The organism is Mycobacterium sp. SMC-16, assembly GCF_046250085.1.
GTDB classification, from domain to species: Bacteria; Actinomycetota; Actinomycetes; order Mycobacteriales; family Mycobacteriaceae; genus Mycobacterium; species Mycobacterium phocaicum.
In genome coordinates, this window is record NZ_CP176427.1 from 3,128,860 (window position 1) to 3,186,530 (window position 57,671).

General features: G+C 65.9%; 38 protein-coding genes and 6 pseudogenes (2 of these 44 only partly in view). 23 read left to right on the top strand and 21 right to left on the bottom strand.

Annotated features, from left to right (window positions below):
• Positions 1-452: the 3' portion of a class I SAM-dependent methyltransferase gene (locus tag ACJEIK_RS15095; RefSeq protein ID WP_267325872.1), read on the top strand. 382 nt of this gene lie to the left of the window's left edge; 452 of the gene's 834 nt are visible here — the last part of the coding sequence; the start codon falls outside the window, past its left edge; the stop codon is at positions 450-452.
• A gap of 7 nt (positions 453-459) precedes the next feature.
• Here the strand turns inward: ACJEIK_RS15095 and dnaE are convergent, their stop codons facing one another.
• From dnaE to lspA, 5 genes are all read right to left on the bottom strand, one after another.
• Positions 460-3,993 (bottom strand): DNA polymerase III subunit alpha, encoded by a 3,534-nt coding sequence (gene dnaE / locus ACJEIK_RS15100; RefSeq protein ID WP_409429939.1) that lies wholly within the window; start codon positions 3,991-3,993, stop codon positions 460-462.
• A 67-nt stretch (positions 3,994-4,060) separates the two neighbouring features.
• Positions 4,061-4,726, bottom strand: a complete 666-nt coding sequence (locus ACJEIK_RS15105) for a TetR/AcrR family transcriptional regulator (RefSeq protein WP_409429940.1) — start codon at positions 4,724-4,726, stop codon at positions 4,061-4,063.
• A gap of 110 nt (positions 4,727-4,836) precedes the next feature.
• Positions 4,837-5,766 carry an EamA family transporter RarD gene (gene rarD, locus ACJEIK_RS15110; protein ID WP_409429941.1) on the bottom strand — a complete coding sequence of 310 codons (930 nt, stop codon included), beginning with the start codon at positions 5,764-5,766 and terminating at the stop codon, positions 4,837-4,839.
• Positions 5,763-6,686, bottom strand: a complete 924-nt coding sequence (locus ACJEIK_RS15115; RefSeq protein WP_409429942.1) for an RluA family pseudouridine synthase — start codon at positions 6,684-6,686, stop codon at positions 5,763-5,765. Before ACJEIK_RS15115 ends, rarD begins: the two co-directional genes overlap by 4 nt.
• A complete protein-coding gene (gene lspA / locus ACJEIK_RS15120; protein ID WP_409431700.1) occupies positions 6,683-7,270 on the bottom strand; it encodes a signal peptidase II in 588 nt (195 codons plus the stop codon). Before lspA ends, ACJEIK_RS15115 begins: the two co-directional genes overlap by 4 nt.
• 156 nt (positions 7,271-7,426) lie before the next feature.
• On the opposite strand from lspA, the gene ACJEIK_RS15125 reads away from it, so the two are divergent.
• Entirely contained in the window at positions 7,427-8,350 is a 924-nt protein-coding gene (locus tag ACJEIK_RS15125) for an asparaginase (protein WP_409429943.1), read from the top strand.
• On the opposite strand, the gene ACJEIK_RS15130 is transcribed toward ACJEIK_RS15125, so the two are convergent.
• Entirely contained in the window at positions 8,347-9,684 is a 1,338-nt protein-coding gene (locus ACJEIK_RS15130; protein WP_409431701.1) for a DNA polymerase IV, read from the bottom strand. The two genes, ACJEIK_RS15125 and ACJEIK_RS15130, sit on opposite strands and share 4 nt — an antisense overlap.
• 60 nt (positions 9,685-9,744) lie before the next feature.
• On the opposite strand from ACJEIK_RS15130, the gene ACJEIK_RS15135 reads away from it, so the two are divergent.
• Positions 9,745-9,954: an RNA-binding S4 domain-containing protein gene (locus ACJEIK_RS15135; protein WP_061000815.1), complete on the top strand. Its 210-nt coding sequence runs from the start codon at positions 9,745-9,747 to the stop codon at positions 9,952-9,954.
• 16 nt (positions 9,955-9,970) lie between these two features.
• Here ACJEIK_RS15135 and ileS read toward each other — a convergent pair whose 3' ends face one another.
• Both ileS and ACJEIK_RS15145 read right to left on the bottom strand, forming a co-directional pair.
• Entirely contained in the window at positions 9,971-13,117 is a 3,147-nt protein-coding gene (gene ileS / locus ACJEIK_RS15140; RefSeq protein WP_409429944.1) for an isoleucine--tRNA ligase, read from the bottom strand.
• 291 nt (positions 13,118-13,408) lie between these two features.
• Complete coding sequence (locus tag ACJEIK_RS15145; protein WP_267325879.1) at positions 13,409-14,053, bottom strand: hypothetical protein; 645 nt, start codon at positions 14,051-14,053, stop codon at positions 13,409-13,411.
• A 136-nt stretch (positions 14,054-14,189) separates the two neighbouring features.
• Between ACJEIK_RS15145 and ACJEIK_RS15150 the strand changes: the two genes are divergently transcribed.
• The 8 genes from ACJEIK_RS15150 (at position 14,190) to ACJEIK_RS15185 (ending at position 22,356) form a co-directional block, all read left to right on the top strand.
• Positions 14,190-14,543 (top strand): XRE family transcriptional regulator, encoded by a 354-nt coding sequence (locus tag ACJEIK_RS15150; protein ID WP_267325880.1) that lies wholly within the window; start codon positions 14,190-14,192, stop codon positions 14,541-14,543.
• 45 nt (positions 14,544-14,588) lie between these two features.
• Complete coding sequence (locus ACJEIK_RS15155) at positions 14,589-15,323, top strand: hypothetical protein (protein WP_267325881.1); 735 nt, start codon at positions 14,589-14,591, stop codon at positions 15,321-15,323.
• A 166-nt stretch (positions 15,324-15,489) separates the two neighbouring features.
• Positions 15,490-17,229: an AMP-binding protein gene (locus ACJEIK_RS15160; RefSeq protein WP_323848721.1), complete on the top strand. Its 1,740-nt coding sequence runs from the start codon at positions 15,490-15,492 to the stop codon at positions 17,227-17,229.
• A gap of 412 nt (positions 17,230-17,641) precedes the next feature.
• Positions 17,642-18,571: an ATP-binding cassette domain-containing protein gene (locus ACJEIK_RS15165; protein WP_138249236.1), complete on the top strand. Its 930-nt coding sequence runs from the start codon at positions 17,642-17,644 to the stop codon at positions 18,569-18,571.
• Positions 18,568-19,311, top strand: coding sequence for an ABC transporter permease (locus ACJEIK_RS15170; protein ID WP_267325883.1), 744 nt, complete (start codon positions 18,568-18,570; stop codon positions 19,309-19,311). Before ACJEIK_RS15165 ends, ACJEIK_RS15170 begins: the two co-directional genes overlap by 4 nt.
• A complete protein-coding gene (locus ACJEIK_RS15175; RefSeq protein WP_234880647.1) occupies positions 19,308-20,126 on the top strand; it encodes an ABC transporter permease in 819 nt (272 codons plus the stop codon). Before ACJEIK_RS15170 ends, ACJEIK_RS15175 begins: the two co-directional genes overlap by 4 nt.
• Positions 20,127-20,300: 174 nt before the next feature.
• Positions 20,301-20,987, top strand: a complete 687-nt coding sequence (locus ACJEIK_RS15180) for a galactosyltransferase-related protein (protein WP_234880661.1) — start codon at positions 20,301-20,303, stop codon at positions 20,985-20,987.
• A gap of 667 nt (positions 20,988-21,654) precedes the next feature.
• Entirely contained in the window at positions 21,655-22,356 is a 702-nt protein-coding gene (locus ACJEIK_RS15185) for a plasmid pRiA4b ORF-3 family protein (protein WP_052583420.1), read from the top strand.
• A gap of 7 nt (positions 22,357-22,363) precedes the next feature.
• Here ACJEIK_RS15185 and ACJEIK_RS15190 read toward each other — a convergent pair whose 3' ends face one another.
• Positions 22,364-23,686: an ISL3 family transposase gene (locus ACJEIK_RS15190; protein WP_052545499.1), complete on the bottom strand. Its 1,323-nt coding sequence runs from the start codon at positions 23,684-23,686 to the stop codon at positions 22,364-22,366.
• 160 nt (positions 23,687-23,846) lie between these two features.
• Here ACJEIK_RS15190 and ACJEIK_RS15195 point away from each other — a divergent pair, with 160 nt between their 5' ends.
• Complete coding sequence (locus ACJEIK_RS15195) at positions 23,847-24,680, top strand: glycosyltransferase family A protein (protein WP_409429945.1); 834 nt, start codon at positions 23,847-23,849, stop codon at positions 24,678-24,680.
• A 200-nt stretch (positions 24,681-24,880) separates the two neighbouring features.
• Here the strand turns inward: ACJEIK_RS15195 and ACJEIK_RS15200 are convergent.
• A pseudogene (locus ACJEIK_RS15200) lies at positions 24,881-25,303 on the bottom strand (ATP-binding protein); the annotation flags it as partial.
• A 135-nt stretch (positions 25,304-25,438) separates the two neighbouring features.
• Here ACJEIK_RS15200 and ACJEIK_RS15205 point away from each other — a divergent pair.
• Positions 25,439-26,752, top strand: coding sequence for an IS256 family transposase (locus tag ACJEIK_RS15205; RefSeq protein WP_067990476.1), 1,314 nt, complete (start codon positions 25,439-25,441; stop codon positions 26,750-26,752).
• 26 nt (positions 26,753-26,778) lie between these two features.
• On the opposite strand, the pseudogene ACJEIK_RS15210 reads toward ACJEIK_RS15205, so the two are convergent.
• Positions 26,779-27,126: pseudogene (locus ACJEIK_RS15210) on the bottom strand (ATP-binding protein); the annotation flags it as partial.
• A 54-nt stretch (positions 27,127-27,180) separates the two neighbouring features.
• The gene (gene istA, locus ACJEIK_RS15215; RefSeq protein ID WP_109558051.1) at positions 27,181-28,725 is read right to left on the bottom strand and encodes an IS21 family transposase; all 1,545 of its coding nucleotides are present in this window, start codon (positions 28,723-28,725) and stop codon (positions 27,181-27,183) included.
• Positions 28,726-28,936: 211 nt separating this feature from the next.
• On the opposite strand from istA, the pseudogene ACJEIK_RS15220 reads away from it, so the two are divergent.
• The 6 genes and pseudogenes from ACJEIK_RS15220 to ACJEIK_RS15245 all read left to right on the top strand — a co-directional run.
• Positions 28,937-29,362, top strand: a pseudogene (locus ACJEIK_RS15220) (transposase); the annotation flags it as partial.
• Positions 29,363-29,465: 103 nt separating this feature from the next.
• Positions 29,466-30,212, top strand: a pseudogene (locus tag ACJEIK_RS15225) (ISL3 family transposase); the annotation flags it as partial.
• A 197-nt stretch (positions 30,213-30,409) separates the two neighbouring features.
• The gene (locus tag ACJEIK_RS15230) at positions 30,410-31,009 is read left to right on the top strand and encodes a hypothetical protein (RefSeq protein ID WP_073694344.1); all 600 of its coding nucleotides are present in this window, start codon (positions 30,410-30,412) and stop codon (positions 31,007-31,009) included.
• A gap of 107 nt (positions 31,010-31,116) precedes the next feature.
• Complete coding sequence (locus tag ACJEIK_RS15235) at positions 31,117-32,562, top strand: DDE-type integrase/transposase/recombinase (protein ID WP_409429946.1); 1,446 nt, start codon at positions 31,117-31,119, stop codon at positions 32,560-32,562.
• A complete protein-coding gene (locus tag ACJEIK_RS15240; RefSeq protein WP_073694342.1) occupies positions 32,559-33,374 on the top strand; it encodes an ExeA family protein in 816 nt (271 codons plus the stop codon). The genes ACJEIK_RS15235 and ACJEIK_RS15240 overlap by 4 nt, the downstream gene beginning before the upstream one ends.
• A 148-nt stretch (positions 33,375-33,522) precedes the next feature.
• Positions 33,523-34,107 (top strand): annotated as a pseudogene (locus tag ACJEIK_RS15245) (transposase); the annotation flags it as partial.
• A gap of 7 nt (positions 34,108-34,114) precedes the next feature.
• On the opposite strand, the gene ACJEIK_RS15250 reads toward ACJEIK_RS15245, so the two are convergent.
• Positions 34,115-34,708 carry a plasmid pRiA4b ORF-3 family protein gene (locus tag ACJEIK_RS15250; RefSeq protein ID WP_409429947.1) on the bottom strand — a complete coding sequence of 198 codons (594 nt, stop codon included), beginning with the start codon at positions 34,706-34,708 and terminating at the stop codon, positions 34,115-34,117.
• Positions 34,709-34,789: 81 nt separating this feature from the next.
• Between ACJEIK_RS15250 and ACJEIK_RS15255 the strand changes: the two genes are divergently transcribed.
• The 3 genes from ACJEIK_RS15255 to ACJEIK_RS15265 all read left to right on the top strand — a co-directional run bounded on the left by ACJEIK_RS15255 (position 34,790) and on the right by ACJEIK_RS15265 (position 37,914).
• Positions 34,790-36,018, top strand: a protein-coding gene (locus ACJEIK_RS15255; RefSeq protein ID WP_109557065.1) for an IS3 family transposase whose coding sequence is annotated in 2 segments (ribosomal slippage) — positions 34,790-35,102 and positions 35,102-36,018 — 1,230 coding nt in all. Because the reading frame shifts where the segments join, the coding sequence is not laid out codon by codon here.
• Positions 36,019-36,295: 277 nt separating this feature from the next.
• Positions 36,296-36,424: a hypothetical protein gene (locus tag ACJEIK_RS15260; protein WP_409429948.1), complete on the top strand. Its 129-nt coding sequence runs from the start codon at positions 36,296-36,298 to the stop codon at positions 36,422-36,424.
• A gap of 176 nt (positions 36,425-36,600) precedes the next feature.
• Positions 36,601-37,914, top strand: coding sequence for an IS256 family transposase (locus ACJEIK_RS15265; protein WP_052536990.1), 1,314 nt, complete (start codon positions 36,601-36,603; stop codon positions 37,912-37,914).
• Positions 37,915-38,252: 338 nt separating this feature from the next.
• Here the strand turns inward: ACJEIK_RS15265 and ACJEIK_RS15270 are convergent.
• The 3 genes and pseudogenes from ACJEIK_RS15270 to ACJEIK_RS15280 all read right to left on the bottom strand — a co-directional run.
• A pseudogene (locus tag ACJEIK_RS15270) lies at positions 38,253-38,843 on the bottom strand (FkbM family methyltransferase); the annotation flags it as partial.
• 322 nt (positions 38,844-39,165) lie between these two features.
• Positions 39,166-40,818, bottom strand: a complete 1,653-nt coding sequence (locus ACJEIK_RS15275) for a glycosyltransferase family 39 protein (protein ID WP_267325403.1) — start codon at positions 40,816-40,818, stop codon at positions 39,166-39,168.
• 78 nt (positions 40,819-40,896) lie between these two features.
• Positions 40,897-44,097 (bottom strand): RND family transporter, encoded by a 3,201-nt coding sequence (locus tag ACJEIK_RS15280; RefSeq protein WP_267325404.1) that lies wholly within the window; start codon positions 44,095-44,097, stop codon positions 40,897-40,899.
• A gap of 219 nt (positions 44,098-44,316) precedes the next feature.
• On the opposite strand from ACJEIK_RS15280, the gene ACJEIK_RS15285 reads away from it, so the two are divergent.
• Entirely contained in the window at positions 44,317-45,555 is a 1,239-nt protein-coding gene (locus ACJEIK_RS15285) for a glycosyltransferase (protein WP_267325405.1), read from the top strand.
• Positions 45,556-45,577: 22 nt separating this feature from the next.
• Here the strand turns inward: ACJEIK_RS15285 and ACJEIK_RS15290 are convergent, their stop codons facing one another.
• The 5 genes from ACJEIK_RS15290 to ACJEIK_RS15310 form a co-directional block, all read right to left on the bottom strand.
• Positions 45,578-46,990: a hypothetical protein gene (locus ACJEIK_RS15290; RefSeq protein WP_267325406.1), complete on the bottom strand. Its 1,413-nt coding sequence runs from the start codon at positions 46,988-46,990 to the stop codon at positions 45,578-45,580.
• A 41-nt stretch (positions 46,991-47,031) separates the two neighbouring features.
• Positions 47,032-48,444: a hypothetical protein gene (locus tag ACJEIK_RS15295; protein WP_267325407.1), complete on the bottom strand. Its 1,413-nt coding sequence runs from the start codon at positions 48,442-48,444 to the stop codon at positions 47,032-47,034.
• A gap of 3 nt (positions 48,445-48,447) precedes the next feature.
• Positions 48,448-49,917, bottom strand: coding sequence for a condensation domain-containing protein (locus tag ACJEIK_RS15300; RefSeq protein WP_267325408.1), 1,470 nt, complete (start codon positions 49,915-49,917; stop codon positions 48,448-48,450).
• Between the two features lie 63 nt (positions 49,918-49,980).
• Complete coding sequence (gene pks2, locus ACJEIK_RS15305; RefSeq protein WP_409431702.1) at positions 49,981-56,217, bottom strand: sulfolipid-1 biosynthesis phthioceranic/hydroxyphthioceranic acid synthase; 6,237 nt, start codon at positions 56,215-56,217, stop codon at positions 49,981-49,983.
• 663 nt (positions 56,218-56,880) lie between these two features.
• Positions 56,881-57,671, bottom strand: partial view of a serine hydrolase domain-containing protein gene (locus ACJEIK_RS15310; RefSeq protein WP_061000834.1) — the 3' portion only. It continues 502 nt past the right edge of the window; the window shows 791 of its 1,293 coding nt (coding positions 503-1,293); its start codon lies off the right edge, out of view; it ends in the stop codon at positions 56,881-56,883.

Here is a 57,671-nt window from a genome sequence, read left to right on the forward strand (position 1 = left end):
ACTCTCATACGGTGGTGGCGTCGGTTGCCGAAACGAACTGGGCCGCAACGATTCCTGCGGACCGTCCCACCATGCTGGTGGCAGATGGCCTGTTCGCATTCCTGACCGAGCCCGTCATCGCCGGCGTGTTTCGCAGTGTCACCGCACACTTCCACCGCGGCGAGCTGGCGTTCAACGACTACGGACAGTTCGGGCCGGTCAGCCTGGCGGCGTTCAAGTACCTGCCGCAGAAGATGTTCAAAGACGTTGGCAGCCAACTGGGTTATGCGGGTTTCAAGGATGCACGTCACCCCCTGACGTGGAATCCCCGAATGCAACTCGTCGAAGAAGCCAGCCTGGCCCACCAGCCCGAGGTCGACCTGTTTCCCCGGGTGCTACGGATCGCCACCCGGCTGACGGGGCGCACCCGCGCGGGCGCGCGGAAGGCCCGGATCCTGCGCTACCGCTTCTGAACCGGCACTATCCGCCGAGGCAGCCCGGCCCCAGCAGTGCCTTCAGGTCGCCCATCAACGCCGACGACGGTGTCACGCGCAGCGTCTGGTCCAGTTCCAGAGTGGTGATGCGGTCTCCACTGATGAGCCGCAGATGCACCTGAGAGGTGCCCGGGTGGTGGGCCAGCACCTGCTTGAGCGCACTGACCTTCTCCGGCGTGCACTGCCGCGTCGGCAGCCTCACCGCGAGCGGACGGTCGGCCTGCGCGTTCGAGAAGTCGGGCACCACAAGGTCACTGGCGAAGATCGACACCCGCTCGTCTTCGACGCGCGCCTTGCCGCTCACCAGCACGATGGCGTCGTCCATGATGTCGGCACCGAACACGGCATAGGTCTTCGGGAAGAAGTTCACCGTCACCGAACCGTTGAGATCTTCCAATTGCGCTGAGGCCCAGGGCAATCCCTGCTTGTTGACGCGCCGGACCACACCCGCCAGGATGCCGCCGATGCGGACCTGGCTGTCGTTGGCGACAGCGCCTTCGAGAATGGCCGGAATCTGGGTGTCCACCTGCGCATTGAGCAGGTGCGCGACACCGTTGAGCGGATGGCCGGAAACGTACAGGCCCAGCATCTCGCGCTCCAGGGCGAGCTTGTGCTTGTCGTCCCACTCGTCGTCGGGCACCTTGATCGTGAAGGCCGCGTCCCCGGCATCGCCGGCGTCACCGCCGCCGAACAGATCGAACTGACCCATGGCCTCGGCCTTCTTGGTGCCGAGCACCGAGTCGACCGCATCGGCGTGCACCAGGAACAGGCCCTTGCGGGCATGGCCCAGCGAGTCGAAAGCGCCTGCCTTGACCAGAGATTCGGTGACCCGCTTGTTGCAGGCGGTGATGTCGATCTTGCTGAGGTAGTCGGAGAAATCGGTGTATTTCCCCTTGTCGGTCCGGCCCGCGATGATGGACTGCACCACGTTGGCGCCGACGTTGCGCACACCGCCCAGCCCGTACCGGATGTCCTTGCCGACCGAGGCGAAGTTGTGCACCGATTCGTTGACATCCGGTGGCAGCACGGTGATGCCCAGGCGGCGGCAATCCGCCAGGTAAATCGCGGCCTTGTCCTTGTCGTCACCGACCGAGGTCAGCAGACCTGCCATGTACTCGGCCGGATAGTTGGCCTTGAGGTAGGCGGTCCAGAACGACACCAGACCGTATCCGGCGGCGTGCGACTTGTTGAACGCGTAGCCGGCGAACGGCAGCACCGTGTCCCACAGCGCAGTGATGGCCGCCTGCGAGAAGCCGTTCTGCTTCATGCCGTCGGCAAACCCGCCGTAGGCCTCGTCGAGGATTTCCTTCTTCTTCTTACCCATCGCGCGACGCAGCAGGTCTGCTTGGCCGAGCGAGTAGCCCGCGACCTTCTGTGCGATGTGCATGATCTGTTCTTGGTAAACGATCAGACCGTAAGTCTCGGAAAGGATGTCACGCAGCGGCTCTTCGAGCTCCGGGTGGATGGGCTTGATCTCCTGCAGCCCGTTCTTGCGCTTCGCGTAGTCGGTGTGCGCGTCCACACCCATCGGACCCGGCCGGTACAGCGCCAGGACGGCCACGATGTCCTCGAAGCCCGTCGGTCGCATCAGTTTCAGCAGATCGCGCATCGCGGATCCGTCGAGCTGGAACACGCCGAGCGTGTCGCCGCGCGCCAGCAGCTCGTAGGTTTTCGGGTCGTCCAGGCTCAGGTGGTCGAGGTCCAGATCGATGCCCCGGTTGGCCTTGATGTTCTCCAGCGCGTCACCGATGACGGTGAGGTTGCGCAGACCCAGGAAGTCCATCTTCAGCAGGCCGATGGCCTCACACGACGGGTAGTCCCAGCCGGTGATGATGGCGCCGTCCTGGGCGCGCTTCCACATCGGGATGGCGTCGATGAGCGGTTCGGAGCTCATGATCACCGCGCAGGCGTGCACACCCGCGTTGCGGACCAGCCCCTCCAGCCCGCGGGCGGTCTCGTAGATGGTGCGCACGTCGGGGTCGGTGTCGATCAACGCGCGGACCTCGGCGGCTTCCTTGTACCGCTCGTGGTTGGGGTCGGTGATCCCCGCCACCGAGATGTCCTTGGCCATGATGGGCGGCGGCAGCGCCTTGGTGATGCGATCGGCGATGGCGAAGCCCGGCTGCCCGTAATGGACTCGAGCCGAATCCTTCAGTGCCGCTTTGGTTTTGATGGTACCGAAGGTGATGACCTGGGCGACGCGGTCACTGCCCCACTTCTCGCTCGCGTAGCGCACCATCTCGCCGCGCCGGCGGTCGTCGAAGTCGATGTCGATATCGGGCATCGACACGCGCTCGGGGTTGAGGAACCGCTCGAACAGCAGACCGTGCGGGATCGGGTCGATGTTGGTGATGCCCATCGCCCACGCCACCAGCGAACCTGCGGCCGAACCTCGGCCGGGGCCCACCCAGATTCCCACCTCGCGCGCGTGGCTGATGAGGTCACCGACGACGAGAAAGTATGCCGGGAAGCCCATCTGCACGATGACGCTGATCTCGTATTCGGCGCGGTCGAGATACTCCTGGGGCGGGCCGCCCGGGAAGCGCCGGTCCAGGCCACGCAGCACCTCTTTGCGCAGCCACGTGGCCTGCGTCTCGCCCTCGGGCACCGGGAAGATCGGCATCCGGTCGTGGAACTTCCAGACATCGGCGTAGGACTCGACGCGCTCGGCGATCAGCAAGGTCGAATCACAGGCACCGGGTACCTGGTGATCCCACATGGCCCGCATGTCCTCGGCCGACTTGAGGTAGTAGCCGTCACCGTCGAACTTGAACCGCGTCGGATCGGACAGCGTCTTGCCGGTCTGGATACACAGCAGCGCCTCGTGGTTGTGCGAGGCCTCGCGGGTGACGTAGTGGCAGTCGTTGGTGGCGAGCGGCGGGATGCCCAGCTTCTTGCCGATGTCCAGCAGGCCCTCGCGAACCCGGCGCTCGATCTCGATGCCGTGGTCCATCAGCTCGAGGAAGAAGTTCTCCTTGCCGAAGATCTCCTGCCACTTCGCGGCGGCCTCGACGGCCTCTTTCTCGTGACCGAGCCGGAGCCGGGTCTGCACCTCACCCGACGGGCAGCCGGTCGTGGCGATGATGCCCGCGGAATGCTCGGCGATGATCTCCGCGTCCATGCGGGACCACTTGCCGAGCTGCCCCTCGAACGACGCCAGCGACGACAGCTTGAACAGGTTGCGCAGCCCGGTCGCGTTCTCCGCGACCATCGTCATGTGGGTGTACGAGCCACTACCCGAGACGTCGTCGCTCTTCTGGCTCGGATCGCCCCAGGTGATGCGCTTGGTGTTGAAGCGCGCCGCGGGCGCGATGTACGCCTCGATGCCGATGATCGGCTTGATGCCCTCTTTGGTGGCGGTGTTGTAGAACTCGCTGGCGCCGAACATGTTTCCGTGGTCGGTCATGCCGATTGCCGGCATACCCAACCGGATGGCTTCCTGCACCATCGGCTTGACCTTCGCGGCACCGTCCAGCATCGAGTACTCGGTGTGATTGTGGAGGTGCACGAACTGGCTCATAGGGCTGCCAGTCTAAAACGGGCCACCGACACCTCTCGGCGTGTCGGGCGCTGTGTCGTCGGCGGGACTACGACGAAGCCGCGACGGCTGTTGCCCCGGGACCCACCAGCAACCCCTTGTGCAACACCTGTTGCAGTTGCTTAGTTACCGCTTCGACGCGATCCCGGTCGGCCACGAGCCCGGCATAGAACCCGAGCCCCCACACCATGGTGTACAGCAGGTCCGCCACAGGGGCCACAGCGGTCTCGGCAGGCAACTCACCGCGCGCCACGGCGTCGCGCACGGCCTGGTCCATGAATTTGCGGACGGCCGCCTTCGCGTCCCTGCGCGGGGCCGGCAACCGGTCGGCCTCCAGATAGGAGCTGACCAGCAGCGCCACACTGCCCGGTTCATGGACACCAGCGTTGCGGAATTCGGTGACGAGTACCGAAATCTGTTCTGGCAGAGTGGATTCCGCTCCCGCTCGGGCGATGCAGAGGTCGATCGTCGTGGCGATCTCATTCAGCAGACAGTGGTAGATGTCCTCGCGCGTCTGGAAGTGGTAATGCAGCGTGGGACGGCTCAACTCGGCGATCTCGGCGATGGCCTGGATGGTGGTTGCGTGGTAGCCACGGACCGCGATCACCTCACGCGCGGCCCCCAGGATGCGGGCTCGGGTCTGAGCCGAATCAGTACCCGCCGGGCGTCCTCTCCGACGCGGCGCCTTCACTTGGAGAACATCGAGTTGCACCATGCCACGTCCTCGCGCAGGGAAGGGATATTTACGAATTCAGCAAACTTTAAGATATAGCTGAAACGCGGTCAACCGCTACCCTGTCAACGCTGCCGCAGATTGCCGTGCGATCAGGCACGGATCGCATCCCGAGTGGCCCGGCCATCGGCTGCGACTCGCGCCCGAAAGACCGCGTCGCCGGTGAACACAGCAAGTGCAACCCAGATCAGCACGAACCCGGTCCACCGACCTGCCGGCATCGGCTCATGGCCGACAAATACGCCCCAGGCCATCTGCAGCGCCGGCGTCAGGTACTGCAGCAGACCCATCGTGACGAGCGGAAGGCGCTGCGCCGCACCGGCGAATATCAGCAACGGGAGCGCAGTCACCGGGCCGCACAACATCATCAAGGCCGCATGACCCGGCCCGAGCGCGGGCACCGTCGCATGCCCGGCGACCGCCAGGACCGCCAAATAGGCCAGCGCGAACGGGGCCGCGACACCGGCCTCGACACCGACGCTGACCCGAGGATCGGCCCGAACCACCTTCTTGACCGCGCCGTACACCCCGAATGACAAGGCAACGCCCAGGCCGATCGCCGGAAACTCACCGGCCTGTACCGCCAGCACGATCACCGCGGCCACCGCGATGACCAGGGCCGCCGCCTGCGCTCGACCCAGCCGCTCCCCGAACACCGCGACGCCAAGCGCCACACTGACCAGCGGGTTGATGAAGTAGCCCAGCGCCGCGTCCACCACGTGGCCGTTGGTCACCGCGTAGATGTAGATGGCCCAGTTCAGCGAGATCAGGGCAGACGCACACACCAGTAGCCCCCACGTACGACCCGAGAGTCGGCGCAGGTCACCGAGGCGACGGCCGACGGTCAGCACCACCAACATCAGCAGGAGCGTCCACACGATGCGGTGGGCGAGCACCTCGAACGCCCCGGCCGGCTTCAGCAGCGGGAAGAACGCGGGAAACAAACCCCACGAGCCGAAGGCGCCGAGCCCGAGCAGCAGTCCCCGGTTCTGGTTCGCGGTGGCCGTCGCGGTAGTCGTCACTGACGATGCAACACGTCCAGCGCGTGCTGCAATTCCGGCGGGTACTCGCTGGTGATCTCGATCCACCGACCGTCAGCAGGATGGGCAAAACCCAGCGACCGCGCATGCAGCCACTGTCGTTGCAGCCCAAGCTTTTTCGCGAGTGTCGGATCGGCACCGTAGGTCAGGTCCCCGCAACACGGATGGTGCAGCGCCGAGAAGTGCACCCGAATCTGATGCGTGCGACCGGTTTCCAGATGCACGTCGAGCAGGCTCGCCGCCACGAACGCCTCGACGGTGTCGTAATGGGTGATGCTGTGCCGGCCACCCTCGGTGACGGCGAACTTCCAGTCATTGCCCCGGGCCCGGCCGATCGGCGCGTCGATGGTGCCGCTGGACGGATCCGGGTGGCCCTGCACCAGCGCGTGGTACCGCTTGTCGACCGTGCGGTGTTTGAACGCCCGCTTGAGCACGGTGTACGCCCGCTCGGACAGCGCCACCACCATGACGCCGGACGTGCCCGCATCGAGACGGTGCACGATGCCCTGCCGCTCGTGGATGCCCGACGTGCTGATCCGGAAACCGGCCGCGGCGAGCCCGCCGAGGACCGTCGGTCCGGTCCAGCCCAACGAAGCGTGTGCCGCCACCCCGGCCGGCTTGTCCACGGCCACGATGTCATCGTCGGAGTAGAGGATCGCCATGCCCTCGATCGCCTGCGGAGTGTTCTCCACCGGTGGCGGCGCCTCCGGTAGCCGGACCTCCAACCAGGAGCCCGCCACCAGCTTGTCGGACTTGGCCGCCGGAGCGCCGTCGATATCGACACCGCCGTCTTCGGCGATCGTGGCCACCGCGGTCCGCGACAGCCCCAGCAGACGGGCCAGGCCCGCGTCCACCCGCATCCCGGCCAGTCCTTCGGGGACCGGCATCGAACGGCTACTCATCGGCCGGTTTCAGCCTCGTCGACGACCGCGGTGGCGGCCTCCGCGGCTGCGGGCTCGACCTCCGGCGGGCGCTTGCCGGCCGTGTCGTAATCGAATCCGAACATGGACAGGCCCACCAACAGCACCGCCCCGCAGACCACCGCGGAATCGGCGACGTTGAACACCGGCCACCAGCCGACCGACAGGAAATCCACCACATGCCCGCGCAGCGGGCCAGGCGCCCGGAAGAACCGGTCCACGAGGTTGCCGACCGCGCCGCCGAGGATCATGCCCAGGCCGAGCGCCCACCACAGCGAGACCAGACGCCGACCCATCCAGATGATGCCGAGCACCACACCGGTGGCCACCAACGTCAGCACCCAGGTGTATCCGGTGGCCATCGAGAAGGCCGCACCCGAATTGCGGACCAGCGTCCAGGTGACGGTGTCGCCGATGATCTCGACCGGCTGACCCGGCACCAGCAGCTTCACCGCCAGCACTTTGGTCACCACATCCAAGCCCAGCACCAGCCCCGCGACCGCCAGCAACAGCCGCAGGCGCCGTGGCGCGGGTTTGTTCTGAGGCAGCGAGGTCGCCGCGCTCATGGTCTCCAGGGTCGCCTCCGGCTCGGTCTCCAGGGTCGCCTCCGGCTCGGTCTCCAGGGTCGCCTCCGGCTCGGTCTCCAGAGTCGCCTCGGGCTCCGTGGATTCATCAGTCACGCCCCCATCATCCCAAAGACGCCGTGAGGAACAATTTCGCCTATGAATCGCGTCGTCGTGATCGCCACCGGAGGCACCATCGCCACCAGCACCGACCAACACGGAATCGCCCGGCCAACACGCAGCGCAACCGATCTGGTGGGCAGCCTCGGTTCGAGCGTCCAGGTCGACACCGTCGACCTGATGTCCGTCGACAGTTCCGAGCTGACCCCTACCGACTGGGACCGAATCGGGGCCGCCGTACAGGCGGCCGCCGATGCCGACGGGATCGTCATCACCCACGGCACCGACACCATGGAAGAAACCGCACTGTGGCTCGACATCACCTACGCAGCTGCCGCGCCGGTGGTCCTGACCGGCGCCATGCGCAGCAGTGACGCACCCGACCCCGACGGCCCGGCCAACCTGCGTGACGCGATCACCGTCGCCGCCAGCCCGTCCGCGCGCGACCTCGGGGTGCTGGTCAGCATGGCCGGCCGGGTGTGGCAACCACTGGGCATGACCAAGGCCGGTCACGGTCTGGTCGGCACCGCGGTCGGCGCGATCAGGGACGGCTCATTCGTTCCCGACGCGGTAAAACGGCGGCCGTTGCTCGGTGCCCTGTCGGCGGCAGCCGCGCCGCGCGTCGACATCGTTGCCGCCTATGCCGGCAGCGACGCGTTGGCCATGGATGCCTTCGCCGCAGCCGGCGCCGGCGGCATCGTGCTCGAGTCCCTCGGCTCGGGCAATGCGGGTTCCAAGGTGCTCACCGGCGTGCAGCGACTGTGCGCCGCCGGTGTCGAGGTGGCGGTCGCGACCCGGGTTCCGGGTACGCGGGTCACGTCCGGCTACGGACCAGGCCGCGCGCTGCTCGATGCCGGGGCGGTGTCAGCGGGTGGACTACGGGCCGCCCAGGCCCGGGTATTGCTGATGGCGGCACTGGCGGCCGGCATCCCCACAAATGAACTCTTCGCCGAGTGGGCCTAGTCCGCGCCGTCGTCGCTCGGCAGCTGCGCCAGATACTCCTGCCAGTCGAGGCTGTCGACAGGGTCGGCGCGGGTGATCAACGGATCATCAGCGGCGACCGTGCGGGCCACCCCGGGTCCACTGGCCCGGGTTTCGAATCGCACCGTCATGACACCGTGCCCGGCCCCCTGCACCCAGCCGTGGCCGTGGTCCGGATGCTGGACGTCGTCGCCGATGCGCCACGAGGATTCGGTGGGCGCGGCACCCACCGCCCCGGCCTGACCCGCCGACGTCGCCACCTCCGGACCGTCCACCAGCTCCAGCTCCGGGAACAGTGACTCCTGCCGCGCATCCGTCAGGCCCGAAAACCCCACGCCCACAAGGCGAATCGGACCGATCTCGATGGGATCGAGCAGCAACCGGCGGGCCGTCGCCGCCAGGGTCGACGGGTCGGTCGTCGCGTACGGCAACGTGGCCGAGCGGGTCAACGTACTCATGTCTGACTTCTTCAGCTTCACCGTGACGGTGCGGGCACCGCGCCCGTCGCGCTGCAGCCGGCGGTGCGCGTGCTCGGCGATGGGCCCGATCCTCTCGCGCAATTGGTCAAGGGTCGTCAGGTCGACCTGGAACGTGGATTCGGCGCTGATCTGTTTGGCCTCGGCGCGCTCGACAACCGGCCGGTCATCGATGCCGCGGGCCAGCCGGTGCAACGCCGGGCCGACGGTGCCGCCGAGGACGTCGGCGGCCTCGGCATCGGTGAGCGCCGCCAGCGCGCCCACGGTCTCGATGCCCAGCCGGTGCAGCTTCTCTTCGGCTACCGGCCCGATTCCCCACAGCTTGCGGACCGGTAGCGCCGCCAACAGCGAGCCCTGCTCGTCGCCACTGATGATCCGGACCCCGTCGGGCTTGGCCAGACCCGACGCGATCTTGGCGACCTGTTTGCCCGAACCGGCGCCGACCGAGGCCACCAACCCCGTCTCGGCGCGCACCGCGGCCCGCAGGTCCTGACAGAACTGCCGGACCTCGTCGGGCTCGGCACCGACCAGCTCGGCCGGCTCACCGAACGCCTCGTCGAACGACAGCTGCTCCAGCACCGGCACCACGGCACGCACCGCGTCGAGCGCCCGCCGGCTGGCCACCGAATACACCGCGCCACGCGGCGGCAGCACGACGGCGGACGCACCGACGAGCCGCCGGGCCTGATGCATGGGCATCGCCGAGCGGGCGCCGAATCTGCGGGCCTGGTAACTGGCCCCGGCCACCACGCCACGACCACCGAGCCCGCCGACCAGCACCGGGCGGTCCCGCAACGTAGGCCGGGTCAGCTGCTCGACGGACGCGAAAAAGGCGTCCATGTCGAGGTGCAGGACCCAGCGATCCACAGTGGCCAATGCTATGTCGATACCCTTCTCGGCATGAACGACGTGCCGATCCGTGACGAATCGATCCGGCTGGGGCAGTTCCTCAAACTGGCCAACCTCATCGACAGTGGCGCCGACGCCAAGGCGGTCATCGGCGACGGCATGGTGCGCGTCAACGGCCAGGTCGAGACACGGCGCGGACGGCAGCTGCGTCCCGGCGACACCGTGACCTTCGAGGGGCAGTCGGCGCGGGTCAGCGGCTGACCCGCGCCCGGGGCCGTCAGGCCTTCGCGATCGCGGCCCGGACGCCGTCACCGACGTCGGCGCCGTCGGCCAGCTCGCCCGCATCCACCACGGTGAAACCGGTGGCCAGGATCTCGCCGGCGATCAGGTCGGCGTGGGTGGTCGCCCACTGCTGCTTGTCGGCCGGCACCGCGAACGTCACGGTGATGCGGTCGGACACGTCGAGGCCCGTGGCCTTGCGCAGGTCCTGCAGCTCGCGGATCCGGTCCTTCGCCCAGCCCTCGGCTTCCAGCTCGGGAGTGACGGTGGCGTCGAGCACCACCAGACCCGCACCGTCAGGCAGCGCCGCGGTGAAGTCCGGTTCGGCCGCAACGAGTTTCGAGCTGTACTCCGCCGGCAGCAGCACGGCGGGGCCGGCGGTCAGCGTGCCGTCGGGGTTGACGACGCCCTCCCCGGCCTTGACCGCCTTGATCGCGGCCTGCACGTCCTTGCCGATGCGCGGACCCGCGACGCGCGCGTTGACGGTCAGTTCGAACTTGCCGTAGGCGTCGATGTCGTCGGACAGTTCGACGGCCTTGACGTTGAGCTCGTCGGCGATGAGATCCTTGAACGGCGCGAGGGCCGACGGATTATCTACGGCCACAGTCAGTTTCGGCAACGGCAGCCGCACGCGCAGCTTCTTGGCCTTGCGCAGCGACGAACCCGCCGAGCACACCTCGCGCACGCGGTCCATCGCCGCGACCAGCTCGGGGTCGGCCGGGACCACACCCGCTTCAGGCCAGTCCGTCAGGTGGACGGAACGCTCGTCGGTCAGCCCCTGCCACATCTTCTCGGTGGCCAGCGGCAGCAGCGGTGCGGCCAGGCGGCAGGTCACCTCGAGCACGGTGTGCAGCGTGTCGATGGCGTCGGCGTCCTCTTCCCAGAACCGCGAACGGGACCGGCGCACATACCAATTGGTGAGCGCCTCGGCGAACTGGCGCAGCTGCTCGCAGGCGCCCGAGATGTCGCACGCGTCGAGCGACTCGGTGAGGGTGTCCCGCAGGTCGGCGAGCTTGGCCAGGATGTACCGGTCCAGCACGTGCGTCGAATCCGTGCGCCACGTGCCCTTCTTCGGTGCATACAGCGCCAGGAAGGAGTACGCGTTCCAGACCGGCAGCAGCACCTGCCGGACACCGTCGCGGATGCCCTGCTCGGTGACGATCAGGTTGCCGCCCCGCAGGATCGGCGAGGCCATCAGGAACCAGCGCATGGCGTCCGAACCGTCGCGGTCGAACACCTCGGACACGTCCGGGTAGTTGCGCAGCGACTTGCTCATCTTCTGGCCGTCGTTGCCCAGCACGATGCCGTGCGCCACACAGGTCTTGAAGGCCGGGCGGTCGAACAGCGCGGTCGCCAGCACGTGCATGGTGTAGAACCAGCCGCGCGTCTGGCCGATGTACTCGACGATGAAATCGCCCGGGAAGTGAGCTTCTTCGCTCGCCGAACCGTCGAACCAGTCCTGATTCTCGAACGGGTAATGCACCTGCGCGTAGGGCATCGAGCCCGAGTCGAACCAGACATCGAAGACGTCCTCGATGCGGCGCATGGTCGATTTGCCGGTCGGATCGTCGGGGTTGGGCCGGGTCAGCTCGTCGATGTAGGGCCGGTGCAGGTTGTCGGGGCGGACGCCGAAGTCGCGTTCCAGCTCGTCGAGGCTCCCGTAGACGTCGATGCGCGGGTAGGCCGGGTCGTCGGACTTCCACACCGGAATCGGACTGCCCCAGTATCGGTTTCGCGAGATCGACCAGTCGCGGGCATTGGACAGCCACTTGCCGAACTGGCCGTCCTTGACGTGCTCGGGGTACCAGGTGATCTGCTGGTTCAGCTCGACCATCCGGTCCCGGAACTCGGTGACCTTGACGAACCACGACGACACCGCGCGGTAGATCAGCGGGTTGCGGCACCGCCAGCAGTGCGGGTAGGAGTGCTCGTAGGTCTCGTGGCGCAGCAGGACCGCTGCGTTGACCGCGGCCGGGCCGGTGCCGTTCTTGAGGTCCTTGATGATCTGCGGGTTGGCCTCGAAGACCTGCTGACCCTGATAGTCGGGCACCGTCGAATCGAACCGGCCCGTGGAGTCCACCGGCGTGACGGCGACGATCCCGGCGGCGTCACAGGTGGCCTTGTCGTCCTCGCCGTAGGCCGGCGCCATGTGGACGATGCCGGTGCCGTCCTCGGTGGTGACGAAATCACCCTGCAGCACCTGGAACGCGTTCTGCGCCTTGTCGCTGTCGACGAAGAACGCGAACGGCGGCAGGTAGTGCGTGCCCAGCAGTTCGGCGCCGAGGTAGGTGCCGACGACCACCGGCTCTTCGCCGAACTCGCGCGCATAGGCCGCCAGCCGCGGCTCGGCCAGCACGTAGTTCTGCTCGTCGGGGCCCACCACCTGCACGTAGGTGACCTCGGGGTGCACGGCGACGGCCTGGTTGGACGGCAAGGTCCACGGCGTCGTCGTCCAGACCAGGAGGCGGGCGCCGACCACCGGGCCGTCGGTCGCGACGAACCCGACGGTCAGCGCCGGGTCCTGCCGGCTCTGGTAGACGTCGTCGTCCATCCGCAGCTCGTGATTGGACAGCGGCGTCTCGTCGTTCCAGCAGTACGGCAGCACGCGGTTGCCCTCATAGGCCAGCCCCTTGTCCCACAGCTGCTTGAACGCCCAGATCACCGACTCCATGAACGTCAGGTCCAGGGTCTTGTAGTCGTTCTCGAAGTCGACCCAGCGGGCCTGGCGCGTGACGTAGGACTGCCACTCGTTCGAGTACTTCATGACCGAGGCCCGGCAGGCATCATTGAAGGCTCCGATACCCATGGCCTCGATCTGGGCCTTGTCGGAGATCCCGAGCTGGCGCTGCACCTCGAGCTCGGCTGGCAGGCCGTGGGTGTCCCAGCCGAATCGGCGCTCGACCTTGTAGCCGCGCATGGTGCGGTAGCGCGGAACGATGTCCTTGACGTAACCCGTCAGCAGGTGGCCGTAGTGCGGCAGCCCGTTGGCGAACGGCGGACCGTCGTAGAAGACGTATTCGGGGGCGCCGTCGCGGCGCGCGATGCTGGCACGGAAGGTGTCGTCACGGGCCCAGAACTCCAGGACCTCAGTCTCGAGGTCGGGGAAATTCGGTGTGCCACTGGCGGTTTTGGGGTACGCGCTCACGTCTGGTCTCCAGTGCCGTCAGCACCACGCAGGTGCTCAATCCAGGCACGGGGACGACGATCTCGCGTCTGGACGCGAGGGCCGCGGTACCACCCCGCTTGCGCACCGCCGACCCCGGAAGGTCGCAACGTGCGCCGCTCAACTGCAGGCGATGACGGGCCCACCCGTTCGGTTCTACTGAGCCGCGGCGTTGATGGCGCCGGCCGTTCTTCCGAATGCTCCCCGGTGATGGCCGGATCGATGCGAATGCAGCGATTCTAGCGGGCGCGGGCCGTCGCGGAGCACACCGGACTACTCCGCGACCGGCAGGGCCTCCGAGGCGAGCTCGATGACGGCGTAGGAGAACTGCTCGGCGAGTTCTTCCACGGTGTAGGGCTCGAACTGGTGCCGGGCATACCACCAGTCGACGTGCAAGGCGTCGTCGGCGTGGAACGCGCGGACCTCGAGCGTGTGCGCCGGGCCCGGGTGCTCGCCGTCGATGGCGGACATGCCGTAACTGAACAACACGTCGGCAACATCGTTCGGGTCGGCCGCGGCGGCCGCCAGGGCGCCGCGGACCGCCCGCACCATCGCGGTGGCGTCGACGTCCGACGCGGAGGCCACGTCCACCTCGAGCCGCCGGATCACGGCCAGGCCGCCGCCGGAGCGTTCCTTCGCTGCGGCCACGTCGACCGCGGCTCGGCCGGGCCCGATGACCCGCTCGATCGCGCGGCCGAGGGCGGCGATCAGCAGCACCTCGGCATCGACTCCCAGGTATTCGACAGCGCCCTCGAGCTCGGCGGTGATCATCGGCGACAGCGGCGCCTCGAGGCGCCGCATGTCGACCGCAGTACCGGCGGTGTCGAAGCCGCCGAACTCATAGTCGGCGACATGCATCGTCGCCGCAGCAGCAGAAGGGAGAACGGCGTCGAACTCACCGGCGTACGCAAGAGTCATGTGATGCAGACTACAACACCGTTCCCAAATTTGGGACATAGCTCCCGAAACTGTGACGCCCATGTCAATGACGGCTTAGGTGTCGCAAAAACAGTTGCTAGCAACCAAAGGGGGGGGAAGGGTCTATCGTGGCAGAGTGCCCCGAATAGACCAGAACGGCAGACAGCTCAAGGCGCTGCTCGACTACATCTTCGACGGCGACGTCGAAGCGAGGGAGATCTACGGCGCGCTAGGAACGTCGAGCAGTACGTATTACCGGCGGATCAAAGAGGCCGATTACCCCAATGCGGAAGAACTCCGCCTGGTGGCCGATCACTTCCGGCTGAGCTACCCCGACCTGCAAGTTCGGTTCGGCCTGATGAGCCACGACGACGTCATCAACTACATCCAGTCGGCACCCCTCGCGGTTGCCACGGCGGCGCCGGCGGTTCCCACACGCGCCACGAAATTGTCGGAAATGACGCGACGTGCTGATGCACCGCCGCTCTGACAAGTAAAATCTGAGCGTTCGCAGACGCCGGCAAAGGCTTGAACCATGGCTCTCACATTTCTCATCACCATCACTCTCGCCTGTATGGCGTGGAGTCTGTGGATCCGTCGCGTCACCTGGTCCTGCCGGTGGGAAGTTGCCGCGACCCTCAACATCGCGCTGCAGGCCGCGGCCGTCGCCCTGATGTCCCCGACGGCCGCCGACACGTTGGGCCGCGGTATCCACTCGCTGACCGGCGTCTGGAACCTGCCGGCCTACCTCGGCCACGACTGCTACATCGTGGCCGCCTCTGCAATCGTCTACAACGCCATCGGGCGCCTGGCCGACGATTCGGCCATGCAGAAGATGTTCACGCAGTACATCGAGCGGCCCGCGACTCTCTGCATCCCGATCCTGCTGGCCCTGTTCTCGATGAGCGTGGCCGGCCGCGAGTATTCCCCCGATCTGTTCGCCACGCCCACCGACGGCTGGCTGGCCGCCTACTGGATCGTGCTGTGCGGCACGCTCACCTACCTGCTGCTGTTCGGTGCGCGCGCGCTGTTGGTGCTGCGCAAGAACGAGGACTCGAGGCGCATCGCCAACATCTACCTGTTCGCCACCGGCAGCGGCATCCTGGCGTGCGCCACGCGCATCCTGACGTCGCTGGTGCCGGAGCTGCAGCCCCTCGAAGACGGCAAGTTCGTCTGGGTGTTCGCCTGCATGTGCGGCGGGGTCTTCGCGCTGGCATCGGCGCACTCCTGGCTGATCAAGACCAAGTGGCTCTCGAAGGCGGCCCGCTGACTCTCCACCGCGAACCGTCGGAGAGCCGTCAGCAAAAAGCCTGATACGTCAAAAACTGCGCGTATGCCTTACTCTGCTATCCGGCACCCGGTGTCAGTTTGACTGTGTTTCACCGCCTTCGACGACACCCGGCGTTCACCCCTGCCCGTATACCCCCGAGGAGGAAGTGTCCGTGATCGAGTCGTCTCTGCCGGCCGTCCTGCGCGAGCGCGCCAGCCTGCAACCCAACGACCTGGCTTTCACGTTCATGGACTACGACACCGACCCCGAAGGTGTGGCGAAGACGCTCACTTGGGCTCAGCTGTACCAGCAGAGCGTCGCGGTGGCCCAGGAACTGCGCCAGCACGGTGAGATCGGTGACCGTGTGGTGATCGTCGCGCCCCAAAGCCTCGAATACGTCGTCGGATTCCTCGGCGCCCTCGAAGCCGGCATGATAGCCGTCCCACTGACCCAGCCGATCATTGGTCACCACGACGAGCGCGTCATCTCGGTCATGAAGGATGCGCAGCCGGTCGTGGCCCTCACCACCACGGCCAGCAAGGACGCCGTCGCGCAGTACGCGACGCCGCACGACGACGGCCGCAGCCCCGTCGTCCTCGCTGTCGACGAAATGGACCTGGAGACGCGCCGTAAGCCGTTCTCCCGCCGCGAAGTTCGGCCCGAGACCGCGTACCTGCAGTACACCTCCGGCTCGACCCGCACCGCCGCCGGCGTGATGGTCTCGCACCGCAACGTCTCGGCCAACTACGAGCAGATGATCGCGGTCTTCTTCTCCGAGTGGGGCAAGGTCGCGCCGGCCGGCAGCACCGTCGTGACATGGCTGCCGCTGTACCACGACATGGGCCTGCTGCTCGGCGTCTGCACCCCGATCCTCGGCGGCTGGCACACCGTGATGACCAGCCCCATCTCGTTCCTGGTCAAGCCCGCCCGCTGGGTACAACTGATGGGCAGCCACAAGAACGTCATCACCGCCGCGCCGAACTTCGCCTTCGACCTGGCGGCCGCCCGGACCACCGACGAGGACATGGCCGGCAAGGACATGAGCAGCGTCCTGACGGTCTTCAGCGGCGCCGAGCGCGTGCAGCCGACCACCGTGAAGCGCTACATCCAGCGCTTCGCCACGTTCGGTCTGCCGGGCAAGGCCATCCGTCCCAGCTACGGCCTGGCCGAGGCCACCCTCTACGTGGCGTCGCGTGAGTCCGGTGAGCCGCCGACGGTCGTCGACTTCGACACCGAGAAGCTGGCCGACGGCATCGTCGAGCGCGTCGAGTCGGGCAGCCCGCTGATCAGCTACGGCTTCTCCCCGTCGCCCCTGGTTCGCATCGTCGACCCGGAGACCCGCCGCGAGGCCGCCGAAGGCACCGTCGGCGAGATTTGGACGCACGGCGAGAACGTGTGCGCCGGGTACTGGAACAAGCCCGAAGAAACCGAGAAGACCTTCCGCGGCGTGCTGGTCGACGCTCCCGAGGGCACCCCGTCGGACACCTGGCTGCGCACCGGCGACCTGGGCTTCATCTCCGAGGGCTCGCTGTTCATCATCGGCCGGATCAAGGACCTGCTGATCATCCGCGGGCGCAACTTGTACCCCGACGACATCGAAGCCACCGTCAGCGCGGTCTCCGGTGGCCGCACCGCAGCCGTCGGATTCGAGGAGGACGGTGTCGAGCAGTTCGCCGTCGTCATCGAGATGAAGAAGCGTGGCGACACCGAGGACGAGGTCCGCGAGAACCTGGCACAGGTCAAGCACGACATCACCTCGGCCATCTCCCAGGTGCACGGTGTGAATGCCGCCGACCTGGTGCTGGTCGGCCGGGGCTCGATCCCGATCACCACGAGTGGCAAGATCCGCCGCCAGGCCTGCACCGAGCTGTACCGCAAGGGTGAACTAGCGCGACTCGACGCCTGAGCCGGCCGCAGTGTGCGCCGATGGACGCGTACTGCAGCTGCTTGTGCCGTCGACGATGAAGAGGCGCCCGTCGACGGTGATGCTGCCGTACCCGACATTGCCGATTTGTCACGCAATTCAAACAAGGTCAATTGCGGACATCGGGAACGCGACCGCGAAATGGAGCACGAGACTCTCATTGAACGCGGTTGTTGGTGCCGCCGAAGACGGTCGGAACGCCAGCACACCGGACCTGGGAACGATCCCTGCCGGTGCGCACAACTGACCACCCGTCCGCCGGCCGACGAAAGACGACATACGGGACTCGAGCACCGATCAGACCGAGCCGCAGCAGTTCAGGAATGGGCGAGCAAAGTGTGGTCGATTACGTGGACTCGGCAATCGTCGATGCACCCCTGTAACGTGTGCACGCGTGATTGAGCTCGACCGCATCGCCAAGACATACGGGACATTTGCGGCGTTGAAGGGCATCAGCTTCTCGGTTCCGACGGGCTCCATCTGCGCTTTGCTCGGCCACAACGGCGCGGGCAAGACCACCACGGTCAAAATCCTGTCCACTCTGGTCCGACCGACATCGGGCACCGCAGTCGTGGCGGGTCACGACGTGATGCTCGAACCGGGCCGGGTCCGCGCGAACATCGGCGTGACCGGGCAGGACGCGGCGCTAGACGGATCACTCACCGGTCGCGAGAACCTCGTGCTCTTCTGTCGTCTACGCGGAATGGGCCGTCGGGCCGCCCGTCGCCGGGCCGACGAACTAGTCGAGCAGTTCGAGTTGGCATACGCCGCCGACCGTGCCGTCGCGACCTATTCGGGCGGTATGCGCCGACGCATCGACATCGCAGTGTCCCTGGTGGTTCCGCCGAAGGTGTTGTTCCTCGACGAACCCACCACGGGCTTGGACCCGCGCAGCCGTCGCGACGTGTGGAACCTGGTTTCTTCGCTGAAGGAACAAAACACCACGGTCCTGCTGACTACGCAGTATCTGGAAGAAGCTGACGTGCTCAGCGATTCGATCGTCATCGTAGATTCCGGTCAGGTCATCGCGCAGGGGACCGCCAACGAACTGAAAAGCGGGATGCGGCGCACGTACTGCCATATCAGCCCATCCGATCCAGATGATCTCGACCGCGTTGCCGAGGCACTGACCGGTTTCGCGAATATCGAAATCGACCGGGACACTGATTCAGTGGCGATCCCGGCTCTTGAAGGCGCGGCAACGCTCAGCGAGGTGCTGAACCGGATGACGACCCAGGGCATCGAGCTCGCCGATATCGGCCTGCGTAAACCGACACTCGACGAGGTCTTTCTGCACCTCACCGAGCGCGAAAGCGTCCTATGACAGCGGTGGTCGCGCTGACCGAGCGGGTGGTGACGCGCGCGGCGCGGGACCTTGACATCGTCTTCGCGGCAATTGCCCCGGTCGCAACGTTCGCCGGAGCCAATCTGGTACTGCGCCACATCATCGACACCGGCGGCATGAGCTACGCGCAGTACATGTTGCCCGCGATCATCGTGCAAGCCATGTTATTCGGCGCACTCACAACCACCGACCGGGCCGCAGAGGAGAGTTCCTCGGGTTTCAGCGACCGGCTGCGCACCCTGCCCATCTCCCCGCTGGCTCCACTCGCGGCGCGAATCCTCTACTGCCTCATCCGCGGAGGCGTGGCGCTGGTCGCGACGATTGCGGTGGGCTACGCGTTCGGATTCCGGATGGATGGCGGCGCGAGTGCGACGCTCGCCTTCGTCGCGATGGCGCTCGCCTTGACTCTGGCGCTGTCTCTGGGCTCCGACGCGCTCGGCGTCCGAGCGCGCCGAAGCGAGACATCGAGCCAATTGTTGCTGATCCCCCAGCTGCTCTTGCTCCTGCTGTCTACGGGCCTCGCCCCCTTTGAATCGTTCCCCGGCGCCTTACAGCCGTTCGTGCGTTATCAGCCCGTGTCGCAGTTAACCGAAACGCTGCGGGGATTCAGCACCGGAAACACCGACCCTGTCAATCTGGTCATCAGCCTCGCCTGGTGCGCGGGCATGCTGGTGATCTTCGGCACGATCGCCATCCGGGGACAAAGGCGGATTCCATGAACCCGACATCGAAGGATGCGGTGGCCAACTCGGTCGAATCGCGCACCGCCTCCGTGGCCGCCGAGAGTGCGGTGTTCGCCGGCCGTCTGATCACCCGGTGGCGCCGCGACCCGATGGTGCCGGTTCAGGCGTTGTTGTTCCCAACGGTGCTGCTGGTGGTTTACCACCTGCTGATCAGCAAGTCGATGGTCAAGGTGATGGGCACCGACAACATCGCGCTGGTGGTCGCGATGTGCGCGCTGGCCGGCGCCATGTCGGGCTCGTTGGCGTCGGCACTGAGCATTCCCGTGGAGCGCGATAGTGGACTATTGAGTCGGTTCTGGGTCATGCCGGTACACAGGATGAGCCCACTGAGCGGAATCCTGCTGGCGGAGGCGGTACGGACCTTCGCCGGTACACTCCTCATCGTCACAGTCGGAGCGATGTTCGGACTGCGTTTCGACAGCAGGTTGATCGGGGCGGCGCTGTTCGTCCTGATTCCGGTGTTGTGGATCGTGGTGTTTGCGACGGTGGTCATCACAGTCGCGGTTCATTCGGGCAATCGCACCATGCTCACCTGGTTTGCTACCGGCGTCATGGGTCTGGCGTTCGGTAACTCATCCGTGGTACCGGTCAAAGTTCTGCCGTCGTGGGTTCGACCGCTGATCGAATTCCAGCCGATGTCTCCGACCATCCTCGCCATGCGGGCGTTGAGCGAGGGCGGTCCGGTGCTGGCCCCGCTACTGATAACCACAGGCTGGATCGTGCTGCTAGGCGCGGTATTCCTGCCGCTGGCCGTCAGTGGCTTCCGGAAGGCGAGCGAGTCCGGAGACTGAACACATGACTGTCACGTACGTACGGCGCTGACCGACGCACCCTGGCGAGTGCCGCACTTCACATTCTGCGGCAGTCTGTGGAAGCGTGAGCAGTACGAAGCTCGACACGCAGGCATATATGCTGTCAGCAACTAGACCGCGACCCGTATGGAGAGGTTCAGACGTTTGCGCACGGTGATCCTGGTGCCCTATCGACCCGATGGTGGCAGGCGCGATGAGCTGTGGAGCTTCACAGCAGCGTGGCTCAAGAGACATCATCCCGACTACCCGATTTACATCGGCGAATCTCCCGCCGGGTTGTTCAACCGCAGCGCTGCGATCAACCACGCCGCCACTGAAGCGGGTGACTGGGACGTTGCGGTGATTTGCGATTCCGACACCCTGGTGGCACCGTCACAATTCGAGGATGCAGTCGCGCGAGCACATTCGACTGAGCTGTTGACTTCGGCCCTCACCAGGGTCGTCGAGCTCACCGAGGAGTCGACTGATCGGTTCATGGCCGACTCGGAACTGGATCCGCGAGGACTCCGCTCGGTCCGAACCCGTAAACGGGAACTGCTGACGCAGTCGTCGGTCGTTGCCGTGCCTCGCCGCCTGTGGGATGCCGTCGGCGGATTCGACGAGGAATTCTGCGGCTGGGGTTGCGAGGACAACGCCTTTTGGCTTGCCGCCGGTATTGTCGGCGGGCACGGCAAGGCGAACGGTAATCCGTCGCGTATCAGCGGTCCCGCCTATCACCTCTGGCACCCGCCGGCCACTAAAATCAAGATTCTCGACCCGGCGTTCCGGAGCAACTCACGGCGACTGCGGCGCTACAGGAAAGCGCGCACACCCGAACATCTCGCACTGTTGCGCAGCTGATTGCCCACGCCGGTAACCGGCGTTTTCGCTCTGCACTGATCCCGGTGGATACCCGCATTCACCGGGATCAGGTGTAAGCACGGATGGTGGGCGCACGAGCGGCACCATCGTGTCCATCGCACGGGGCGCTTTTGCTGCCCGCCTGCCCACCTCAAACGCGCCGGCCGCGTCGCTTGGTCGGCCGACACCGACCAGCGCCGCACGGCGGGCGACCGGTGCTGAATCTACGGCCCGAGCTAACACGCACGAAGATGGCTGGCACGCGGGCGAGTCTCCGCAAACTTTTCCCATAGGTCCAGCTGCTCACCTCTGACACTCTTCGAGGAAATCTAATAGCTGGCCAGAGGGCGAATCTACGGGCGACAACTTTGCCGGGAATTACTCTTGGTGACAAGAATAATTTTTCAGCAATTTTTACTGTGACAGAATGTGTACCTCTTCGCCAGAAATGCGGCTGAAAGTATTCAACGAAGCCACGCAGAACGAGGTATAAAGGGTCCGTTCAAAGGTACTGCCCTCGACTGCGGAGAGAAATGCAATGCTGGCTTTTATCGGCTCTTCATGATTGAGGGTGTAGAACGGTCAGCTGCTGTCGGCCTGTGATTGGGGTGTCTGGTTGGCTGGGTGTGTGCCGGAGGAGAAGCGGAAGAGTAAGAGGAAGAGCGCGGTGTCCGGGGGTGGTGTGGACCTGTCGATGCTGCAACAGCTGATGGCCGATGCTGGCCGGGATTTGTTCGCGGGAGTGTTCGATGAACCGACACCCGAGGTGGGAGCTGTGCCGGAGCGTGTGCGGGGTTTCCGGGTGCGGGTCGACCTGATGTACGCCAAGCCGCCGATCTGGCGTCGTCTGGTCCTGCCGGGTGACCTCGTGCTCGATGAGCTGCATGACGTGCTGCAGGTTGCGATGGGCTGGCAGGACGGTCATCTGCATAAGTTCGGTGTCGGGGCGGACCGGCGTACCCGTGTCTACTTCGTCACCAGATTTGATCTCAGCGAAGGCGACGACGGTCTCGTCGAGGACGGTGTGCGCCTGGATCAGGTGGTCTCCGGTAAGGGCGACCGGTTGTTCTATGACTACGACTTCGGCGACGGATGGGAGCACGTGCTGGTGGTCGAAGACGTTCTCGATGATCCACCTTCGGCTCCGGTGTGCCTGGCGGGCAAGATGGCCTGCCCGCCGGAGGATTGTGGTGGCTTGGGCGGCTATGAGGAATTGGCTGCGTGGGTTCGTGGCGGGTACGACCCGCGGGCAACACCGATGGGGCTGGGTGCGCAGGAGATGCGCGACTGGCTGCCCCGAGGCTGGCACCCCGATCGTTTCTCGGTGACCGAGACCAATGACGCTCTGGCCGCGTCGAATATGCGTTGAGGACTCTTCACTGCCGAGGTGCAAGGAGCTGAGTTCGGAAGCCTCCGGTCTCGAGCAGTGACCGGGCGATGTAGTTGGTGAGGTTGCGGAAGCCCAGCGCGGATCCGCGCAGGTGTTCGAGGCGGCCGTTGATCGCTTCGGTGGGCCCGTTGGAGGTGCCGGGGCGGTCGAAGTAGGCCAGCACGTCGGCGGCACGCTTCTTCAGGGTCCGTCCCAGGGTGATCAGTTCGGTCAGCGGCTTGGGAACGCCGGTGCTCAGCGTGGTGATCAGCGCCGCCATCATCGTGCGGCCTTTCGTGCGGTCGGGTTCACGATACGCGGCCACGGTGCGCTGATACATCTGCCAGGTGGCCTCGACTTCTGCGTGGGCGTCGGCGGCGAACAAGGCGGCCAGCCGGGTGCGCTGGCGGTCGGTGAGCAGATCGGCACCGGTGTGCAGGGTGCGTCGGCAGGTGTAGAGCGGGTCGGACTTGCGGCCGCGGTGCCCACATGTCGCCAGCTGCACCCGGCGGCGGCACTCATCGAGGGCGTTGCCAGCCAGGCGCACCACGTGGAAAGGGTCCATCACCGTCGCCGCCTCGGGCAGTTCCTCGGCGGTAGCGGTCTTGAACCCGGAGAAGCCATCCATAGCAACAACGTCCACGCCGTCACGCCAGTCCTGCGGCCGCTCGGCCAACCAGTCCTGAAACGCCTTTTTTGAGCGACCCTCGACCATGTCGAGCAGCCGAGCCGGACCGGTCCCGTCACGCACAGGGGTGAGATCGATGATGACGGTGACGTACCTGTCACCGCGACGGGTGTGCCGCCAGACGTGCTCATCGACGCCGATCACCGCCACGCCGTCGAAACGGGCCGGATCGGCGATCAGCACCCGTCGGCCTTCTGCCAGCACCGCGTTGTTGGCGGTGTTCCACGACACCGCGAGCGCTTCGGCGATGCGAGCCACGGATAGATGCTGGCAGACAATGGCTTCCAGCGCCCACCGCAGAGCACGCCGCGACAGCTTGGCACGTGGTTCGGCCATCCTGGTGGTGTCTTGTCGCCACACGTGGGCGCAGCCGGCGCACCGGTAGCGACGGATGGTCACCAGCAGTGTGGTGGGGCGCCACCCGAACGGCTCATGGGCCAGAGTACGGGTGAGGCTGTCGCGTGGGATGCCTTCTTCGCCGCAGCGACGACACCACCGGTCCTCGTCGGTCACCCGGCACGCCAGCACAGCACGGCCGGGCTCAAGGCGTTGTCCGGTCACCTGCAGCCCAAGTTCGTCGAGGCGGCAGAAAGTCGTCAGGTCAGCGCAGGCGAAGCCCGCCCGACCGGTAGCGTCAGGCACGTCGAGGTCTTTCGGATGAGGCGTGTAGGAACCCTCATTTTCGAGAGACCTCGACCCCTATCCCGGCAACGACGCGCCAACCACCTCTACACCCTCAACTGCGAAGAGCCCTTTTATCACCACAATCAGACATCCGAGAAATTCGACCGACTACGGCCAGGTGGAGGAATTCCTATCCGACACACTCGATTCGATCGCGCGGCAGGCTTGCGATGACTATGTGGTCATTGTTGTGGGCAATCAAAAGCCGGCTTTCCCGCTGCCGCCACAGATGCACTTCGTGGGCGTCAATTTTCCGCCTCCCACTGCGCAACGCGGGGCACAGACCGGGATGGGACCGGTGATTTGGGACAAAGGCACCAAGACCGGGATCGGCTTGGCCGCAGCACGTGAATTTTCTCCTGATTTTGTGATGTTCTTCGACGCCGACGACTATCTCCACCGCGATGTAGCCCGCTATGTGCATGACCATCCAGACAGTCAAGGTTGGGTGGTTCGCAAAGGTTGGATGTACTCGCGCGCCAGGAACAGCTATGTTCGGCGCAACCGGCTATTCCGGATCTGCGGCACGTCCTTCGTCGTTCCGTTTGCAGCGTTCGAGGTGCCTGATCACCTTACGGTGTCATCTACGCAGTCAGAGGTCGTCGATGCGTTCGGCGTCGACGCGATTGAGCACGTCATCGGTGATCACCGATACGCACTCGAGTGGTGGCGCGCTCGCGGACGCAGTCTCGCAGCGTTGCCGTTTTCCGCGGTGGTCTATCACGTCGATACAGGCGAAAACCACAGTGGGACCAGGATGTTGGGACCGGGACTGCCATATCGCAGGCACTTGTTGGAGGACTTTGGAATTCGTTCCCAGAAAGGTATAGCGGCCACGATCTGGTCGGCCATCGGACCCTCGGCGTTGAAGCCCGATCTTCGGCCTCGGCGGCCTTTCTTCTTGAAGCCGAGGCGGCCGCTCATCCAGCGCGGTCGGAGCGAGTTGGCGTAGTACTACAGTTGTAGCTGGGGGTCGGCGTGTTTGCGCTGATAGCTGGCTCGATGATTTCGGCGCGCTGGTCGATCGCGTCCGACCCTCGTTCGCCCGATACGAACCCGTGTCGTCGGTCACGTAATTCCCCAGGGGTTGCTGTCACGTAATTCCCCAGGTGTGGGCCTCGTGTTGGTCTTACCGGTCGGGGCGGGCGTTGTCTAGGTGGTGGTGCGGCCGGGTCGTTTCCGGGGTCGGTAGCTGGGTCCGTCCATGAGGACTTGGTGGCTGGTGTTGATCAGTCGGTCGAGTAGGGATTCGGCCACGACGGGGTTGGGGAACAGCGGGTACCAGTCTTTGGGGGCGCGGTTGCTGGTCAGGATGAGGGGTTTGCCAGCGATGGCCCGGTCGGAGACCAGATCGTAGAGATCGTCGGATTGGGTGGTGGTGTGCTCACGCATCGCGAAGTCATCGACGATCAGTACCAGGGGCCGGGTGTACTCGCGCATGCGCTGGCCGATGGTGCGGTCGGCGTGTCCGCCGGCAAGGTCGGCGAGCATGCGGGCGCATTTGACGAAGCGGATGTCCCCGCCGCGGCGGGCTACGTGATGTCCGAGTGCTTGTGCCACATGGGTTTTGCCGACGAGCAATGATCAATACCTGTGGATGAGGCCCGAGGAGGCGGCCTGAAAGTGGGCGCACCTTCCCGAGGATGATCATCACGGAATCAGGTATTCGATCAAGACCGGCGTTGGCGCGCTGGTTGGGAAGGTACGCCCATGCTCACCGTAGTTCACGATGCCGAGGAGGCCAACGGCGGCGAGGCCGGCCGGTCGTTGTTGGACGAGATCGTCCGCGACGGAGCCCGGCAGATGTTGGCCGCTGCCCTGCAGGCCGAGGTCGCCGCGTACGTGGCCGCATTCGCTGATCAGCTCGACGAGAACGGTCACCGACTGGTGGTCCGCAACGGCTATCACCAGCCGCGTGAGGTGCTGACCGCGGCCGGTGCCGTGCAGGTGAAGGCGCCGCGGGTCAACGATCGCCGTGTCGACCCCGATTCTGGTGAGCGGCAGCGGTTTTCCTCGGCGATCCTGCCGGCCTGGGCACGCAAGTCCCCGCAGATGAGTGAGGTGCTGCCGCTGCTGTATCTGCACGGCCTATCGACCAGCGACTTCGGGCCCGCACTCGAGCAGTTCCTCGGCTCGGGTGCCGGGTTGTCGGCCACCACGATCACCCGTCTGACCGCGCAGTGGCAAGACGAAGCCCGTACGTTCGCTGCCCGGGACCTGTCCGGCAGCGACTACGTCTACCTGTGGGTCGACGGCATTCACCTCAAGGTCCGCCTGGACCAGGAGAAGCTGTGCCTGCTGGTGATGCTCGGCGTGCGCGCTGACGGCCGCAAAGAGCTCGTGGCGATCACCGACGGCTATCGGGAGTCATGCGAGTCGTGGGCGGATCTGCTGCGCGACTGCAAACGACGCGGCATGACCGCCCCAGTGCTGGCCGTCGGCGATGGCGCGCTCGGGTTCTGGAAGGCGGTGCGGGAGGTATTCCCGAAGACCCGAGAGCAGCGCTGCTGGTTCCACAAGCAGGCCAACGTCCTTTCCGCACTGCCGAAGTCAGCGCATCCGGCCGCGCTGGCGGCCATCAAGGACATCTACAACGCCGAAGACATCGACAAAGCTCAGGTCGCGGTCAAGGCCTTCGCGGTTGCCTTCGGCGCGAAGTACCCGAAAGTGGTCGCCAAGATCGTCGACGACCTCGATGTCCTGCTGGAGTTCTACCACTACCCCGCCGAGCACTGGATCCATCTGCGTACCACGAATCCGATCGAATCCACCTTCGCCACAGTGCGTTTGAGAACGAAGGTCACCAAGGGTCCGGGATCGCGGGCCGCTGGATTGGCCATGGCCTACAAGCTGATCGACGCAGCCCAAGCCCGTTGGCGGGCCGTCAACGCCCCACATCTGGTCGCCCTCGTCCGCGCCGGAGCGGTCTTCCACAAAGGCAAACTGCTCGAACGGCCCACCGACATCACCCCACCGACACCACCGTCAGACGGCGATCAACACACCGAAACGGAGGTCGCCTGAAACACCCCGATCCACAGGTATTGACAATTGCTCTTGCCGACGCCGACGGGGCCGTAGAGGATGACTGATTCGCCGGCGTCGAGCCAGCGCAGGGCGGCCAGGTCGCGCAGCATCGCGGCGGGCAGTTTCGGGTTGGCGGTGAAGTCGAAGTCTTCGAAGGTGGCCTGTTCTTCGAACTTGGCGCGGCGCAATCGCCGTGTGAGAGCGGCGGATTCGCGGCGGGCGATCTCGTCTTGACAGAGGGCTTGCAGGAATTCGAGGTGGCCGAGGCCGCCGTCGCGGGTTTGGGCGAGCCGGGCATCGAGGGTGTCGAGCATGCCGGACAGTTTCAGGGTGCGCAGCGCGGTGCGTAGCGCCGGATCACAGATAGACATGGTGGGCTTCCTTTGAAGGTTGATTATGTTGCAGCAGTGTGGAATTGGTGACGATCAGGCGATGATGCCGGTATCGGTGCCGAACTGGTCGGGGCCACGCAGAAACGCCCCCGCCGCGCCGGTGCTGGCGGGCGGTTCGTCGCCGGCGTGTTCGGTGCCGGCGGCCAGGATGCCTTTGATGGTGCGGTAGGACGGGTCACCGACGGCGATGGCGCGGGCGCACGCGGCCTCCAACCGGTCGCAGCCGTGTTTGTCGCGCAGCCCGAGCACTCCTTGCGCGGCGCGCAGATGGTGGATGGCGTTGTCGGCCATGAACGCGGCGATCACCGCGACGCAGGCCGGGCCGACCAGTTCGGCGGTGCGCCGGCACCAGGTCGGGGTTTTCATCGCGAACGCGACCTTCTCCGGCGGGTAATGGGCGAAGTCGGTCGAGCGCCCCGATGGGCGGCGCACGTGGATGGCCACCACCGCATCGGCGTGAAAGACCTGTACCACGTCGCCGGCGGTGCGGGCATGCAGGCGTTGCCCGATCAGCCGCCACGGCACCGAGTACAACGCCTTGCCGACCTTGAGGTGCGCGTCGGTGCCGACGGTGCCGATCGACCAGGTGGACAGTTCAAATACTCTGGGCGGCAACCCGATCAACGCGCTGGCTTCGATCGCTTCAAACACCCGCAACGGCGGCGCGCCCTCCAGTGCCCGACACGACCTCGCCCCGGCCACCTCGATGCTCCAGCGCTGGGCGTCGGTTTGCATCGCGGGCAGCCCGTCGAACTGGCGGCCGCGCCAGAACGAATCCCGGATGTATTGCATGGGCCGTTCGACGCGGGGTTTGTCTTTGGGTTTGAACGCCCGCGCCGGGTCGATCAGGGTGCCGTAGTGGGTGGCCAGCTCGGCATAGGCGCGGTTGATCTTCGGGTCATACAGGTCGGGTTTGTCCACCCCGGTCTTGAGGTTGTCACACACCAACCGGGCCGGGACCCCGCCGAAGAACTCGAACGCCGCGACATGGCAAGCGCACCAGGTGGTTTGGTCCATCCGGATCACCGGGCGCACGAACAGGTGCCGCGAACACGCCAACACCATCACGAACGCCCACACCGCCACCCGGCGGCCCACCGCGGGATCGAACCACATGCCCAGGCGACCGTAGTCGATCTGCGCTTCACTGCCCGGCTCGACCGGCCCGCGCGGCACGGTCACCTTCGCTCGTGCCACCTCTTCCGCGAAATGTGTTGCGATCCAACGCCGAACCGAGGACTCCGACACCGCTACCGCATGCTCGTCCCGCAACCGCTGAGCGATCGTGGCGATCGTGACATCGGCATCGAGCCAGGTCTTGATCTGGTCCCGGTGCGGTTCGATCAGCGGCCAGGTCAGCGCCCGCGCCGCAGGATCGGACAGTTCCGGGAACCACCCGCCGATCAGCTCCGACCACTGTGGCGCGGTCAGCGGCTCCGTACCCGGGCCGATACCCGCCGCGACCGCCGGAGCCAAATATTTGCGGACGGTCTTGCGGTCAATGCCCAGCGACTCCGATAACTGGACCTGCGAACGGCCCGCGTGCCAGTGGGTGAACAACTCGACCAAATCGAGCATCACGATACTTCTCCTCGCCATCAGCGCCCTTCCATCCACCATCAGATGGATGCAGAGCGAACCGGTAAACGAGGCCCACACCAGGCAGACACACCGCCCAGGGTGGGGAATTACGTGACAGCCAGGGTGGGGAATTACGTGACGGACAACCCCTCAAACCTGGGGAAATACGTGACCGCTGACACCCGTTCGTCATGCCGCCGCGGGGCTGATGTTGGGATTGCTGTCGAATCTGGAACGCAAAAACTGCTGGACGATCGCCGAGGAACGCGGTGATGTAACACCCCATGGGTTGCAGCACATGCTTTCTCGCGCATCGTGGGGTGAGGAGCGGTTGCTGATGATATGCGTGACTATGTGTGGACCGCATTCGCCGACCCCGATGCAGTACTGGTCGTCGATGGAACTGGGGGACCTCAAGAAAGGGTATGGGGACCGTCGGTGTGCAACGCCAATACACCGGTACTGCAGGACGGATCGAGAACTCGCAGGTCGCGGTGTATCTGACCGACGCCGGCGCGCGTGGGCAAGCTCTGATCGATGCCGCGCTGTACCTGCCGAAATCGTGGACGCAGAATCCCGACCGGCTGGCGCGTGCGTGCCCGCCGATGTCGAGTTCGCAACCAAACCGGCTCTTCACAGATGAGGGTGTAGAGGTGGTTGGCGCGTCGTTGCCGGGATAGAGGTCGAGGTCTCTCGAAAATGAGGGTTCCTACACTCCTCATCCGAAAGACCTCGACGTGCCTGACGCTACCGGTCGGGCGGGCTTCGCCTGCGCTGACCTGACGGCTTTCTGCCGCCTCGACGAACTTGGGCTGCAGGTGACCGGACAACGCCTTGAGCCCGGCCGTGCTGTGCTGGCGTGCCGGGTGACCGACGAGGACCGGTGGTGTCGTCGCTGCGGCGAAGAAGGCATCCCACGCGACAGCCTCACCCGTACTCTGGCCCATGAGCCGTTCGGGTGGCGCCCCACCACACTGCTGGTGACCATCCGTCGCTACCGGTGCGCCGGCTGCGCCCACGTGTGGCGACAAGACACCACCAGGATGGCCGAACCACGTGCCAAGCTGTCGCGGCGTGCTCTGCGGTGGGCGCTGGAAGCCATTGTCTGCCAGCATCTATCCGTGGCTCGCATCGCCGAAGCGCTCGCGGTGTCGTGGAACACCGCCAACAACGCGGTGCTGGCAGAAGGCCGACGGGTGCTGATCGCCGATCCGGCCCGTTTCGACGGCGTGGCGGTGATCGGCGTCGATGAGCACGTCTGGCGGCACACCCGTCGCGGTGACAGGTACGTCACCGTCATCATCGATCTCACCCCTGTGCGTGACGGGACCGGTCCGGCTCGGCTGCTCGACATGGTCGAGGGTCGCTCAAAAAAGGCGTTTCAGGACTGGTTGGCCGAGCGGCCGCAGGACTGGCGTGACGGCGTGGACGTTGTTGCTATGGATGGCTTCTCCGGGTTCAAGACCGCTACCGCCGAGGAACTGTTGAGCGTCTCTGGGCGTGACGACCATGAGGCTTGGAGTCGTCGTTGATTCTGCCGATGCGGGGACGGGCTTTGGGGTGGGTTTGATCTTGGTGGTCTGCACCGTCAGTGTGACGAGGAACTGATGGGTGCACGGCGCCACCGCTGAATTCTTGGCAGATCTCTCCGGCGGCGCCGTGCGTAGTGCGAAAGGCACTGATGGTCACGGTAGAGGTCGATTCTGCGCGCGTCGAGTCACGGTTGGCCGCTGGGGAGTTGCGGTGTCCGTCGTGTGTGGGCGGGGTTCTGGCCGGGTGGGGCTATGCCCGTTCTCGTCGGGTGGTCGGGACGGCCGGGTCGGTGCGGCCGCGGCGGTCTCGATGCCGTACGTGTGCGGTGACTCATGTGTTGTTGCCGGTGACGTTGTTGCTGCGTAGGGCTTATGCCGCGGAGGTGATCTGGGAGGCGTTGGCTGCCAAGGCTGCCGGTGTGGGGCACCGCGGGATCGCGGCAAAACTCGGTGTCCCGGCGTGCACGGTGCGGGGGTGGCTGCGGGTCATCGCGGCTCGGGCCGAGGCGGTGCGGCACTGGTTCGTGACGATCGCGCTCACTGCGGGGGTGGATGTGTCGATCCCGAAGTCGACCGGCTCAGGGTGCGGGGATGTGTTGGCCGCGATCAGCACGGCGACCGAGGCGATCACTACACGGTTCGGGCCGGGGATGCTGCTCGGCGCGGTGACGGCTGCTGCGGTGGCTGTGGCTGGTAGCGGTGCTCGGCTGCTCTGTCGGGGGTGGCCACCGGCGTCGGTGGCGTGGTGATGCAACACCAGCTGCCTCTGCCGCGCGCGGTGGGAATGGTTCATCGTCGCGGGGATGGCTGCCCGGCAACGGGTTTGGGCGGCATCACTTGTTGAGGAGATGTTGGATTGACAAGCGAAGAGGCCAAGCGACGTGAACGTGCCCAGGCAGTGGGGTTGTTCCGGTATCAGTTGATCTGCCCGGCGCTCGATCCCGGACTATCGACCAAGGCTCGGGGTCGGCTGGTCCGCCAGATCGCCGCGCGGGCGCACACCGATCCGTTCGGGGCCCGGGTGCGCTACTCGCGTGACACTCTGGACCGTTGGATTCGCCGCTACCGGGCCGGCGGATTCGATGAGTTGATTCCCTCGCCCCGGTCGGTGGCCCCGCGTACCGATGCCGCGACCCTGGAGTTGGCGGCTGCACTCAAGCGGGAGAACCCGTCCCGCACCGCCGCCCAAGTCGCGCGGATCCTGCGGATCAGCGCGGGTTGGGCGCCCTCGGAATCGACGCTGCTACGCCATTTCCGCCGCTGCGAGCTGATCGGCCCGAACCTCGATGAACAGCCGGCGGTGTTCGGCCGGTTCGAAGCCGAAAACCCCAATGACCGCTGGACCGGGGACGCCCTGCACGGCCCCCGTATCGGCGGGCGCAAGACGTATCTGTTCGCTTTCATCGACGATCATTCCCGACTGCTGTGTGGGTATCGGTTCGGGTTCGCCGAAGACGCTGTGCGGCTCGGCGCTGCACTCGAGCCGGCGCTGGCCAGCCGCGGAGTCCCGGGCAGTGTCTATGTCGACAACGGCTCGGCGTTCGTGGATACCTGGCTGCTGCGGGCGTGCGCGAAACTGGGGATTCGGCTGGTGCATTCCACCCCGCACCGGCCCCAAGGACGGGGCAAGATCGAGCGGTTCTTCCGCACCGTGCGTGAGCAGTTCCTCGTCGAAATCACCGACAGTAGCGCCGAGGACCTGGCCGCGGCCGGCCTCGAGGCCCGCACCGCGCTCATCGAGCTCAACCGGTTGCTGACCGCGTGGGTAGAAACCGAGTACCACCAGCGGATTCATACCGAGACCGGGCAGTCCCCAGCCGATCGCTGGCAGCAGGGATGGTCCCGGCTGGGACGGACCCCGGCGATGCCGACCGCAGCTGATCTGACCGAGGCGTTTCTGTGGTCGGAATACCGGGTGGTGACCAAGACCGCGACAGTGTCGTTGCACGGCAACACCTTCCAGGTCGATCAAGGGTTGGTGGGACGCAAAGTGGAGTTGGTGTTCTCCCCGTTTGACCTAGAAACCGTCGAAGTGCGCTACCACGACACCAGTTACGGCAAAGCCCTGCCCCACAACATCACTCGACACGTCCATCCCAAGGCCCGGCCCGAAACTCCCGAGAATGCTGCGCCGCCGGCGACAGGGATCGACTATCTGCAGTTGACCGCGGCTATTCATCATGAGCAGATCCGCGCCGATCGGCGCATCGGCTACGACGCTCTCTTCGGCGCCCACACCCCCAAAGCCTGCGAACTACCGAGCATCACCGGCATCGACGACCAGGACGAGGCATCAGCATGAGTATCGAACGGCTGCAATCCTATTACGGCTTCACCCGGATGCCGTTCGGGCGGGGTTTGGCCCCGGCGATGCTGCACCGCCACCCCGGCCACGCCGAAGCCGTCGCCCGGATCTCCTGGTGTGTGGATCAGCACGCTATCGGAGTCATCACCGGAGAAGTCGGCGCCGGCAAGACTGTGGCGATCCGCGCCGCGACCGCCGCCCTGGATCCGGCGCGCCACGTCATCATCTACCTACCCAACCCCTCAGTCGGAGTACGCGGCATGCTGCACCACATCGTCACAGCACTGGGGCGGGTGCCCAGTTTCTACACCGCTACCCTGGCCCCGCAAGCCGCCGACGCGCTGGCCGCCGAGCACGCCGAACGCGGCCGAACCCCGGTCGTGGTCATCGATGAAGCTCACCTGCTCGACAACGCGCAAATGGAAGCCATCCGCATGCTCACCAACCACGACATGGACAGCGGGTCACCGTTCGCCGCGTTGCTGGTCGGACAACCCACCCTGCGTCAACGACTACGCCTGGGCGTGCTGGCCGCACTCGATCAACGCATCGCCGTGCGCTATGCCCTGGCCGGGATGACACCTGCCGATACCGCCGACTACATCGGCCATCACGCCAAGGTCGCCGGCCGCACCGACCCGCTGTTCTCCGACGACGCGATCACCGTGATCCACAACGCCGCACGCGGATACCCACGCGCAGTCAACAACCTCGCCCTACACGCCCTGACCGCCGCCTTCGCCGCCAAGACAGCGATCGTCGACGAGAAATCAGCTCGCATCGCCGTCACCGAAACCGGCCACGACTGAATCACTAACCACGCGACGTCACCGACCCGACGACGCCGTCACCGATCCGACCAAGGCCCTGCCCGCTCACGCGGGCAGGGCCTTCATCACTTCGACATCACCGGCAACGAGAATGACGCCATCCTTTGCACCCTCAGCGACGAGCAACAAGGAACTGCCCGAGGCGGCGACGGTGATGGACCCTTTCCACGTGGTGCGCCTGGCTGGCAACGCCCTCGATGAGTGCCGCCGCCGGGTGCAGCTGGCGACATGTGGGCACCGCGGCCGCAAGTCCGACCCGCTCTACACCTGCCGACGCACCCTGCACACCGGTGCCGATCTGCTCACCGACCGCCAGCGCACCCGGCTGGCCGCCTTGTTCGCCGCCGACGCCCACGCAGAAGTCGAGGCCACCTGGCAGATGTATCAGCGCACCGTGGCCGCGTATCGTGAACCCGACCGCACGAAAGGCCGCACGATGATGGCGGCGCTGATCACCACGCTGAGCACCGGCGTTCCCAAGCCGCTGACCGAACTGATCACCCTGGGACGGACCCTGAAGAAGCGTGCCGCCGACGTGCTGGCCTACTTCGACCGCCCCGGCACCTCCAACGGGCCCACCGAAGCGATCAACGGCCGCCTCGAACACCTGCGCGGATCCGCGCTGGGCTTCCGCAACCTCACCAACTACATCGCCCGGTCACTGCTCGAGACCGGAGGCTTCCGAACTCAGCTCCTTGCACCTCGGCAGTGAAGAGTCCTCAACGCATATTCGACGCGGCCAGAGCGTCATTGGTCTCGGTCACCGAGAAACGATCGGGGTGCCAGCCTCGGGGCAGCCAGTCGCGCATCTCCTGCGCACCCAGCCCCATCGGTGTTGCCCGCGGGTCGTACCCGCCACGAACCCACGCAGCCAATTCCTCATAGCCGCCCAAGCCACCACAATCCTCCGGCGGGCAGGCCATCTTGCCCGCCAGGCACACCGGAGCCGAAGGTGGATCATCGAGAACGTCTTCGACCACCAGCACGTGCTCCCATCCGTCGCCGAAGTCGTAGTCATAGAACAACCGGTCGCCCTTACCGGAGACCACCTGATCCAGGCGCACACCGTCCTCGACGAGACCGTCGTCGCCTTCGCTGAGATCAAATCTGGTGACGAAGTAGACACGGGTACGCCGGTCCGCCCCGACACCGAACTTATGCAGATGACCGTCCTGCCAGCCCATCGCAACCTGCAGCACGTCATGCAGCTCATCGAGCACGAGGTCACCCGGCAGGACCAGACGACGCCAGATCGGCGGCTTGGCGTACATCAGGTCGACCCGCACCCGGAAACCCCGCACACGCTCCGGCACAGCTCCCACGGGACTTGACCCCGTGTGTTGGACACGCTGAATCCCGCAAGGTTGGCGGGGGAAGCGAGATGATCCACCACGATGGCAAGGAAAAATTACCCTGACGAGTTCAAACGGGACGCGGTAGCGCTGTACCGAGACACCGAGGGCGCCACGATCACGCAGATCGCCGACGAACTCGGCATCTCCGGTGTGACGCTCTCAGCGTGGTGCAAAGCCGCCGGGGTGCCGATCAGGCACCGCAACCCCACCGCAGCAGCACAGCCGAGCCCCGGCGTTGAGACCCCAGAGCAGGAGCTGGCCCGGCTACGGGCCGAGAACAAGGCGTTACGCGCCACGGAGGCTCGGTTGTCTACCGAGCGTGACATTCTGCGGTCGGCGGCCAAGTATTTCGCCGGGGAGACGAACTGGTGAGCCGCTTCCAGTTCGTCGCCGACCACCTGCACACCTTCGAGGTGAAGTGGCTGTGCGCAGTCGTCGAGGTTGCGCGTTCATCGTTCTACGCCTGGTTGGCCGCTGCCGACGGACGCGCCGCCCGCCAGGCCGCTGACAAGGCGCTGGCCGCGCGTATCCGCACCGTGCACGATGAGGACAACACCTACGGGGCGCCGCGGATCACCGCTGAACTCAACGACGGTGCACCCGACGGTGAGCGGGTCAACCACAAGCGGGTGGCCCGGGTCATGCGCAGTGCCGGGATCGCCGGCTACCGCCGCCGGCGACGGGTGAAGACCACCACGCCGGATCCGGCCAAACAGAAAGTCCCGGACCTGCTCAACCGGGACTTCACCGCCGCGGCACCCAACGTCAAATACGTCGGCGACATCACCTACCTGCCATTGGCAAGCGGTTCGAATCTGTATCTGGCGACCGTGATCGACTGCTTCTCCGGACGGGTGGCGGGGTGGGCGATCGCCGAGCACATGCGCACCGAACTGGTCGAAGATGCCCTCAAAGCCGCTGCGGCGCTGCGCGGCTCCCTGACCGGTGCAGTGTTCCACACAGATCACGGAAGTCAGTACACCTCAAGGGATTTCGCGAACCTCTGCCGTGACTTGGAGGTCACCCAGTCTATGGGTGGCGTCGGGTCAAGTGCCGATAACGCGCTGGCCGAATCGTTCAACGCCGCCCTCAAACGCGAGATCCTGCAGGACCGCAGCCACTGGCCCGACGCTGCTACCTGCCGCCGCGAAGTGTTCCGCTGGCTGGCTCGCTACAACACCAAACGACGGCACTCCCGGTGCCGCTATTCCAGCCCTGCGACCTACGAAAGGACCCTAACACCGGCTACGCTGCCAGTAGCCGCGTAACCACAAATCCCGTGTCCACTACATGGGGGCAAGGCCCCACCTCGGGTGTCGGTTCATCGAACACTCCCGCGAACAAATCCCGGCCAGCATCGGCCATCAGCTGTTGCAGCATCGACAGGTCCACACCACCCCCGGACACCGCGCTCTTCCTCTTACTCTTCCGCTTCTCCTCCGGCACACACCCAGCCAACCAGACACCCCAATCACAGGCCGACAGCAGCTGACCGTTCTACACCCTCAATCATGAAGAGCCACCAAACCGACAATTGCGCAACGCATGATCGCCGAGGCGTTGGTTGCCGGTGTGCGGGCATCCTGGGTCGCCGGCGATGACATCAAGCCACTGCTCGCGCCTGCCACTATCAACGCAGGTCAACGCATCAATAAACCCGATCTACAACTGTAGTACTAGGCCAATTCCCCGGCTTCGGCACTCGCGGCGCGTCGGGAGCAATGATCAGAACCTGTGGATGAGCCTCGGCGAGGCGGCGTAGGAAAGGGCGCACCTTCCCGAGGATGATCTGAATGTCGAAGGTCTGATCAAGAGCCGGCGTTGGCGCGCTGGTTCGGGAAGGTACGCCCATGCTCACGGTAGTTCACGATGCGGATTCATCCAACGAGGATGCTGGCTCGTCGCGGTCGTTGCTCGATGAGATTGTCCGCGACGGTGCCCGCCAGATGCTGGCCGCAGCGTTGCGGGCTGAGGTCGCCGCCTACATCGAGGCTCATGCCGGTGAGCTTGATGAGAACGGGCACCGGCTGGTGGTGCGCAATGGCTATCACCGCGAGCGCGAGGTGCTCACCGCGGCGGGCGCGGTGAGTGTGACCGCGCCGCGGGTCAATGACAAACGTGTTGACCCGGACACTGGTGAGCGGCAACGGTTTTCCTCGGCGATCCTGCCGGCGTGGGTGCGCAAGTCGCCGCAGATGACCGAGGTGTTGCCGTTGCTGTATCTGCATGGCTTGTCGACCAGTGATTTCGGTCCGGCGTTGGAGCAGTTCCTGGGCTCGGGTGCCGGCTTGTCGGCCACGACGATCACCCGACTCACCACGCAGTGGCAGGACGAGGCCAAGGCCTTCGAGGCCCGTGATCTGTCGGGCACCGACTACGTCTACCTGTGGGTCGACGGCATCCATCTCAAGGTGCGCCTGGAGCAGGAGAAGCTCTGTTTGCTGGTGATGATCGGTGTGCGCGCTGACGGCCGCAAGGAGCTGGTCGCGCTCACCGACGGGTACCGGGAGTCGGCCGAGTCGTGGGCTGATCTGTTGCGGTCGTGCCGACGTCGCGGGATGACCGCACCGGTGCTGGCCGTCGGCGATGGGGCCCTGGGGTTCTGGAAGGCCGTGCGTGAGGTGTTCCCGGCCACCGGCGAGCAGCGGTGCTGGTTTCACAAGCAGGCCAATGTTCTTGCCTGCCTGCCAAAGTCGGCTCATCCGGGGGCGATCGCGGCGATGCGGGAGATCTACAACGCCGAGGATATCGACCACGCGCAGGTGGCGATCAAGGCGTTCGAGGTGGACTACGGCGCCAAGTACCCCAAGGCGGTCGCCAAGATCGTCGATGACGCCGATGTGCTGCTGGAGTTCTATAAGTACCCGGCCGAGCACTGGGTCCATCTGCGCACTACCAACCCGATCGAATCAACGTTTGCCACGGTACGTTTGAGGACCAAGGTGACCAAGGGGCCGGGTTCACGCGTCGCCGGAATGGCCATGGCTTACAAGCTGATCGACGCCGCGCAAGCCCGCTGGCGAGCCGTCAACGCACCGCACCTGGTCGCTCTGGTCCGGGCCGGCGCGATCTTCCACAAAGGCAAACTGCTCGAGCGACCCACCGACATCACCCCGTCGGCGGACTCGGCACCGACCGAATCAACTGGAACGGAGGTCGCCTGAAACAAGCCGATCCACAGGTATTGACAATTCCTCGCGCGTCGGTCCCGGCACAGCAGTAAATCTGACTGCATAGCCGGCGCCTCGTACACTCGTTGCAGCGGTGTAGGGCGCCACTTGAGATACCACTCATTGCTGTACTTGTTCTCGATCGAGAACGCTCGGAATCCGGCCGCCAGAAGTCGCCCGAACAGCAACCGGAACGCCTCTCGATCATCTTGCGGGTTCGCCTCCGAGAGAATGCTCATGTCACTAGGGTAAGCGTCGAGGTGGCCGAGGATGTCGTTCAGAATGACCGGCTCCAAGCCTTCAACATCGATCTTGATCAGTTTGACGCGTGCCAATTCGTCTGGGGTCAGGATGTCGAGTAAGGGTGACGCACCGACCGTGGCAGACTTGGTGCCGCGACGGGACGCCAGGGTTGTGGTTGCCCCGCTGTTGAAAGCACCGAACTCGTAAAGATCGAGTTCGCCGAGCGAGTCTGAAACTGCCAGATTGACCGTCCGTATGCGCTGGGAAAGTTGAGGGTTGGCCGAAACATTGGCTGTCAGACGCGAATAGGTGGCCGGTGAGGGCTCGATGGCAACAACCCGACTGCCGACACTCGAGGCTAGGAGCGATTCGTAACCGATATTCGCACCGATGTCCACAAAGACATCACCTGGTTTCAACGTGCCTTCGATCACCCGGGAGATTCCAGGCTCCCATACTCCGAAGAACAGGATAGTGCGCTGGATGAAATCGACGGTGGCGCATCGAATCCTGGCGCCGAAGTAAGTCTCGCAGTCCTCCTCCGCCCGCAAGTACCGCAGCGGAATTTGATACCAGTCCAGTACGCCACCACCGATCCATCCCGGCAGTTTTAGGCGACGAAGCGCTTTCACCAGCTGTCGATGCCCGGACGTCCTGAGGTCATGGTTATCGCTCCGCATGATGTCCGCAGCGTACTCGGCGTTGTAGCCGATACGCAGCCGCTTTTGCAGAGGTTTCAGGTCGGACTGCGACAATGCTCACGCCGCGGGAAGATTCTCAGCCGCACGCCCGTGCGGTCCGAGACCAACGGCATCGTGGCCATGCACACCGCGTCCGCCTGAGAAACCTGCGGTCAGTCGAGTGCGATGGACGAGAGTCCACCAGCAGTTACTTAACGCCAATTGCCGCCGGCACCAACGGAACTGCGGAATCTACGTCAGCAGTCCGCAGTCTGTCCGGACATCATTCCGCCCGAACTCTGTATCGCACCGGCGATCTGCCCTACTGACCGAGCGCGTAAATATCTCCTCCGAGTGGAACGAGGGGCACCACTCCGGACGGATGGTGAACCAGTGAGCGGTAGCCGAGGCCCGCCAAATGATCGAGGATGCGTTGCCGATTTTCGGCCGTATTTCCGTAGAACAGCGAATTCACGTAATACAACCGATGGCCAGCGCCGACCGTCGGAAAATCAGCCAACAATTGTTCCTGGCCTGTGACCGCATATACCATCGCCTCTTTATCGGCGTGCCACAGTACGGTCGGCAGAATGCCGATCCGGGCGGAATCCAAGATTATTGTATCAGCGTCGTGGACCACTTCGATACGCTGCTGCTCGGATCGATGGACCGCAAACAATGTGGTGGCGCCGATCGCGCAAACCACCGTAGTCAGTGCGACAAACTTGACCGTCCTGTCCGAGATGGAGTTTCGGCACACCTGCGCCGCCTGAGCAATTCCGACGAACAAACAAGGTGAGACGAAATGCATATATTGGAGCCCGATAGCATGAACTGGACTCACGCACAGGATGTACAGCGCTACCACGAACGACCAGGACGCGACCGCGACAAATATCGGGAGGTACTCCAGTGAGATCACCGCGGCGCGTGGCCCAGTATGGATCCGCCATGCTCGCCGTATAATTGACGCAACGAGATACAAGCCCGCGAATCCCACTACTACATTGACGAGGTTGATCGCAATGTCCAGCGGACTCTTGATATCGAGAAGCCCATAGGGCAATGGATGCGTCCAGTCGAATGGATTGAATATCTGGAACGCGGTTGACACGACCGCGCCAACCCGCTGCAGCGAGCTGAACAGTGTAAACGGCTGCGCCCGCGCCCTAGCCCCCGCGATCGACTCCAGAAAACCCGGGTTACAGGCGACGAAAATCAGCGCTGCGGCCCCAGCCGCAACGGCGAGCTGCACGGTCTGGGTGCGCGCATTTCGCCTGAAAAGAATGGCGGCTGCGAACAATAGCGTGAGCCCGGCCGGAATGGGAAATTGATAGTGTGTCAACAGTCCAGCCGCAAGCACGATGGATATCGCAAAGAGATGTCGCGCCTGTTTTCTCTTCAACCACAGGACAACGAACAGCAGCAGCAATGCCACCAGCGCAGTGAAAAGGGTGTACTGCCGCAGCACACTGATGGTCATGCGCGAGGGCAGCACGAACATCCAGACCATCGTGACGACGAAGCTAACCGTCGCCGAAACCGACAGAATTCGACACGTCGCATACACCACGCCGGCGGTGATTGTCAGCAGGACAAGATTCAATAGCAGGCCGCTCAGGATCGACACCCCGAAGAGGCCGAACCAGATGTGCAACACCCAGAAATAAAACGGCGGATGGATATCGTAATGGTTCAGACCACGCGTTATCTCCCCGAAGCAACCGAAGCTATGAAACTGCCAGAACTGCTGCCAGTCGCCGGCCGACACCCATCGGCCGACCGGGGCGGTTTCCTCGAATCGAGCTTGGTTGCAGGTGGCGCTGATGACGCTGATCACGTCGTCGTGGTCGATCAGCACGACCGCAGAAAGTTTCGGTAGGAAGATTGCCACACCCAGCACAGCAAGCAGAAGCACCAGGCCGACGTCCAAACTCACCGCCCACCCGAATCTCGGCTTCAGGCCAACTGTCATGATGCCTCCGCTTCTCGAAGCGGAGGCATTGACCGCCGCGGATTGAGGTTCCAGAACAACACGTCGACAGCCAACTGGTCAGCCGAACGGACCGCCGCGATACTGCGCTGCCCCGGCCACCTCGAACGCCTTCGTGATCTGGCAGGCATCGCACGTCGCGGCGTACCCGCATTCCGGACACGGCTCGGGGTCGTCGGAGTCGTACCGCGAGCGCCGCTCAGCGGCCCGCCGTTCGGCCTCGGCCTCGGCCAGTGCCGCCTCGGCATCCTCGCGCTTGCGCCGCGGCGACTTCGACGGCCACCAGTTGGCGTCACCGAGCAACGCCGCAGTTGCCGGCACGGTGATGGTACGCACGATGAATGTGTCCAGTAGTAGGCCGATTCCGATGATGAAACCGAGCTGCACAGCGCCAAGGATGCTACTGACAGTCATGGCAAGCATCGATGCAGCGAAAATCAGACCGGCAGAAGTGATCACGCCACCGGTGGCGGCGACCGTTTTGACGATCGCCGAACGCACCCCGTACTTCGCTTCGTCACGTATTCGGGAAATCAACAGGAGGTTGTAGTCGGCACCGACCGCCACCAGCACCAGGAAGGCAATACCCGGCACGCTCCACGAGATGTCGTAGCCCAAGATGAACTGAAAGAACACGACACCGATGCCAAGCGCCGACCCGTAGGACAGCACCACCGACAACACCAGATAGAGCGGCGCGACGACAGATCGCAGCAGCTGCACGAGAATCAGGAACACCACGATGAGGGTGACGATGACGATGAATTGGATGTCGCTGTTGTAATAGTCGCGGATGTCGCGGTTCACCGCGGACAAACCGATCATCGACACCTTCGCGTCGGACAACGTTGTGTTCGGCAGGGCCGTCTCCGCCGCCTTGACGATCGCGTTGGTCTGGTCCATGGCTTCGGTACCGAACGGGTTCAGCGCGGTCTGCACCAGGTAGCGCACGGTGTGGCCGTCGGGTGACACAAACAGCGTCGCGGCCTTCTCGAACTCGTTCCGGCTCAGAATCTCCGGCGGCACATAGAAGCCAGCCATCTGCGGTGTATTGGCGTCGCGCCGCATACCCAGCAGGAAGGACGACGCCTGGTTCAGGCCTCCGCCCATGCCGCGCACCTGGTCTACCAGCAGCTTCACGCCATCGGCAAGCTGCTTGCTCGAATCGGCCAGCAGGTTGACGCCGTCGACCGCCTGTTGGAGGCGCCGCTCGAGGTCCGCGGTGTCGTACAGGCGCAACTGCTTGAGCAGGCTCGTGATGCTCTCGATGTTAGTGCCCATCCCGCGCACCTTGTCGTCCATCCCGGGGTCGCTCTTGTACTGCTGCAGCATGTGGCCGAGGTTGATGACTTTTTGCACCGTCTCGGGGTCGTTGCCATCGTTGACGTTCTGCAGACCGATCTTCAGGTCGTTGCACGCCGGGTAGTAATTGCAGAACGGTGTCGCGTTCAGCGTCTCGAGGGCCTTGCCGGACCACTTGTAGACATCCCCCACGCGGACCAGCTGCCCACCGACGGCGTCACCCAAAGACGTCATCTGGGAGATCATCTTGGCCGACTTGTCCAGATCCTCCAGAGTCTTCGAGCCGCCGTACTGCTTCTGCAGCGCCGACATCTGGGTGAGCATCTGCCGCACGGGACCGATACCCCCGAGCACCTGCGTGCGGATCTGGTTCAGCGCGTCGGCGAGCTGGTACTCGCCGTCGACCAGTTTCTGCAGCAGCGCGTCATTGCCGTTGATGAGGTTGGAGGCGTCCTTGAGCTTGCTGCCGACCTCGCCGGCCTGGTAGGTCGCCTTGGCCTGCTCCAGCACATCGCCGGTGGGACGGGTGATGCCGCGGACCGAATCGATGTGCGGCAGCTGGGCGATGCGCTGGGCCATTTGCTCCATGTCCGCGAGCGATCTAGGGGCCCGAAGGTCACGTGGCGACTGGATCAGCACGAACTGCTGCATGGTCGTGCTGACCGGGAAGTGCTTGTTCAGGGTTTCGTAAGCTACGTTGCTTGCCGCATCGGGGTCCAGGTCTTTGCGGTTGTCGTAGTTGTACCGCACCAACGTGGCGCAGCCGGCCAGCGCGAGCAGCACAGCGAGGCTACCGGCCAGGTGGGTCACCGGCCGACGCACGATGTTGACGCCGGAACGACGCCAGAACCGGCCTGCCATGTCCTTGCGCGGCTTGATCCAGCCGCGGCGTCCAACCAGGACGATCAGAGCGGGCAGCATCGTCACCGATGCGATGAAGCCGATCAGAATGGTCACGGAAAGCGCCGGACCAATGGTCGCGAAAACACCGAGGGTGGCGAACGAAAGGGCCAGAAAGGTGACAGCCACGGTGCCGGCCGAGCCCGCGATGACTTCGCCGATCGAGGTCAGCGCCAGCACCAGCGACTGATCGGTCGTGGCCCCCTGCCGAATGAACTCTTGATATCGGCTGAACAAAAAGATGGCGTAGTCGGTCCCCGCACCCAGCATCATGCCGGTCATCAACACCATGGTCTGCGGCCCCAGCCCAAGCCCCAGCAGGCCCAAACCCGCCACCACCTGCTGCGCCACGATCAGCGAGACACCGATGGTGAACAGCGGCAGCAGCATCGCAACCAAACTGCGATACACGATGATCAAGATGGAGAACACCAGGATGCCGGTGGTCGCCTCGATCATGTGCTGGTCATGGGCGCCGATCTCGGCGATGTCCTGGAAAGTGGCCGCCGCACCCACGACGTTCAACGTGAGGTCGGAGCCTTTGACCACCTGTTGGACGGTCTCCATGGCATTGGTGTACGCCGCCTGGCCCGGCGCGGTACCCATGTTTCCGACCAGACTGACGGGCAGCTGGACGGCCTTGCCGTCCTTACTGACCATCACCTGACGCAGCTCAGGAATGTGGATGAAATCCTGCGTTGACTTGACGTTGGTCTTGTCCGTGTTGAGCTTGTCGACCAGTCGGCGGTAGACGTCCTCGTCTTCCTTGCTGAAGCCCTTATCATTGGTCAGCAGGACGATCGCGACGTTGCCGGCGTCGGCTTCGCGGAACGCGTTCTTCATCGCGTTGCCGGCGATCAGCGTCGCGGAATCCGGAGGCAAGAAGTCCGGTGGGTGGCGGCTGGACACATCTACCAACGGCGGAATGGCCAGAAAGAGCACCGCTGCCAACCCGACCCAGGTCACCAAGATCATGACGGGTCGCCGCACCACGAACTTGCCGAGTGCCGCGAAACCCGCATGTGCCAAAGCACCGCTTGGCCTGGCACGTTTCAGCATCCCCGACAGGCTACACGCCGCAAACCGATCTGATGCACCGACCGGCACCTCGATATCGAAGCCGCCGGAGAGCCGCACGCGCCCTGCCGTGCTGTAATCGGGTGTGCCACTGACGAAGTCATCTCTCCTGTGCCGCACGTCCGGGTGCCGGGCGTCCTCGTTGCCATCCATGCCCCAGCAATGCGAAGATCAGCGGCAGACCGTTATGCTTGGCGTCCTGTGAAGTTTGCTATCGCCATCCATGGCACGCGTGGAGACATCGAGCCCAGCGGTGCCGTGGCCAGAGAATTGCTGCGTCGCGGCCACGAAGTACGTATGGCAGTGCCGCCGAACCTGGTTTCATTCGTCGCTGCAGCGGGGCTTCCCGAGCCCGCCAGCTACGGCGTGGATTCTCAGCAGCAACTGGATGCGGACATCTTTCGCGACCATCTGAGCCTCAAGAACCCCGTGAGCGTCGTCCGCGAACTCCGGGACTACATGACACAGGGCTGGCAGGACATGAGCGCCACCCTCACGGAGGTCGCCGCGGACGCGGATCTGCTGCTCGCGGGGACCACCTACCAGGAGGTGGCCGCCAACGTCGCCGAGCATTTCGACATCCCGTTGGCGGCGCTGCATTACTTCCCTTTCCGCCCCAACAGCCAGGTGCTGCCGGTACCGCTGCCACTCCCCTTGATTCGCCGCGGCTTCGCGGTCGGCGAATGGTTCCACTGGCGCATGCTCAAGGAAGCCGAGGACATCCAGCGGCGCACCCTGGGCCTGCCGCCGGCCACCGTGCGGGCCGTCCGTCGCATCGAGGACCGTGGGGCGCTCGAAATCCAGGCCTACGACGAGGTGCTGTTCCCCGGGCTGGCGGCCGAATACGGCGACGCCAAGCCCCTGGTCGGTTCCATGTCGATGGAACTGCAGACCGATACCGACACCGACGTGATGGCGTGGATCGCAAATGGCAAGCCGCCCATCTATTTCGGCTTCGGCAGCATGCCGGTGGAGTCTCCCGCCGACGCTGTCGCGATGATCGACGAGGTGTGCGCCGAACTCGGCGAGCGGGCGCTGATCAGCTCGGGCGTCTGGGATCTGCCGGACACCCGGCTGGGCGATCACGTGAAGCTGGTCGGCGCGGTCAACCATGCCGCGGTGTTCCCGCTGTGCCGGGCCCTGGTCCACCACGGCGGCGCCGGCACCACCGCGGCCGGGCTGCGCTCCGGGATACCGACGGTGGTGCTGTGGGTCAGCGCCGATCAGCCGGTGTGGGCCGGCCAGGTCAAGAAGCTGGGGCTCGGCGCGTCGCACCGCTTCTCCAAGACCACTCCCGGGTCGCTGAAGTCCGCCCTGCGCACCGCGCTGCAGCCGGAGTGCGCGGACCGGGTCCGCGCCGCCGCCGCGCGCATGACGAAACCCGCGGACAGCGTCGCACGCACCGCGGATCTGTTGGAGAAGGCCGCCCAGGCCCGTTGACGGGCCCGGGCGGAAATGCCCACTAGTAGATGGTGAGCGGCGTCAGGCCGAATTCGTCGAGCGTCTCCCGGACCAGTTCGCGCAGCCTGGCCCGGTTGTTCTCGGCGCCCACCTGGTAGCCGACGATGCCGAGGTTCACCCGGCCGTTGTAGCGGCCGGAGGCCACCACCAGCAGCCCGCCGGGCCGCTCGATGTCGGACCGCTTGACCTTCTGCTCGACGCCCCAGCAGTTCAGGAACGTCGCCTGGTTGACCCCGTCGGGGCGGCACATCAGGTCCGGCAGCTCGGCGAAGTTCGAGCACGTGACCGGCATGTCGCCGAGCACCAGGTCGGCCGTCTTGTTCACCGCGCGCAGCGGGATGAACGGCGTCAGCGGCAGCAGGATGAACGACTCGTCCGGCTGGTCCTTGGCCGTCGAGAGCGACGTGCGCAGCGCGCCCCGCAGGTCCGTGAGGTCCTTGGCCACGTGCGTCGGGTCGACGGTGAGGTTGGCGAACGCCATCGCGTTGGCGCGGGTGTCCTCCATCGAGGTGCGGTCATTGACCGCGACCATGAGCGCAATGTTGTTGTCGTGCTTGCGATGCCGCTCCATCCGCACGCCCAGCCGGGCGGCGAACGCGGCGGCCAGAGAGTAAGTGTTGCCGCCGAGGGTTGCGCATTTGGCATCCCACTGCTCGACATCGATGTGGGTGCCGGAGAACGGCAGCAGCACGTACTCGTCGGGGTTGCCTGACGTCACCGCGGGGCGGGTGTCACCGGACTTGGAGATCTCATGACGTCTGCGGTGGAGCATCTTCGCGGCGGCCACCACCGTCCGCCGCACCTCGGGCCAGTCGCGCCGGGCCTGGCGCAGGTCGGCGCGCAGCCCCTGCCAACGGGTGCGGGAACCCGGTTGGGCGTACCCCAGGTCGCGGCCCTGACCGAGCACCGATTCCATGATGGCGGCCACCGCGCCGGTGCCGTCGATCAGGCAGTGCGACAGCGCCAGCGCGACGCCCGTCGACCCGTCACTGAAGTTCTGCACGCCGAGGTGCCAGCCGGGGCCGTGCTCGGGATCGATCGGGATCTGCGACCGCTCCTCCAGCCAGTCCGTCAGTTCCGAACGCGGACGGGCGGTTTCGACGATGTCGAGCGGCCGCTCGATGGCCGGTGCGGCCACCCAGCGGGCCCGCCCGAACGGCAGCGGCGAGCGCTCGATGCGCCGGGCCGCCAGGCTCCGGCCGAAGTTCTCGTGGAACCGGCGCAGGCCGTCCAGGTCAACCGGCCCTTCGTAGAACCACAGCGCCAGCATCACCTGCACCCGGCCGCTGGCCCGGTATGACAGGAAGGTCGCCTCGTCCATGTAGTCCAGACGGTCCTGCGGACGGTCCAGCTCCTGGGGCAGCTTGGTGAACCGGCCGCGGCCGGTCCTCTTCGACCGGGTATCAGTGGACAAGATAGACCTGGCCCTTCACTTTTCGATTGTCTGAAGCGGGATTACTCGTAGACCGCGGACAGGCCGAACTCGGCCAGTGTCGCTTCCACATGCGCGCGCAGCGTGGCCTTGGTGTTCTCGGCGCCCGGCTGGTAGCCGATGATCGCCATCGACACCCGGCCGATGACCTGCATCGAGATGACGGTGAGGATGCCCTTGCGGTGCTCCATCACCGCGCGCGGAACCTGACCGTCGACACCACGCGCCATCAGGTACTCGGCCCGCGTCCCGTCGACGCGCGCCAGATCGTCCGGCAGCGTGCCCAGGTTCGAGCAGAACACCGGCAGTTCGCCGAACCCGACCGCAATGTCGGCGGCCTGCGTGACGGCCCGCTTCGGGACGAACGGGGTCAGCGGCAGCAGCTCCAACTTCTCGTCGGGCTCCTCACGCATCTTGCGCAGGGCTTCCTTGATGACCGCCCGCGTTTCCGTCAGATCCTCGGCAACGCCCTTCGGGTTCACCCGGGCATCGCCGATGAGCACCGCGTTGGCCCGCGTGTCCTCCAGCGTGCGGTCGTTGATCGGCACCACCAGCGGCACCACACCTTCGGCCTCGCTGAACCGGCCCATCCGCTCGGACAACCGCGCCGCGAAGCCGGCGATCAGCGCGTAGCTGTTGCCGCCGAGCGCCTTGGCCCGGCCCTCGAATTCGGCGGCGTCGATGAAGGCCCAGATCGCCGGCACCAGCAGGTTTTCCTTGGCACTGGCCGCATCCAGATGGGCCGCCGCGGATTTTCCGGAGCGCTGCAGCTCGCTGCGCTTCTGGTAGGCCTGCTTCGCGGCCGACTTGATCGAACGACCGAGTTCGGGCAGGTCACGGAACGTCTGCCGCAAGTCGGTGCGCAACGCCTGCAACGACGACCGCGTCCGCGGCTGGGGCAGGCCGAGGTCGCGCAACTGGCCCGTCACCGACTCGAACACCGTCAACATGGCGCCGCCGCCGTCGCCGATGCAGTGCGAACCCACCAGGCTGACGACCGTGGCACCGTCGTCCAGCGGCTGTACACCCATGTGCCAGGCCGGGCCGAACTCCGGGTCGACGGGGATTTGTGCATGTTCGTCGAGGAAGTCGCCGAGCTCGGCCCGCGGCCGCACGGTCTCGTATACCCGCAGCGGCGCCGGCGGCCCCAACGACGACACCCACCGGTGCCGGCCGAACGGCAGGACCGACGGCTCGATGCGCCGACCGGCCAGGCCGTGACCGAAGTTGTAGTGGAAGCGGCGCAGCCCTTCCATGTCGACAGGGTGCTCGTAGACCCAGACGCACTGCATGACAGCGGCCTGGCCGGTGGCCCGCAGACCCAGGAACATCGCTTGGTCGACGTAGTCGAGCACGCGGCTCTCATCACCGTCGTTGTTGTCTGCCAACCAGCGGCGCAACAAAGGCACACGCGACGGGCGCGTGGAGGTCGTCACAGATCAGCCCTTCACAGCTCGAATCAGTTCGCTGCGGCAACCGTTGTGGCGCAAGGCATCCGAGCGTCCCGCACCCGAACCACCGTCGGCGACGCGCAGGTACACGGCGCGCATGGCGTGCAGGTACTTGTCCACCGATTCACGGGCGATGGGATTGTCCGGGTAGGCGATGGTGACCGAGGTTTCCTTCTCGGAACGGTTCACCCAGATGCCGATCTGGTACGCCGAGCGGGCGTCGCTGTAGACGCGGCCGTTGAGCCGCTCCCACTCGTTCATGATCGCCGGAGACAGCGGCGGCAGGTTGGTGTCTAGGTAGGACACCATCGGCACGCCCGGGTCCGCCTTGCGGATACCCGGCACCTTGCCCTCGGCCAGTTCCAGCACCCGCTCGAACGGGACGTGCGCCAGGTCCATGCCGGCGTCGAACGCCTTCTGCATGGCGCGCGCGGTGTCGCCGAACGACTCCGGCACCACGGGCACGCTGATCGGCACAACGCCGGTGAACCAGCCCGTCGTCATGAACTCGGCCGGGGTGCGGCGCGTCGTGGTCGGGGTGATGACGTTGTAGACCGCCTCGCCCGTCAACTCGTGCTCGGCGAGCGCCGCGCACGCGATGACGCCGCCGATCACGCGGGCGCCCGCGGACAGGCAGGCCGACTCGAAACGCTCCGACTGGTGCTTGTCCATCAGCCGGACGGTCAGCATCTCGCCGCCGCACGGCACCGACGGGTCACCGAGCGGCAGCGGGAAGCACGGCAGTGTGCCGTCGTTGGCCTGGGCGAACTTGATCCAGTCCTTGACCTCCGGCGACTCCAGCGTCAGCGCCGAGGTGAACTCCGCCTGCTTGACGCAGTAGTCGTCGTAGCTGCCGGCGTCGGCCAGCGGGATCGGCGGGGCGCCACTGACCAGGGCCGCGTACATCAGGTGAATCTCGACGAGCACGAGTCCCATCAGCAGGGCATCGGTGTGCACGTGGTCGATGCTGAAGTAGAACGTGAAGTGGTCGTCGCGCTGGATGATGCCGAAGTGGAAGCAGTCCCACTGCAGCGGATCGGGCGTCGCCAGCACGTGGTCACGCCACTGCTGCGCGTTCATCTCGCCGTGCTCGGTGGCCACCAGCTTGATGTCGCGCGGGTTCTTGGCCGTGCGGCGGACGACGACGTCGTCTTCCGTCAGTTCGAACCAGCTGTGGAACGTGTCGTGCCGGCGCACGTAGGCGTTGATGACGTGCGTCATGGCCCGGACGTCGCACTTACCCGGCATGTCCCACGCGGCGATGTTGAGCCGGGCCATGTCCGTGCCGTTGCGCTCGTGCGAACGGAACGCGCGGATGTGCTGGCTCTGCTGGTAGCTGACCGGCACCGAGCTGACCGGCGCGTTACCCAGCTTGGCAAGCGACGCAGACGAAGGGTTCCAGGAAGTCAGAACACCCGAGGAACCCATCCAGTCATGGATGGTCCTAATCGCAACCATGCTCACTCTCCTGTGCTTCGGTGAATTCAGCGCGCGGCTTCTGTGACGCCCTACTCTGACCCGTCATGTCGAAATCGCCGTCGAAATCGCCTCCCCCAGGCGCTCTGCCAGTGCTCGGACATTCGTGATGTCCGACGAACCGATCCGGACTCCCGTCTCGGCTTCGATACGGGTCCGCAGTTCCAGCGCCCCGAGCGAATCGAGGCCGTACTCGGCCAACGGACGGTCGGGATCGACAGATCGCCTAAGTATCATAGACATAGCGTCGGTGATCAGGCGCCTCAGCCGAGCGGGCCGCTCCTCCTCCGAGAGGGCGTGGAACTCGGCGAGGAATTCGCTGGTCCCCGCGCCACCGCGACCGATGTTGGCGAACGACTCGGCAAACTTGCTGGTCTGAGCGAAAGCCACCAGCCAGTCGGCCCCGGCCACCGGCGCATAACCGGCGTAGGCGCGGTCGTGGCGGATGATCGCGTCGAACGCGAAAGCGCCGTCCTCCGGATCGATCGCCATGGCCTCATCGGCGGCCATGCCCTGCCCCGCGCCGATCTTGGCCCAGGCACCCCAGGCGATGACCGTCGCCGACAGCCCCTGGGCACGGCGCCACTGCGTGAACGCGTCCAGCCAGCTGTTCGCCGCGGCGTACGCGCCCTGTCCGGGCGAGCCCACCATGGCGGCGGCCGACGAGAACGAGCAGAACCAGTCCAGCTCGGACTCGGCCGTCGCCTCGTGCAGGTGCCACGCGCCGTACACCTTCGGCGCCCAGTCGCGCTCGATCAGCTCGTCGGTGATGTTCGGCAACGTCGCGTCCTCGACCACCGCGGCGCCGTGCAGCACGCCGCGCAGTGGCTTGCCGGTCGACTCGGCAGCGGCAACCAGGCGCGCGGCGGTGTCGGCGGCAGCGATGTCGCCCAGCACCACCTCGACCTCGGCGCACTTGCTCCGGACGGCCTCGATGGCCTTCGCGGTCGCCGCACTCGGCTCCGAACGCGCGTTGAGCACGATGCGTCCGCACCCACCGGCGGCCAGCTTCGCGGCCAGGAACAGGCCCAGGCCGCTCAGACCACCGGTGACGATGTAGGAGCCGTCGGCCCGGTACACCGGAGCCTGCTCCGGCGACAGCACCGCCTCGAACTCCCCGGTGTGCGGGATGTCGAGCACGAGCTTGCCGGTGTGGCCGGCCGCGCCCATCACGCGGATGGCGGTGGCGGCCTCGCTCAGCGGGTAGTGCGTGGTGTCCGGCACCGGCAGCACACCGTCGGCAATCTGTCCGAAGATCGTCTCCAGCATGCCGCGCGTGACGTCGGGGTTGGTCAACGTCAGCAGCGCCAGGTCGAGCGCGTAGAACGACAGGTTCCGGCGGAACGGGAACAGGCCCATCCGGGTGTCGCCGTAGATGTCGCGCTTGCCGATCTCGACGAACCGGCCACCGAAGGTCAGCAGCTCGACGCCGGCCTTCTGCGCCGCACCGGGCAGCGAGTTGAGCACGACGTCGACGCCGTAGCCGTCGGTGTCGCGACGGATCTCCTCGGCGAAGGCCGTGCTGCGGGAATCGTAGACATGCTGAATTCCCCAGCTGCGCAACAGGTTTCGACGGTCGTCACTACCCGCGGTGGCGTAGATCTCGGCGCCCGCGGCCCGGGCGATGGCGATGGCGGCCTGGCCCACGCCACCGGTGGCGGAGTGGATCAGCACCTTGTCGCCGGCCTGGATACGGGCCAGGTTGTGCAGGCCGTACCAGGCGGTGGCGTGCGCACTGGGCACCGCCGCCGCGCTGCCCTCGGGCAGGTCGTCCGGAATCTTCACGGCCAGGTTCGCGTCGCAGGTGACGAACGTCTTCCAGGCGCCGGTCAGCGAGATGCCCGCCACCCGGTCGCCGATCTGATGATCGGTGACGCCCGGCCCGACCGCGGTCACGACACCGGCGAAGTCCGCGCCCGGCTGCGGCAGCCGGCCCTCGAAGCTCGGGTACCGGCCGTAGGCGACCAGTACGTCGGCGAAGTTGAGGTTCGACGCGGCTACCGACACCTCGATCTGGCCCGGTCCCGGAGCGACGCGCTCGTACGCGGCCAGCTCCGCCGATGACAGGTCACCGGGGGTCCGGATCTGCAGTTGCACACCGTCGGTCTCAGGCCGCACGACGGCGGTGCGACGTTCCTCGGGCTGCAGCTGGCTCAGGTTCAGGCGCGCGGTGAACCACTCGCCCGACCGCCACGCGGTCTCGTCCTCTTCGGAACCGGACAGCAGTTCCGCGGCGACGTGCGCGACGTCGGCCTGGACATCCAGGTCGATCTGCGTCGGCCGCATCGCCGGGTACTCCATGCCGATGGCCCGCATGAAACCGCGGATGCCGCCCTGCTCCAGGTTGGCCACGTCGCCCGGCGCCACAGTGCGGGCACCCCGGGTGAGCACGTACAGCCGCGCCGGCTGACCGGGCACGTCCGGCAGACCCCGCACGATGTGGACGAGCTGCTCGACCTGGGACACTCCGCGCTGCGCGGTGGCCAGGGAAGCCGAAGCCGCGGAGCCCTCGGGCGCACCCGTGACGATGACGACGCCCTTGAACGGCTTGGCCGTCAGCGTCTCCTGCAGCGACTCGAGGTTCGACGCATGGTCGGCGTCGGCCGGCCACGCCATGGTGGCGACGTCGGCCTCGTCGGACTGCAGCACCTCGGACAGCTTCTCGGTCAGGCTGTCGGCATCGGCGGCGGCCGAGATCAGCAGCCAGCGGCCCGGGTCGACCACGTTGGCAACCGGGGCGTCCTGGCTGCGCCATTCGATGTTCAGCAGGCGCTCGCCCAGAAGCCGCTCGCGCTGGCCCGCCTCGGACACGCCGGTGCCGAGCCGCAGGCCGGTCACCGCGAGCAGCACCGCGCCGTTCTCGTCGAGCACGTCGATGTCGGCTTCGACCGCCGTCGGCGAGAGGCTGACGAGCTTGACGTAGCAGTAGTGCGCGTTGCGGGTCGACTCGTAGGCCCGCAGCTTGCCGACGCCCAGCGGCAGCATCAGCGCGCCGCTGGTGTCGCCGTGCAGATCGGGATGCGCGGCCACCGCCTGGAAGCAGGCGTCGAGCAGCGCCGGGTGCACGGTGTAGGCGCTCTGCTGCGACCGGATGGCACCGGGCAGCGCGACGGCGGCGAGCACCGTGGTGCCCGCGGACGCGTGGGCCGCGGTCAGGCCGGAGAACGCCGGGCCGTACTGGATGCCGCGATCGGCGAACCAGGCCCGCAGGTCGCCACCATCGACATCTTCGGTGTGGGCGGCGACCAGCTTGGCCAGGTTGTAGGCCGGGCGGGCGGCGTCGTCGTCGATGGCGTGCAGCGTCGCCGCGGCACGGCGCACCTGCTCGCCGTCCTGGTAGGTCTCGACGAGGAAGTCGATGTCGCCCGACGGCACCGCCGTGGCCACCGCCGACACGGCGGTCTCCTCTTCGAGCAGCAGCATCGCCTCGAAGGTCACGTTGCGGACCTCGGAGGCCTCGCCCAGCACCTCGCGGGCCGCGCCGAGCGCCATCTCGCAGTACGCCGCACCGGGCAGCGCCGCGACGTTGTGGACCTGGTGGTCACCCAGCCAGGGCTGCATGCCGGTGCCCACGTCGGACTGCCAGACGTGCCGCTCGGGCTCCTCCGGGAGCCGCACGTGCGCGCCCAGCAGCGGGTGCACCGCCAGCGACGCCCCGCCGGGGGCCTGCTCGTGCGGGTCCCGCGTCAGGATCAAGTGGTTGCGGGTCCAGGTCGGCAGCGGCACGTCGACCAGCACGCCGTCCGGGTAGATCACCGAGAAGTCGATGGCGGCGCCTGCGGTGTGCAGATCGGCGACGACGTCGCGCAGACCGTTCGGCACGTCCTGTTCGCGACGCATCGCGGCGAGGGCGGCGATGCCGATGTCCTGGTGCGCGGCGTTCTGGTTGACGGCGTGCACCAGCAGCGGGTGCGGGGCCAGCTCGATGAACACGCGGAAGCCGTCGTCCAGCGCGGCCTGCACGGCGGCACCGAAGCGCACGGTGTGGCGCAGGTTGTCCACCCAGTAATCCGCGTCGTAGTCCGCGGGGTCACGCGGGTCGTACTGCGTGGCCGAGTAGTACGGCACCGCCGGCTCGTCGGGCTCGAGGTCCTCGAGGGCATCGGCCAGCTCGTCCAGGATCGGGTCGACCTGCGGGGTGTGCGACGCGACGTCGACGGCGACCTCGCGGGCCATGACGCCGCGCTCGTCCCATTCCTTGACCAGCGCGCGGATCGCGTCCTTGTCACCACCGACGACGGTGGACTGCGGCGAGGCGACGACCGCCAGCACCACGTCGCTGACACCGCGGGCACCGAGCTCGGAGAGCACCTGCTGGGCGGGCAGCTCCACCGACGCCATGGCACCCGAGCCGGACACCTTGAGCATCAGGTTCGACCGGCGGCAGATCACCTTCACACCGTCGGCCAGTGACAGCGCGCCGGAGACGACGGCGGCGGCCGACTCACCCATCGAGTGGCCGATGACCGCGCCGGGCTGCACACCGTACGAGCGCAGCGTGGCGGCCAGCGCCACCTGGATCGCGAACACGGCGGGCTGGATGCGGTCGATGCCGGTCACCGTCTCACCGGCGGTGATGGCCTCGGTGATCGAGAAGCCCGACTCCGCTTCGATGAGCGGTTCGATCTCGGCGATGGCCGCGGCGAATGCGGGCTCGGCGGCCAGCAGATCGGCGCCCATGGCCGCCCACTGCGAACCCTGGCCCGAGAACACCCAGACCGGGCCGCGGTCGCCCTTGCCGGCGGCGGGCTGGAACGGGGCCTCGCCGTCGGCGACGCCACGGAGCGCCTGGATCAGGCCGGCGGCGTCCTCGGCGAGCACGGCGGCGCGAACCGGTCGGTGTGCGCGGCGACACGCGAGCGTGTAGGCGGTGTCGGCCAGATCGAGGGCCTCGCCCTGGGCGGCGGCCCAGTCGGCCAGCTTGCCGGCGGTGCGGCGCAACTCGTCGGCCGAGGTGGATGACACGGGGAACAGCAGTTTGCCGCCGATCCCCTGCCCTTCGGACCTGACGACGCGCGGCGACGACTCGGCCGGGGCCTGCTCGACGACGGCGTGCACGTTGGTGCCGGACAGACCGTAGGCCGACACCGCGGCGCGGCGCGGGTGGTCGGCGGTCGCGGGCCACGGCACGAGCTCCGTCGGCACGAACAGGCCGGTGCTGATGGCCGCCATCTCGGCGGGCATCTCGTTGAAGTAGAGGTTCTTCGGCACCTCGCCGTACTGCAGGGCCAGGACGGCCTTCATCAGGCCGACGGCACCCGACGCCGACTGCGCATGTCCGACGTTGGTCTTGACCGAACCCAGCACGACCGGCCCCTGCTTGCCGTAAACCGTTGCCAGACTTGAGTATTCGATCGGGTCACCGACGGGCGTGCCGGTGCCGTGCGCCTCGATGTACCCGACGGTGGCGGGATCGATGGCGGCGAGGTCCAGCGCGCGGCGGTAGACCGCGACCTGGGCGTCCGCGCCCGGGGTCGCGATGTTGACCGTGTGGCCGTCCTGGTTGCTCGCCGTGCCACGGATGACCGCGAGGATGCGATCGCCGTCGCGCTGGGCGTCGTCCAGGCGCTTCATCATGAACATGACCGACGCCTCGGCGGAGACGAAGCCGTCGGCGGCGACGTCGAAGGCGTGGCAGTGGCCGGTCGGCGACAGCATGCCCTGGGCCGAACCCGAGGACATCTTGCGCGGCTCCAGCATGATCGACACACCGCCGGCGAGGGCGGCGTCGCTCTCGCCGTCGTGCAGGCTGCGGCACGCGTTGTGGATGGCGAGCAGGCTCGACGAACAGGCCGAGTCGACCGTGTACGACGGGCCGTGCGCACCCAGGTGGTACGAGACGCGCCCCGAGGCCAGGCTGAAGTTGTTACCGGTGAAGCCGTACGGGCCCTCGATGGCGTGGGCGTCGGCGGCCAGCAGCTGGTAGTCGCCGTGGGTCATACCCACGAAGACGCCCGTGAGCGAGCCGGCCAGGGTGGCGGGATCGATGCCCGCGTGTTCCACGGCCTCCCAAGAGGTTTCGAGGATCAGGCGGTGCTGCGGGTCGATCGCGGTGGCTTCACGGTCGCTGATGTTGAAGAAGTCGGCGTCGAAGCCGGCAACGTCATCGAGGAAACCGCCCCACTTGGACACCGACCGGCCGGGCACGCCGGGCTCCGGGTCGTAGTACTCCTCGGCGTCCCATCGTTCCAGGGGAACCTTGGTAACCAGGTCGTCACCGCGCAGCAGGGCTTCCCACAGCTCGTCCGGCGAACTGATGCCGCCAGGAAGCCGGCATGCCATGCCGATGATCGCGACGGGTGTCGTCGGTGACCCACCCACTTAGTTACCGCCTCTCCGTGCAGTCCGGCCCGACCCCGACACGCAGTGCCGGGTGGCTTTGCAGACCGCGCTCAAAAATCTCTGCGAAATCGTCTTTGCCGCGTTAAACAAACTGGCTCGAAATCCTACCGGGTCAAATTAACTGATCCGCCGATTCGGGGCTACCCGTTTCGGTCGAATCGCTACCAGGTGACCGTCAGCAGCGGATATCCGCAGCACACTCGCCGCGGAAGACCCAACCCGCCCGGCGCGCCGTTGCGCAGGGGTTTGGTTCGGAGCCTTTTCGAACCAGCCACGGGCCGGAAGCATAGCGGTCCGTAGCGAACATCGTTCGCCCCAGCACCGTGCGCACGCGGACGCCGCGACAGGGCAAATGTTTGCGTGGATATGGTTATTGAAATCCGAGCAACACAATGAAAATCGCAGAACTACAGGCTGTGGCCATAAAATCGTATTGTCGGCAATGATCGATACGCATGGTATGAAATATCTGGTGTGACGAACTCCGCTCGATACGGGCAAAAAATCAACATGCCCGACATCTGCGCGTATTCGAAAGTCCGGTGCTGAGGGCGGTCCGCATCGCCTCCGACGCGGCCGCATATCTCGCGCGCGCAAACTCCGTCAGCCCGCAACCGGGGCCGGATCCGCGTACGGTGCACCGAACTCCGCGACCCGGCAGAAACCGTTGCTGCGCGCCTGCGCAGCACCGTGTCGCACCATTGCCCCAAGTGCTACGAAACCAGCCTGATCCGCAACCATCAGCGGCGTCAACAGGCGGTTGTGCACGAAGCCGAAAGCCAGGCCGCGATCGGGATCGGCCCAGCCGAGCGACCCGCCGAGGCCGACGTGGCCGAACCCCGGCATGAGGCCAGGGAACGGCAGCCCGTGATATCCGAGGTTGAAATCCATCGGCAGGCCGAGGCCGAGGTCGGGGAACACGCTGCCGGTCCCCCGCAGCTGCGCGACGGTACCGGCCGACAGGAACCGCAGGCCGTCCATCTGGCCGCCGTTGGCCAGTGCGCCGTACACGCGACCCAGCGCACGCGCCGTGGCCACGCCGTTGGCGCCCGGCATCTCGGAATCCAGCAGCGGCGTGTCACCCTGGGCCATCGACCGCATGCCGGTGAAGTACATCGAGCCGAAGCCGCCCGAGAACGGCAACTTCGCCACGTGCGGCGCCACCACGTCGAACAGCGGATTGCGGATGCGGAACTGCGGGCCGATGATCTGCGCCGGCTGCGTGGGCGCGTCGGCGGCCGGCCGGCCCAGGTGCAGACCGTCGATGCCGAGGGGCTCGGCGAGCTCGGTACGGAACAGCTCACGCATGCTCTGCCCGGTCACGGCGCGGGCCAGCCCGGACAACAGCCAGCCGTAGGTGATGGCGTGGTACGCCGGTCGCCCCTTCATCCAGC

Coding starts and splice junctions, on each gene's coding strand:
- dnaE (WP_409429939.1), bottom strand. CDS start 3,993: ATGAGCCAGTTCGTGCACCTCCACAATCACACCGAGTACTCGATGCTG.
- ACJEIK_RS15105 (WP_409429940.1), bottom strand. CDS start 4,726: ATGGTGCAACTCGATGTTCTCCAAGTGAAGGCGCCGCGTCGGAGAGGA.
- ACJEIK_RS15115 (WP_409429942.1), bottom strand. CDS start 6,686: ATGAGTAGCCGTTCGATGCCGGTCCCCGAAGGACTGGCCGGGATGCGG.
- lspA (WP_409431700.1), bottom strand. CDS start 7,270: ATGAGCGCGGCGACCTCGCTGCCTCAGAACAAACCCGCGCCACGGCGC.
- ACJEIK_RS15125 (WP_409429943.1), top strand. CDS start 7,427: ATGAATCGCGTCGTCGTGATCGCCACCGGAGGCACCATCGCCACCAGC.
- ACJEIK_RS15130 (WP_409431701.1), bottom strand. CDS start 9,684: ATGGACGCCTTTTTCGCGTCCGTCGAGCAGCTGACCCGGCCTACGTTG.
- ACJEIK_RS15135 (WP_061000815.1), top strand. CDS start 9,745: ATGAACGACGTGCCGATCCGTGACGAATCGATCCGGCTGGGGCAGTTC.
- ACJEIK_RS15145 (WP_267325879.1), bottom strand. CDS start 14,053: ATGACTCTTGCGTACGCCGGTGAGTTCGACGCCGTTCTCCCTTCTGCT.
- ACJEIK_RS15155 (WP_267325881.1), top strand. CDS start 14,589: ATGGCTCTCACATTTCTCATCACCATCACTCTCGCCTGTATGGCGTGG.
- ACJEIK_RS15170 (WP_267325883.1), top strand. CDS start 18,568: ATGACAGCGGTGGTCGCGCTGACCGAGCGGGTGGTGACGCGCGCGGCG.
- ACJEIK_RS15175 (WP_234880647.1), top strand. CDS start 19,308: ATGAACCCGACATCGAAGGATGCGGTGGCCAACTCGGTCGAATCGCGC.
- ACJEIK_RS15205 (WP_067990476.1), top strand. CDS start 25,439: ATGCTCACCGTAGTTCACGATGCCGAGGAGGCCAACGGCGGCGAGGCC.
- istA (WP_109558051.1), bottom strand. CDS start 28,725: ATGCTCGATTTGGTCGAGTTGTTCACCCACTGGCACGCGGGCCGTTCG.
- ACJEIK_RS15230 (WP_073694344.1), top strand. CDS start 30,410: ATGGTCACGGTAGAGGTCGATTCTGCGCGCGTCGAGTCACGGTTGGCC.
- ACJEIK_RS15240 (WP_073694342.1), top strand. CDS start 32,559: ATGAGTATCGAACGGCTGCAATCCTATTACGGCTTCACCCGGATGCCG.
- ACJEIK_RS15260 (WP_409429948.1), top strand. CDS start 36,296: ATGATCGCCGAGGCGTTGGTTGCCGGTGTGCGGGCATCCTGGGTCGCC.
- ACJEIK_RS15265 (WP_052536990.1), top strand. CDS start 36,601: ATGCTCACGGTAGTTCACGATGCGGATTCATCCAACGAGGATGCTGGC.
- ACJEIK_RS15275 (WP_267325403.1), bottom strand. CDS start 40,818: ATGACAGTTGGCCTGAAGCCGAGATTCGGGTGGGCGGTGAGTTTGGAC.
- ACJEIK_RS15280 (WP_267325404.1), bottom strand. CDS start 44,097: ATGCTGAAACGTGCCAGGCCAAGCGGTGCTTTGGCACATGCGGGTTTC.
- ACJEIK_RS15300 (WP_267325408.1), bottom strand. CDS start 49,917: ATGGTTGCGATTAGGACCATCCATGACTGGATGGGTTCCTCGGGTGTT.
- pks2 (WP_409431702.1), bottom strand. CDS start 56,217: ATGGCATGCCGGCTTCCTGGCGGCATCAGTTCGCCGGACGAGCTGTGG.